Raw genomic sequence first — 56,934 nt, forward strand, 5'->3', positions numbered from 1 at the left:
CTCGGCCCGGCCGCCGGCGCCGTCCCGCGCAGCAGCGCCACGGCGACGACCACCGCGACGAGCACGACGGCCGCCGCGACCACGCCGGCGACGACCGGCCCCCGGCGGCGCGGGGAGCCCGGACCGGCCACGGCGGGCGGCCGGGGGGAAGCGGGTGGGGGAGGCGACGGCGGCGCGGAGCGGCGGGTCGGGGCGGGAGCCGGGGGCGGCAGCAGGCCCACGCGGGCCGTCGGGCGGTCGGGGACGGCGGGTGTCCCGGGGACCGGCACCGTCGTGGCCCGGCTCGGCGACCAGGCCTCGGCCGCCACCGGGGTCGCGATCACCTCGGTGCGCCGGGGCGCGTCCCCGAGGGCCCGCAGGTCCGCCAGGAGCGCAGCGCCGAGCGTGCCCGGCGCCGCCTCGTGCTCGCCGGCCACCCGCTCGAGGACGGCGCGCAGCGCGCCGGCGTCGCCGGCCACCGGGACCGCGGCGAGGGTCGCGGCCAGCGCGCGGACGTCGTCGTCCTCGGCGGCGGGCCGGTCGTCGGGCCGCCGGCCCGAGGGGGCGCCGAGCAGCCAGGCCGACTCCGCCTCCCCGGGCCCGACGAGCACGACGTCCGCGCCCACCCGCCCGTGCACGAGCCGCGCCGCGTGCGCCGCCGCGAGTCCCTCGGCGAGGACCAGGGCGATCGCCCGCAGCCGCGGCCCCGGCACCGGGCCGGTCGCGGCGAGCCCCCGGGCGCCCGCCGGGACGTCGTGGACGAGCCAGAGCGCCTGGTCCCGGCCGGCCGCGACGTCCCGGGCCGGCGCGAGGCCGGGGTGCGGGTGCTCGGCGGCGCGCCGGACGTCGCGCGCGACGCGGGTGAGGGCACCGGGGCCCGTCCCGTCGAGCGCCACGGCGACCACGTCGCGGTCGTCCCACTCGTCGTGCGCCGCCCGGACGGCCGCGGTGACCGCGGCCCCGAGGCGGTAGTGGCCGCCCGAGAGCGGCTCTCCTTCCGTCACGGCAGGTCCTGATCGTTCCCTCGTGGCCCGGATCAGCCGCCGAAGGTGCTCCTGGCGCGGAACTGCACGGCCCCGAACACGGCGTTGGACTGCTCCAGGGTGCTGGTACGGATCTCCCAGCTGTAGTTCAGGTCCCGGTAGATGCCGGTGGAGTAGACGGTGCCGTTGGCCTCGGCGGTGTACAGCGGGCCCTGCTCGACCTGGCCGGCGCGCCACACGTCGAAGTTCTCGATGCGGGGCCCGAGCCGGGAGGTGTCGTCGTAGAAGGAGCGCGCCCCGGCCGCGTCGGGCCAGCGCGCGAAGATCACCCGGGCGCCGGGCGCGACGCTGGAGAAGTCGCAGATGTAGGCCTCCGTGGGGTTGGCGCCGGTGGTGGTGGTCAGCTGGTCCTGCGGCGTGGTCGGCCGGCAGGTGGACGCCGTGACGTCCGGGAAGACCTGCGACATCGTCGCCTGGCCCGCGGGCGCGGTGGAGCCGTTGCCGCCCGAGGTGCCGCCACCGCCCGAGCCGCCGGTGACCGGGGGCTGCGCGTTGGTGGTGACCGGGCCCGGGGTGGGCGTCGGGCCGGAGTCCTGGTTGAGGATCACGACCGCGCCGACCACGACCACCAGCAGCAGCGCGGCGACACCGGCGATGATCCCGACGACCTTGCCCTTGCCGCTCTTCGGCGGCTGCGGCGGCTGGCCGTACCACCCCTGCGTGCCGCCGCCGCCGGGCGGCGGCGGGTACTGCCCCGTGCCGTAGCCGGGCCCGTACGGCGCGGTGCCGGGCGCGTAGCCGGGCTGGCCGTAGCCCTGGGTGCCGCCCGGCTGGGTCGGCCCCCACGCGGCCGGCGCGGGCTGCGGGCCGGAGCCCTGCGGCGCGCCGAACGGCGACGGACCCTGCGGGCCCGACGGGTGCTGCGGCGACTGCGGCGACTGCGGTGTCCAGGGCTGGGCGGCCTGCGGGCCGGAGGTCTGACGGGGACCGGGGACCTGGGTCGGCGTGGCGCTCTGCGGACCCGACGAGCCCGCCCCCGCAGCTCCCGCGGCACCCGCGGCCCCGGCGACCGCGCCGATCCCGAGCGCGCCGGCTCCGGCGGCGGTGTTGCGGGTGGTCGCGTCGTCCGTGCCGACCGGCGCGTGACCCGAGACGGGGCCGGCCTCGCCGCCGACGGCGCGCACGGCCGCGTCCGCGAAGTCGCCCGCGGTGGCGAAGCGCTGCGCCGGGTCCTTGGCCATCGCCTGCGCGAGCACCGCGTCGAGGGCGGGCGGCGACCCGGGCGCGACCTCCGAGAGGCGCGGCGGGGTCTCGTTGAGGTGGTCGTACATCAGGCCGGGGCCCTCGGACACGAACGGCGGGCGCCCGGCGATGGCCTCGAACAGCAGGCAGCCCAGGGCGTAGACGTCGACGCGGCGGTCCATCTCGCGGCCCACGAACAGCTCGGGGGCCATGTAGGCGAGCGTCCCGATCGCGGAGCCGGTGCCGGTCAGCGAGCTCTTGGTGTCGCCGCCCATGGCGCGGACGATGCCGAAGTCGACGAGGTAGACGAAGTCGCGGCCGCGGTGCTGGGTGATGAGCACGTTGGACGGCTTGACGTCGCGGTGGATCAGGCCGTCGTCGTGGGCGGCGTCGAGCGCGTCGGCGGTCTGACGGACGATCTCGGCGGCACGCCGCGGGTCGAGCCGGCCGTGGCGCTCGATCTCCTCGGCGAGGTCGACACCGGAGACCAGGCGCATGTCGATGTAGAGGCGGCCGTCGATGGTGCCGAAGTCGTGGATCGGGATGACGTGCGGCGACGACAGGCGCGCGGCCGTGCGGGACTCGCGGCGGAACCGCTCCTGGTAGTCGCCGTCGTCGGCGAGGCCGCCGTGGAGGCGCTTGACGGCGACGGTGCGCTGGCGGGAGGTGTCGAACGCGCGGAAGACCTCGCCCATCCCGCCGCGGCCGATGCGCTCCTCGAGGCGGTACGGCCCGAACGTCTCCGCGGGCTCGCCCGACGACGGCGGCGTCTGGCCCGGGGCCTCGGTGCTCATGCGGCGCTCTCCTGGATCGTGGCTCCCGGGGTGATCGTCGGCCCCGGATGAAAGTCACCGAGAGTATGTGCGATCGCCCGAGGGCAGGCCATAGCCCTCACACATTTCGTAGAGTTCCCTCACTCCATGTGACAACTCTGAGGGCCGGACCGGTCACCGTCCGGGCGGGAGCTGCGCGGCGGGCAGCAGGTGCATCGCAGGGAACATGCGGTTCGAGTCATCCAGCGAACGGGTGATGATGTCGAACGTGTAGGGCCGATCGGCGTACGCGGCGGTGGCGTAGACGGTGCCGTCGGGCGCAGCGCGGCGGTGCAGCGGTCCCTGGCGCTGGTCGGCGCCGTGACCCCACACCGTCATGCCGTCGAGGCTCGGACCCCAGGTGCGCTGGTCGTCGTGCCACTGCCGGGCGTCCGCGGCGCTCGACCACTCCGTGTAGTAGACGAACCCGCCGGGCACCGCCGCGCCGTAGTCGCAGATGACCACCGCGACGGGCCGGGCGCCGGCCGACGTCACGTACTGGTCGGCACCGACCGGGTACGGCCCGCAGTGCCCCAGGGCGGCGACGTCGGGGAACGCCGCGGCCAGGGCGCCGGTCGGCGCGGCCGGGACGGCGGGGGTGGCGCCGTCGGCGGCCGCGGTGGCGGGCGCGGCCGCGCTCGACGTCGCCCCGGGCGGCCAGCCGATGACGACCAGCATCCCGAGCACCCCCAGCAGCCCGACGACCAGGCCGCCGGCGGCCCAGACGGCCAGGCTCCACCGGCGCCGGGGCGGGGACACGGGGGCGGGAGCGGGGTGCCCGCCGGTGCGGGGCGCGGGGCTCGGCCGGTCGGCACGGGGCACCGGACCCCACGGCGCGGTGCGCGGCGACGGTGACGGTCGCTGCGCCGGGACCGCGGTGGGCACGAACGACCGGTCGACCCGCTCGTCGTCGCGGACCGGGACGTAGCGCCGGGTCCCCGGTGACGAGGTGACGGTCATCGTGTCCTCCCGGCGCGCGGGTCGAGGCGCCGCAGGAGCAGTGCGGTGACGACGACGAACAGCACGGTGACGCCGGCGAGGGCGCCGAGGTCGAACAGCCATGTGCCGGCGGTGTGGTCCCACAGCGGCTCGGCGTCGGTGTAGGGCGGCGGGACGCCGGGGCCGGTGCGCACCCCGATCGTCGAGGCGCCCATCGCGAAGCCCCACCGCGCCGGCACGAACCACGACAGCTGGGCGAGCACGGGGCTGTCCTGGATCTGCAGCAGCGCGCTGGAGAGGATGAACTGCAGCATCGCGAGCAGCACGAGCAGCGGCATCCCGCGGTCGGCGTTGTCGATCCACGCCGACACCGCGAGCCCGACGGCCATGCTCGCGACGGAGACCCCGGCGATCGCGACGAGGATCTCCAGGCGGGGGTCGCCCAGCACGACCGCCTCGTCGGGGGCCGGCCGGCCGATCTGGCCGAGGACGCCGAGCACGATGCCCTGCAGGCCGGTGACCACCCCGAGGACGACGACCTTGGACAGCAGGTAGGCGTGGCGGGACAGGCCGATCGCCCGTTCCCGGCGGTAGATCTCGCGTTCCTTGACGAGCTCGCGGATCGAGGCGGCCGAGCCCATGAGCGCGGCGCCCACCACGAACACCATGAGCAGGCTCTGCGGCGCGCCCTGCACCCCGCGCAGCTGCTCGGCCATCGACAGGCCGGTGTCCACCGGCAGCGCGTGCGACAGCGCCGCCAGCAGCAGCGGCAGCGTCACCATGAAGATCGTGTACTGGCGGTCCGCGGCGATGACCGCGAGGTAGCGCCGGCAGAGCACCGCGAACTGGGCGATCGCCGACTGCTGGCGCGGCGGCGGGGCCGTGACCGCCGGCGTCGGGGCGGGGGCCGCGGGCCGCGTCGGCGGCGGGGTGCCGATGTAGCGCTCGCCGAGCGGTGAGCGGCGGAACCGCTCCGCCCACTCGGCGCCGGACTGCCGCTCGAGCAGGAGGAACAGGTCGGCGAAGTCGGTGACGCCGAAGTAGGTGAGAGCTTCCTGCGGCGGGCCGAAGTACGCGACGGTGCCGCCGGGCGCGAGCAGCAGGAGGCGGTCGCAGGCGTCGAGGTTGGCGACGTTGTGGGTCACCACCACGACCGTGCGGCCGTCGTCGGCGAGGCCGCGCAGGGTGCGCATGACCGACTTGTCGAGGCCGGGGTCGAGGCCGCTGGTGGGCTCGTCGAGGAAGAGCAGCGAGGGGCGGGTGAGCAGCTCGAGGGCGACGCTGGTGCGCTTGCGCTGCCCGCCGGACAGGGAGTCGATGCGCTGGTCGGCCTGCCCGTCCAGGCCCAGCTCGCCGATCACCTCCTCGATGCGCCGGTCGCGCTCGTCGGCGGTGGTGTCGGACGGGAACCGCAGGCGGGCGGCGTAGGCGAGCGCCCGCCGCACGGTGAGCTGGGGGTGCAGGATGTCGTCCTGCGGCACCAGACCGATGCGCTGGCGCAGCTCGTCGTAGTCGGCGTAGAGGTCGCGGTCGGCGTAGGTGACGGTGCCCTCGTCGGCGGGGCGGAAGCCGGTCAGGGCGCGCAGCAGCGTCGACTTGCCGGCGCCCGACGGCCCGACCACCGCGAGCAGGCTGTTCTCCTCGAGGGCGAAGCCGACCCGGTCGAGCAGCGTGCGGCCCTTCCCCGTGCGCACCACGAGGTCCTGCGCGCGGAACGCGATGGCGCCGGCGTCCTCGCGCTCGACCAGCCGGACGGATCCGTCGTGGCCGCCGTCGAGGTGGAACAGCGCGTGCCCGATGCCCACGAGCATCCCCGGGCGCAGCGCCACCCGGCGGATCCGCTGCCCGTCGACGTAGGTGCCGTTGGGGCTGCCGAGGTCGATGAGCTCCCAGCCACCGGCGCCGTCGGCGACCAGCTCGGCGTGGTGGCGCGAGACGAGCAGGTCGCTGACGACCACGTCGTTGTCGGTCTCGCGGCCGATGCGGATACGGGCCCGTGCGGTGGCGACGGGGGTCGTGGCCGCCGGGGCGGACGGGGTGGACGGGCCGGCCGCGGGGGCCGGCAGCCGGTGCACCGCGGAGAGCCGGCCCTGGCGGCTCGGGCCGTCCGGCTCGAGGTCCGGCGGGAGGTCCGGCGGGAGGTCCGGCCGGTGGTCCCGCCGCTCGGGGCGCGGCCGTGACGGGCGGGCGGCGGGCGGGACGAGCGGGGCGAGCATCGGCACCGGCGGGGCGCCCGGGTCGGCGCTCACCGCCCGCAGCGACAGGTGCACCTCGGGCCCGCCGACACCGAGCGTGAGCGTCAGCCGGGGTGTGGCGCCGGGGGAGAGCCGCAGCTGCTGGAGCCGCTCGCCGTGGACGTACACCCCGTTCTGGCTGCGGTCGAGCAGCTCCCAGCCGGTCGGCAGCGGCCGCAGCTCGACGTGCACGCGCGAGACGAGGGGGTGGACGACCTGGAACCCGGCGGCCTCGTCCCGGCCGATCGTGAGCGGTCGCCCGGGCGGCACCACGAGGCGGCGGTCACCGTGGGCGAGCTCGAGCTGCGGTGCCGTCAACGGCCTGCCGCGCGCCGCTCGACGACCTGCGGCCGGCCGTTGCACGGGCTCCACGGGATGCACCGGGTTCCTCCCTCGCGGCCGGGCTCCACAGCCCGGCGACGTCACCTCCCTCGGCGCGCGTGCCCGAGATGGTGACAGTCTGTGTCCACGAGGGGGGACTCATCCAGAGGGTTCGCGATAATCGCGTCGATCTATCACGTCCGGTGACCGGTGGCGGCCGAGCGGGTGGCCCCGCTCACGCCGGACGGGGCAGCGGGGCCGTGACTGAACGGCGCGCCGGGGCCGCCTCGCCGGCCGCGCCGGGCCGCCGGGCGCCGAACGGCGACGCGAACGGACGCGTCAGCGGGTCGCGGCGCGCCGTGTCGTTGTCGATGGCGTGCACGTGGCCCGTGACCTGCACCGAACCGACCTCCGCGAGGCGGCGGTGCACCCGGTCGAGGCGGGCGCGCAGGGCCGCGGCGTCGTCGGCCTTGCGCTGCCGGGCCCGGCGGGTGTGGCGGGGCCCGACGGACGGCGTGCCCTCGCCGGCGGCGCCGTCGTGATCGTCGACCGTGGCCACCGCGGTGAGGGCGGCCGGGCGGGGGGAACGGGTGGTGGTGGTCGAGCGGCGGAACATCGTGGATCACGTCCCTCGGTGCGACGGGCCGACGTACGGTCACCCTCTGCATCGAGCGCCACGCGGCCGCTCTTGATCGGCCGTCCGGTGGACTCCAGCTCCGGCCCACATCAACCGAAGGGACGCGTCACCCTCGCGACGAGGCGGGGCGGGCGGCGGCTAGAACAGGCCGTCGAAGAAGCCGTCGTCGCCGGAGCCGTCGCCGGTGTCCCCGGTGCCGCCGCCGTCGCCGGTCCCGGACGTGTCGCCGCCGTCGCCGCCCTCGGTGCCGCCGCCCGACCCGGACCCGGTGTCGCCCGAGCCGCTCGACGGGGCGCCCGAGGAGGGGCTCGCCCCCTCGCGGACGACGCTCACGGTCACGGTGCTGCCGCGCGGGACGGCGGTGCCGGCGCCGGGCTGCAGGGTGACGACGGTGCCGGGCGCGCCGCCGCTGTCGACCTCGCGCACCGAGATCTCCAGCCCGACGCCCTCGAGCGTGGCCTCCGCGGAGTCCCGCGAGCGGCCGACCACGTCGGGCACCTGCAGCGTGGCCCGGCGCTGGCCGATGACGAGCTCGATCGCCTCGCCGGGGGCGCGCAGCGAGCCGGGCACCGGGTCCTGCCCGACGACCTGGCCGACCTCGGTGGGGTCGCTCGTCTCGCGCAGGCGCGGCACGGGGGTGAGCACGAGCCCGGCGCCCTCCGCCGCCACCCGCGCGGCCTCGGGGCTGCGCCCGACGAGCAGCGGCACCTGCACGAGGCCCGGGCCGCGGCCGATCCGCAGGGTCACCGCCGACTCCTCGTCGACGCGCTGCCCGACGTCCGGCGAGGAGCCCACGACGCGGTCGACCTGGTCGGGCGGGGACGCGGTGGGCACGATGATCGGCGCGAGCCCCACGTCGGCGAGCGCGCGGACGGCCTCGTCGCGGGTGAGCCCGACGAGGCGGGGCACCTCGCTGTCGGACGGGCCGAGCAGCCACCACCCGCCGCCGAGCAGGACCGCGAGGGCGACCCCGAGGATCGCGAGCCTGCGCCGGGGCCGGGCCGGTGCCGCCGCGGCATGCGCCCCGGTGCGCCCGCCGTCGGCGGCCGCCCGGCGCCCGGAGCGCCCGAGCTCCGGCGTCACGAGCGTCTCGGCCGTGTCGGCGGTGCCGGAGCCGTCGTCCCGCCGCCGCGCCCGGCGCCCCGGGTCGGTCCACCGGCCGGTGTCCCAGCCCCGGCCGGGGTCGTCGTGGTCGTGCTCGCCGAGCACGGCGGGCGCGTCGGGGCGCTCGCCGGCGAGCACGCGCAGCAGGTCGGCGCGCATGTCCGCGGCGCTCGGGTAGCGGTTGTCGGGGTTCTTGGCCATCGCGCGGCGCACGACGGCCTCGAGCTCGGACGACACCACGACCCCGGGCGGAGTGAGCGTGGCCAGCAGCGGCGGGTCCTCCCGCACGTGCTGGTAGACGATCGCCACCGGGCTGTCGGCGGTGAACGGCGGCTCGCCGGTGAGCAGCTCGAAGAGCACGCAGCCCGCGGCGTAGACGTCGGCGCGGGCGTCGACCTCCTGGCCGAGCCCCTGCTCGGGCGAGAGGTACTGGGCGGTGCCGATGACCATGTCGCCGGTCAGCGCCGGGCCGGTCTCGGTGAGCGCCCGGGCGATGCCGAAGTCCATGACCTTCACGACGTCGCCCGGCGTGATCATGATGTTGGCGGGCTTCACGTCGCGGTGCACGACGCCGCTGTCGTGGCTGTAGCCCAGCGCCGCGCAGACGTCGGCCATCACCGCGCAGGCACGCTCCGGGGGCATCGGCCCGTGGACGCGCAGCAGGTCGCGCAGCGTCGACCCGCTGACGTACTCCATGACGATGAACGGCAGCCCGACGCCCTCGGCGGCCACCTCGCCGGTGTCGTAGACCGCGACGATCCCCGGGTGGTTCAGCCCCGCCACGTTCTGGGCCTCGCGCTCGAAGCGCAGCCGGAACGAGGGGTCGCGGGCGAGGTCGGAGCGCAGCACCTTGACCGCGACCTCGCGGCCCAGGCGCACGTCGAGCCCGGCGTGCACGTCGGCCATGCCGCCACGGCCCAGGCTCGGGCCGAGCTGGTACCGCCCGGCCACCAGCGTCGCCTGCGACATGCGCTCCTCGTGCCTCCGCTCACTGCTCGGTCTCGCCGGGTCCCGTGTCCGTGGCGCCCAGCATCACCCGGACGGGTCCAACGGCGCGGGAGCGGGTCGGCAACGGCGGGTCGCCGCTTCGGCGCGCGAGTTCGCCCGTTCGTCGGGTCCGTTGCCGTCAGTCGCCGCAGCAGCAGCCGTCGCAGCAGCAGCCGTCGCCGGAGCAGCTGTCGCAGCAGTCGCAGCCGCACGACGTGCAGTCACAGCAGCTCGCGCAGGGGTTGGGCCGCGGCTGCCCGCTCCACGGGCCGACGATCGGGTCCGCGCAGCAGAGCTGACCGGTGCAGCACAGCCCGGCCGCCGCGGCGCAGCCGGTGAAGAACCCGCGGGGCGCACGGCGCGGGTCGCCGTCGCCAGGATGCGGCGGCTGGTCGGTGGACGGCTGCTCCGACCGGGCGCATGTCCGCGCCACCGCCCGGCCGGTCTCGTGGACCAGCAGACGGTGCGCGAGCCGGGCGTCGAGCGCGTGCGGGGACGGGAGCTCGACGGCGGGCAGCGTCGCGCCGAGGACCTCGACCTGCCGGCGCGCGAGGGCCCGCGTCGCCGCCACGCCCGCCCCGGTCGCGTCGACCGGGTTCCAGCGGCCGGCGCGCCGGTCGTCGTCGAGGTCGTCGAGCGCGTCCAGGAGGTGCGCGAGGCGCCCGAACGCGGCGCCGGCGGCGGCGAGCGGCGCGAGGTTGGCCGGGCGGTCGGCGAGCACGGCGGTGTGCGCGAAGGCGGCGGACACCGCGTCCGCGGTCGGGGCGGTGGCCGCCTCCAGGGTCACCGCGCCCCCCGCGTGCTCGACCGCGTGCTGGCGGGCGGGGACGGCGAGCAGCGCCGCGGGGTCGAAGCCGCGCGGGGCGGTGGCGCGGGCCCGGGCGCTCCAGCGCTCGGCGACCTTCCTGGTCAGGGCGGCCGCCGGGCGGTGGCGCAGCACGCCCTGCCCGTCGTCGACGTGGTCGGTGAGGTGCCCGGCGGCCAGCAGCAGCGCGGCGTGCGCGGCGAGCTGGGCACCCTCGCCGGACACCACGGTCGCCGTGCGCATCCCGCGCGCCGGGCAGGGGCCCGCCCGCCGGTCGCCGGCGGGGCCCGCCGTCTGCGCCGCGGTGAGCACCGAGACCAGGAGCGCGTCGACGTTGGTGGCCGTGCGGGCGAGCTGGCCGTGCCCGTCGCGCAGCGTCAGGCAGGTCCCGCACAGGTGCGCCATCCAGCGCCGGTGCAGCGCGGGGGAGAGGTGGTGGCGGCAGGGCCGCACGATGCCGAGCACCGGCAGGAACTTAGTGATCAGCGCTGTCGATCACGACGGCCGTTCGACAGGTTGTGCGCGGCCGTTCGTCGCAATCTCGTACGACGTCCGTGTGTGCGCTCAGGGTGAGGAGGGAAGGGTCCGGGCGACCGCGTCACGCCCCGTCGGGGGCTGGCGTGCCGCGACCACCGGAGGGGAAACACCATGATCTCCAGCAACAGGACACGACTGCTCGCGGCGCCGGCGCTGGCCGGCGCGCTCGGCCTGGGCATCCTGGCCGGCTGCTCGCAGGAGCAGCCGCCGGCGCCGCCGCAGGGCGCGGCCGCGCCGAGCGCCGCTGCCGGGCAGGGGGCTCCGGGGGCTCCGGGTGCTCCGGGGGCTCCGGGTGCTCCGGGCACCAGCGCCGAGGGGCAGCCGGGCGGCGAGGCCGGGACGCAGCCCGGTGGCGGGGGTGCCGGCGGCACCGGGGCCGAGGGCGGCGGTGCCGACGGGTCCGGCAGCGAGGGCAGCGGTGCGGGCGCGGGCAGCGGTGCGGGCTCGGGCAGCGGCTCCGGGGGTGGCGCGAGCCAGACCCCGTCGGGCGGCGTGGCCACCGGCGGCGGCTCGACCTCGGGTGTCGAGCACGCGGGGATGATCGGCGCCGGGGCGCTCGCGCTCGCGGGGGCCGGCGCGCTGGGCGCGACCGCCGCGCGTCGTCGCCGCACCGACAGCTGATCGAACCCGGCGACCCCGCCGACCGTCCGGTCGGCGGGGTCGCCGTGGGTGCGGGTCGTGGTGACGGGGACCGGGAGGAGCACGGGGTGAGCGCCGCCGACGAGGACGATGCGCCCTCCGAGCTCGGCGCCGCGCCCGTGCCCGACGGAGCGAGGGACTCCCCGGCTGCGTCGCAGGCACCCGGGGACGCCCTCGCTCCACCACCCGAGCCGCGCCCACCCGAGCCGCGCCCACCCGAGCCAGCACCCGAGCCAGCACCCGAGCCAGCACCCGAGCCGCGCCCCGACCGCGTCCGCCGGGCGCTCGTCGCGGGCGCCGTGCTGCTCGCCGTCGTCGGCGTCGCGCTCGTCGGCTGGGCGTTCGCGCACCAGTCGGGCCCGCCGCCCGCGCCGACCGTGGCCGCCGGCCCGCCGCCCCCGCCCGGCCGGGCCGTGGAGAGCGCCGGGCCGCTGGGCACCTCGTCCCCGCCCGCGACGTTGCGCGTCCCCGCGATCCGGGTGGACTCGCCGGTGGACCAGGTCGGCCTCAACCCCGACCGCACGATGGAGGTCCCCGCCGAGGGGTCACCGGGCTACGACAACGCCGCCTGGTTCCGCTACTCCGTCACCCCGGGCCGGCAGGGGCCCTCGGTGATCATCGGGCACGTCGACTCCGCGGAGAACGGGCCCTCGGTGTTCTACGAGCTCGGGCGGCTGCGTCCCGGCGACCGCGCGCAGGTGGTGCGCGCCGACGGGGTGACGGTGACGTTCGAGGTCACCGAGGTCGCCGTCTACCCGAAGGACGCCTTCCCGACCGACCGCGTGTACGGCCCGACCCGCGGCCCCGAGCTGCGCCTGATCACCTGCGGCGGCAGCTACGACCGCGGCGCGGGCTCCTACCGCGACAACACCGTGGTCTTCGCCCGGGAGGTCCCCGCCTGACGAGTCGGCCTAGACCCCGATCCGCGCCCGGAAGTGCATCGCGCGGTACGGCCAGTTGTCGTGGGTGTTCCACTGGCTGACGACGAGGTGCATCTCGTCGGGCGTCGAGCCGGGCAGGATGTAGCCGCCGTAGCACTGGGCCACACGCCCGCAGCCGTGGTCCTCGTCGCCCCAGCCGCACCCGGCGATCACGGTGAGGCGCTCGGCGGTGGTGAGGTCGGTGGTCGGGCCCTGCGGCATCGGGACGAGGTCGACGCGGTAGTGCCCGGCGTCGAAGGCCGCGAGCCACCACCCGTCGCCGACGCGGCGCAGCGAGAGCTCGCCGAACGCCCCGGGCAGCACGGGCGTCGGCGCGTTCCCCCAGCGCCAGGCGCCGTGGGCGAACCCCCAGCCCTCCCACGACGCGGCGTCGAGCAGCCGGTCGGCGGGCACGCGGTGCAGCAGCAGGCCCTTGTCGCGCTGGAACCCCGTGGTCAGCGCGTACACGTACCCGTCGGGCCCGAGCTCCCAGGTGAGCATCTGGAACAGCCCGCCCAGGTGCCCGCCCGGCCAGCTCAGGCCGGTGGACTCCCAGGTCTCGCCGTTGTCGCGCGAGCGGTGGATCTCCGTCCAGTGCACGTGGCCGAGGCCCTCGCAGGCCATGACGTGCAGGTACATCTGGTCGCCGACCGTCAGGACGTCGGTGGGCAGCTGGGTGGTGATCCGCGTGCCGCCGACCAGCCCACCGAAGCGTCCGCCGATCCGCGCGTTGTGGCGGTAGGAGACGACCTGCTCGGCGTAGGCGCCGTCGCCGCCGGCCGAGCCCCACCACCGCACCCCGCCCGCGTCGCGCACCGACGCCGGGTCGCCGAACAGGATCACCGGCGAGCGCCAGCCCGGGCCGCCGGCGTGCCTGCTCTCGAACGTGTCCCCGAAGACCGCGACGAGCCGCCCGTCCGGCGCGAGCGCCGCGGCGCCCAGGTCGGTGCCGCCGATCCCGTAGTCGTCGGTCTCTCCGGGCCCGGTCAGGTCGCGGAGCTTGGTGACCTCGAGGGTGCGCATGGCGTGGGTATACCGGACCGTGCCGGCGCCCGGCGGTCAGGCCGGGATGCGCTCCGAGACCGGGGCGCGCCGCGGCGCGGGCACCGCGGCGAACGGCGCACGCACGGGCTTCGCGCGCCACGCGGCGCGGGTGCGGTCGTCGACGGTGCCGTGGGTGGCCATGGCCACCGTCGGCGCGGCCATCCACGCGGCGGCGAGGCCGCCGAGGGTGAGCGCGAGCGTCTTCATGCGAATCCCCCCCTGCCCCGACCGGAGCCGGGGACGATCATCTGGTGCGACCAGTGGCCGACGCCCTCGAACCGTAGAGAGTGGATCATGGAGAACACTGAGCCGGACGGGTGGCGATCGCTCAGGTTGCTCTCAGACGCCTGTGATCCACGCCACTCGGCGGAACGTGCGGGACAGCGGGAGACTCCCGGTAACGGTCAGGGCTGACCGTCCAGAACCGAGGACCCGGGAGGTCGAGTGTCCGCAGCGCGCCCCGTCCGCATCGCCAACTGCGCCGGCTGGTTGTGGGACCGCTTCTCCGGGCTGCGGGACGCGCTCGCCGGGCCCGTCGACGTCGTCACCGGCGACTACCTCGCCGAACCGACCCTGCGCCAGCTGGCCCTGGAACGGGCGAAGGACCCGTCGCTCGGCTACGCGCAGAGCTTCCTCGCCCAGTTCACCGACGCCGTCGGGCTGCTCGCCGAGCGCGGGGCGCGGCTCGTGGTGGACGCGGGCGGGCTCAACCCCGCGGGCCTGGCCGCCGAGGTGCGCCGGGTGGTCGCCGACGCCGGCCTCGACCTGGTCGTCGCGCACGTCGAGGGCGACGACCTCTCCGCGCGCCTGGACTCGCTCGGCGCCCTCGAGCACCTCGACACCGGCGTCCCGCTGGCCGACTCCGAGCTGGAGCCGACCACCGCCAACGCCTACCTCGGCGGCTGGGGCATCGCCGCGGCGCTCGCGGACGGCGCCGACGTCGTCATCTGCCCGCGGGTCACCGACGCCTCGCTGACGGTCGGGGCGGCGGCGTGGTGGCACCGGTGGGGTCCCGAGGAGGTGGGCGCCGCGGACTGGGATCGACTCGCCGGGGCCGTCGCCGCCGCGCACGTCATCGAGTGCGGCCCGCAGGCCACCGGCGGCAACTTCTCCGGGTTCACCGCCGTGCCGCGCGTCGACGACCTCGGCTACCCGATCGCCGAGATCGCCGCCGACGGCACCGCCGTCATCACCAAGCACGAGGTCGCGGGCGGGACGGTCACCACCGACACGGTGACCGCGCAGCTGCTCTACGAGATCCAGGGCCCGACCTACCTCAACCCCGACGTCACCGTGCACCTCGACGACGTCGTGCTCACGCAGGTCGCGCCCGACCGCGTCGAGATCACCGGCGTCACCGGCTCCCCGCCGCCGACCACCACCAAGCTGGCCATGACCGCCCCCGGCGGCTTCGAGTCGAGCGTCGCCTTCTACGCGACCGGGCTCGACCTCGAGGCCAAGGTCGCGCTGCTGCGCACGCACGTCGAGCGGATCACCGCCGGGCTCGACCTGAGCCTGCTGCGCGTCGACCGCATCGGCACGCCGGTCGAGGACCCGCCCGACCAGTGGGCGGCCGCCCAGCAGATCCTCGTCACCGCGCAGTCGCGCACGAGGAGCCAGGTCGACGCGCGGCACTTCGTCGCCCCGCTGACCGGCCTCTTCCTGCCCGGCTACCCCGGGCTCTACGTCAACCCGCTCAAGGTGTGCGCGCCCGTCGTCGAGTACTGGCCCGCGCTGGTACCGGTCGACGCGCTCGACCACGTCGTGGTGTCCGCCGACGGCACGCGGACCCCGGTGAAGGACACCCCGGTCCGGGTCGCCGCGGCGCGTCAGCGGCCCTCGGACGACGCGCCGCCCGTGCCCGACCTCGGCCCGACCCGCCGCGCCCCGCTCGGGCTCGTCGCGCACGGGCGCTGCGGCGACAAGGGCGGCAACTCCAACATCGGGTTCTGGGCCGGGGCGGGCGGGGACGAGAGGGCCTGGGAGTGGCTGCGCGGCACCCTGTCGACCGAGCGGCTGCGCGCGCTGTTCCCCGACGCCGCCGACGTCGCGATCGAGCGCCACGAGTTCCCCGGCCTGCGCGCCGTGCACTTCGTCGTCCACGACGTGCTCGGCAAGGGCGCGTCGTCCAACGGGCGTCCCGACATCGCCGGCAAGGCCGTCGCCGAGTTCCTGCGCGCCCGCTTCGTGGAGGTCCCAGAGTGCCTGATCTGACCAGCGTGTCTGATCTGACCAGCAGGCTGCAGCAGGCGTGGGAGAACCCGCTCACCGCCGACGACGGCTTCGACCCGGTGCGCGAGCTCGACGACGTGCTCGCCCCGCTCGGGCTGTCGCCCGAGGATGCCGGTGGCGCGGTCACCCTCACCGGTCGCGACCCGGTGGTCCCGAGCCCCGTGCGCGTCGGGGCGGCGGCGAGCATCGGGCTGCTGGCGAAGTCGGTGGCCGCCGCCGCGCTGCACCGCGACCGCGGCGGGCCCGGGCAGGACGTCCACGTCGACCTGCGCGCCGCCCCGCACCGGCTGTGCCCGTTCTACGACCGGCGCTGGGAGCTGCTCGGCGGCTACCCCGTCGCGTCCAGCGTCGAGCAGGGCAACGCGATGGGGTTCAGCTTCTTCCGCTGCGCCGACGGGCGCTTCGTCATGCCCCAGAACATGTACCCGAACCTGCGCGCACGCGCCCAGGAGCTGCTCGGGGTCCCGCTCACGAAGAAGGCGGTCACCGACGCGATCGGGCGCTGGGACGCCGGCGAGCTCGAAGAGGCGGCGTCCGCGGCGGGCGTCGTCATGCCGATGGTGCGCACGCTGCCCGAGATGCTCGCCGAGCCGCAGTACACCGACGTGCTCGCCGACCTGCCCCTGGTGGAGGTCACGAGGATCGGCGACGGCGATCCCGAGCCACTGCCGCCGGCCGGTGAGCAGCCGTTCTCGGGCCTGCGGGCGCTCGGGATGGGGCACGTGATCGCCGGCGCGGGGTTCGGGCGGTCGTTCGCGCTGCACGGCGCCGACGTCCTCAACCTCTGGCGCGTGGGCGAGACCGAGCACGAGACGACCTACGCGTCCGCGAACGTCGGCATGCGCTCGTCGTGGCTCGACCCGCGCCGCGACCGCGCCGAGCTCTCCCGCCTGCTCGCCGGCGCCGACGTCTTCTTCCACAACCGGCGCCTCGCGTTCCTCGACGAGGTCGGGCTGTGGCCCGAGCAGCTCGCGGCCGAGCGGCCGGGGATCGTGGCGGTGACGGTGTCGCTGCACGGCCTCCGCGGGCCGTGGGCCGGGCGGCCGGGCTTCGACCAGACCGCCGGCTCGGTGAGCGGGATGATGCTGCTCGAGGGCGGCGGGGAGGTCCCGCGCCTGCCCCCGATCCTCGTGGTCAACGACTACATCGTTCCGTGGCTCGCGCAGGCCGGCGCGGTCGCGGCGCTGCGGCGGCGCGCGGTGGAGGGCGGCTCGTACCACGTGCACGTGTCGCTGACCCGCGTCGCGCTGTGGATCCTCTCGCTCGGGCTCTTCGACCGGGACCGGGCACACGCGACGGCGGGGTCGTCCGAGCAGCACCGCTACCTGGACCCCGAGACGTTCACCGCCGACACCGGGCTCGGCGCGTACCAGGGCGTCACCGACCAGGTCGCGATGTCCGCGACGCCCGGGCGCTACGACCCGGTGCTCGTCGCCCGCGGGGCGTCGGCGCGGGAGTGGTGCGCTCCGCGCACGTGAGCACGATGGAGTGCTGGGGCACTCAGAAGTGCTCACCTGCGCGCAGCGCACACTGATCAGGTGCTGCGCCGGGTGCTCATCGTCGGGGCGCTGCTCGTGCTGGCCGGGTGCGGGTCGGCGCCACCGCCTCCGCCGACGCCATCCCCGGCTCCGGCACCGGTCGCCCGCGCGGCGGCACCGGCGCCGGCCCCGGCCCCGGTCGTCGTCCTCGATCCCGGCCACAACGGCGGCAACGCCGACGCGCCCGGCGAGATCGCGCGCGAGGTGCCCGACGGGCGCGGCGGGACGAAGCCGTGCAACACCACCGGCACCGCCACCGCCGGCGGCTACGCCGAGCACGCGTTCACGTGGGACGTCGCGGCGCGGGTGACGCGGCTGCTCGAGGCCCGGGGGGTCGACGTGCGCTCCACGCGCCCGGACGACACGGGCGTCGGGCCCTGCGTGGACCGGCGGGCGGCGATCGCGAACGACGCGCGGGCGGCGCTGACGGTCTCGATCCACGCCGACGGCGCCGCCCGTGACGGGCGCGGGTTCCACGTCGCGCTCTCCGACCCGCCGCTCGCCGCGTCGCAGCGCGCGTCGTCGGCGGCGCTGGGCCGGGCGCTGGTCGCGGGGCTCGAGGCCCAGGGGTTCACGCCGTCGACCTACCGCGGGGAGGACGGGCTCGACCCGCGTCCCGACCTCGCGGGGCTCAGCCTCGCGCGGGTGCCCTCGGCGCTGGTGGAGTGCGCGAACATGGCGAACCCCGACGAAGCGCGCGTCGTCGCCGAGCCGGCCGGACGGCAGCGCTACGCCGAGGGGATCGCGGCCGGCATCTTGGCAACGCTGGGGCGGTGAGCTCAGGCGGCGGAGTCGCCCGTGCGGTCCTGGTGCCAGCGCACGACGCGCACGACGACGTCCTCGAGGCCCTCGCGGTCGAGCGTCACGCGCATGTCGTCGGCGATCTCGACGGCGTCGAGGCCGGGGAACGGGCCGTGCGCGTCCACCTCGCCGGTCTGCGGGTCGACGGCGAGCACGACGTAGCCGTCGCACCGGTCGAGCTCGGTCTGCGCCTCGACCCAGTCGATCTGGGCGAGCTGTTCGATCTGCTCGGCACGGTCGAGGGTGTGGTCGCCGCCGGTCGGGGCCGGCGTCGCGGGATCGGTCGTGTGGTCGGTCGAATCGTCGTCGATACGGGCGCAGCACCGGGGATCGTGGTCCATCGGTTCCTCCTCCACGCTCGGCGCTGGGTACCGCGCGCCGTCCCGGTCACTCGCGCCCTGGGCCACACCGTCGGGTGACGGTGTCGCATCGTCGCGTGTCGCTGTCACGAGTGGTGACGCGAGGATGCCCAAACTCTGACTCAAGATTTCAACTATTCACTCGTGCGGGTGTGCCGCTCGGCGATGCGTGTCACGGCGTGCGGTCGAGTCGTACGGCTCGTGATCGCGCGCTCACGGACGGTGTGGAAATTTCGGTGACCGAAAGGTCCGGATCGCCGGTCACGGGCGGTCGGGGCGCGGCCCGAAACCGTCGGGACCCCCTCCGGTCCGGCGGTTCCGGAGGCGGCTCGCGGTGCCTAGTGTCGGTCGACGCCCACGACCGCCACGGAAGGACGGCCATGAGCGACGACACCACCCTGCACGTACCGGAGAGCCTGCGCTGGTCCGCGGTGACCGGCCGCGTCCGCGATCTGGTCGGCGAGGCCTTCACCGACGACGGGCCCGCCAACCTCATCGACGGCGAGTGGCGGGCCGTCGGCACGCCCACCGAGCAGATCAGTCCCAACGACGGGTCGTCGCTGGGCACGATGCTCAAGCTCGACGCCGCGACGGCCACCGACGCCGTGCAGCGCGCCGCGCAGACCCACCGCGGATGGGCCGGCACCGAGCTCGACGAGCGCCGGCGCAAGGTCTCGGCCTCGCTGGACGCCATCGAGGCGGCGCGCGACGACCTCGCCCTCCTGCTGTGCTGGGAGATCGGCAAGCCCTGGAAGGCGGCGTGCTCCGACGTCGACCGCGCCATCTCCGGCGTGCGCTGGTACGTCGACGAGATCGAGGGGATGCTCTCCCGCGACGTCGAGGGCGCCCCGGCCAAGCGCGTGCCGCTCGAGGGGCCGGTCTCGAACATCGCGAGCTGGAACTACCCGATGAGCGTGCAGGTGCACGCCGAGCTCGTGCAGCTGCTCGCCGGCAACGGCGTCGTCGCCAAGACGCCCACCCAGGGCGGCTGGATGACGCTGACCGTCGCGCACGCCCTCATGGCGCGCGAGGGCCTGCCCGTCACGCTGCTCTCCGGCGACGGCTCGGAGCTCTCCGACGCGCTGATCCGCTCGCCCGAGATCGGCGCGCTGGCGTTCGTCGGTGGCCGCTCCAACGGCGGCAAGGTGGCCGCGCAGCTCGCCGACACCGGCAAGCGCCACATGCTCGAGCAGGAGGGCCTCAACACCTGGGGCATCTGGGAGTTCTCCGACTGGGAGTCGTTCTCGGAGATCCTCAAGAAGGGCTTCGAGTACGCCAAGCAGCGCTGCACCGCCTACCCGCGCTTCGTGGTGCAGCGCAAGCTCGTCGACCAGTTCCTGGGCACCTACCTGCCGGTGCTCGACGGGGTGCGCTTCGGGCACCCGCTGGCCGTGCCGGAGGGCTCGTCGGGGTCCACCGACGACCTGCCCGCGCTCGACTTCGGGCCGCTGATCTCGGCGTCGAAGGCCCAGGAGCTCGACGACAGCGTGGAGGAGGCCCTGCGCCACGGCGCGATCCCGCTCTACCGCGGCAACCTCGACCACGGCGCCTTCCTGCCCGGGCAGGACACCTCGGCCTACCACGCGCCGGTGTCGATGCTCGCCCCGCCGGGCGCCTCGCGGCTCATGCACGAGGAGCCGTTCGGGCCCGTCGACTCGATCGTCGTCGTCGACACCGAGGCCGAGCTGCTCGCGCAGATGAACGCCTCCAACGGCGCGCTGGTCGCGAGCATCGCCTCCGACGACACCGACCACGCCGCGCGCCTGGCCGAGCAGGTGCAGGCGTTCAAGGTCGGGATCAACAAGCTGCGCTCGCGCGGCGACAAGGACGAGGCGTTCGGCGGGCGCGGCGAGTCGTGGAAGGGCGCGTTCGTCGGCGGCGAGTACCTCGTGCAGGCCGTCACCGAGGGCCCGCCCGGGGAGAACCTGTACGGCAACTTCCCGGGCTACCACCGCTATCCCGCGACCTGACCGACCTGCCGGGTAGTGTCCTCCCGGCGCGGCAGGCGGCCCGCCGAAACGGGTGCGCGTCGGTCGGGAGGGCCCGGGCATGGTCCTGCGAAGCCGGGTGTCGCGTGACAGCGTGCCCGGATCCCCCGGGAGCGCCGCGGTCGGCGCCACGGTCCTCATGCCCGAGGGGCGTGTCGGGCCGGTCGTGGCGCTGCTGCGGCGCCTGTTCCTGGCGCTCGGCGCGCTGACCGCGGCCGCGCTGATCGTCTACTTCCAGCGCGACGGCTACATCGACAACAACAACGACGACGGCATCGGGCTGATCGACGCGTTCTACTACGCGACGGTCTCGCTCTCGACCACCGGCTACGGCGACGTCGTCCCGGTCACCGAGTCGGCGCGCCTCTGGACGATCCTCGTCATCACGCCGCTGCGCCTGCTGTTCCTCATCGTCCTGGTCGGCACCACGGTCGAGCTGCTCACCGAACGGTCGCGCCAGGCGTTCCGCATCCGACGGTGGAGGTCGCGCGTGCGCAACCACGTGGTGGTCGTGGGCTACGGGACGAAGGGTCAGGCCGCGGTGACCACGCTGCGCGGGGACGGCCACGACGTCGACCACATCGTCGTCGTCGACACCGACCGCGGGCGCCTCGACGCGGCGTCCGCGCTCGGGCTGGTCACGGTGCGCGGCGACGCGACCCAGTCGTCGGTGCTGCGCACCGCGGGCCTGCCCCACGCGACCGCGCTCGTCGTCGCCACCAACCGCGACGACACCGCCGTGATGGTGACGCTCACCGCCCGCGAGATGGCCCCGAAGATCACGATCACCGCGGCGGTGCGCGAGGCGGAGAACGTGCACCTGCTGCGCCAGTCGGGCGCCGACTCGGTCGTCGTGTCCGCGGAGACGGCGGGCCGCCTGCTCGGGATGGCGACGACGACGCCCGCCGTGGTCTCGGTCGTCGAGGACCTCATCTCGCCCGAGGCGGGCATGAGCATCGGCGAGCGGGTCGTCACCGAGGCCGAGGTCGGCGGGTCGCCGCGCCACCTGCGCGACATCGTGCTGGGCGTGGTGCGCGACGGCCACGTGCACGCCATCGACGCCCCGGAGGTCGACGCCCTGGAACGCGGCGACCGCCTGCTGTGCGTGCGGCGCGCGGGCCCCGACGAGTAGGGGCTCGGTGTCAGCGGTGGGCCATCGCAGACACTCAACGTCCGTATCGCCACACGCTCGCGGGGATCAGCGGGCGTCGAGCAGGCGCACCGCGCCGTGCAGGGCGCTGAGGTCCGGGTCGAGGGCGCGCCCGTAGGACGTGGCGAGCTCGGCGGCGGTGGCCCCGGTGACCGTCCAGCCCAGGGCGGCGAGGCGCTCCTCGGCGTCGGGGCGGCCGGCCGGGCCGTCGTCGGTGAAGAAGAGCTCGCGGACGTCGACGCCGAAGCGGCGGGACAGCGAGGCGAACGCGTCGTCGTCGCCGAGCCGGTGCACCGCGTCGCCGAAATGCTCGACGGCCAGCCGGCTGCCCGGCGCCGAGAGCTCGGTGACCCGGTCGAAGAGGTCGACCTCGGCCCGCGCCGGCAGGTAGGGCAGCAGGCCCTCGGCGAGCCAGGCCGTCGGGGCCTGCGGGTCGAAGCCCGCCGCGCGCAGCGCCGCGGGCCAGTCGTGGCGCAGGTCGATGCGCACCTCGACCCGCCGCGCGCCGCCGCCCGCGTCGTTCGCGTCCTGCTCGGCGAGCACGCCGTCCTTGAACGTGAGGACACCGTCCTGGTCGACCTCGTAGACGGTGGTGCCCGCCGGCCAGTCGAGGCGCTGGGCCCGCGTGTCCAGCCCGGCCGCGAGCAGGACGACCTGGCGGACGCCGTCCCCGGCCGCCGCGGTCAGGGCCTCGTCGAAGAAGCGCGAGCGCACGCCGATGTAGGTGGACTGCTCGCGCCGGTCGGGCCCGTCCTCGTCCACGTCCCCGGGGCGTGCCGGCAGCCGGATCTCCTCGGCCGCCGCGTCGACGAACGCCTCGGCGTACGGGTCGCGGACGAGGCCGTCGGCGCGGTGGGTCTCCATCGCCCGCCCGCTGGCCACGCCCAGGGCGGTGACGCCCACGCTCTCGCTGATGCCCCACTGGTCGTCGTCGGTGCGCATGCCGACCGGGTTCCCCGATCGTTGCGCAAGCTAACGAAAGGATGGCGCCTATCGGTGCACCGAGATCAGACATCCGGGGCAGTCGGCCTGCTCCGCACGCAATCCGGGCACGACCTGCTCGACCGCCGCGCCGCAGCGGGCGCGCAGGCCGGCCGGGTCGCCGAGCTCGCCGGTGGCGACGTCGACGACGTGACGCCGGCGGTCGTCGCGACCGGCGGCGACGAGGACGAGCGTGCCGTCCGACGGCGGGTCGCCGGGCGTGGGTCGGCGGGGTTCCGTGGGGTCGGGTCGCGTGTCGCCCAGCGGCGGGGGCGGCACCGACGACGGCATCGGGTCGAGCCCGCTGCCCGGGCGGCCGCCGGGTCGCGCGTCGGGGTGGCCGGGGTCGGGGACGGTCATCGCTGCCCTCCTGCCTGGGGTGTGCGAGCGATGCGGCTTTCCCGGCGTCCGACGCCAGGATCGCCACAGGCTCGCTCGCGCGACACGCCGGGGCGTGCGCACCGACCACGGTAGGTCGCCGACGCCGCCCTGTCGGCCCCGCGCGCGTTCACCGGGAGCGGAACGCGGCGCGGCGGGAGATCACGGGCACGTCGTCCACGCCGAGGAGCGGGCGAGGGTGCACCAGGTGCCCCTGATCAGCGCAGGGGCGAGCCTCAGCGCAGGGGCGAGCCTCAGGAGCGCCGGCGCGGCAGCGGCATCGCCGGCGCGTCCCCGGACGGCGCGGCGCGGGGCTCGGGTGGCGCGGCGGGGAGGTCGCGCAGGCCCTCGAGCACGCGGGCGAGGACCTCCGGGCGCGGGGCCGGGAGCTCGCCCACCGCAACGACGGCGGCGTTCGCAACCTCACCCGTGGTCGCCGCGTCCATGACGGTGTCGCCGTCTCGATCGGGGCTCACCCGATCGAGCGTAGGGCGGCACGCACGACCGGGGGGCCGCACGCGGGCCGCCGGGCGGGCGACGGCAGGCTGGGCGCGACGACCGCGTGAGAACGGCGTGTGGGCAGGCTGTCACGCTGGGTCGATCCGGACGGGCCCGCACCGCGCGGCGCGTAACGACCGCCGCTCGTCGTCCGAGAGGAACGGGAGTGAGGACTCAGGCCAGCGGAGGTCGGTCCCACGGGAGCAGGGGTGGTCGGGGTATGAGCGTCGGCGGGATGATCGACCAGGACGGTCGCGGGCCGGACCCGGACGAGGAGCGCGGCCGGCGTCGCCGGGGTGTGCGCGCGCTCGTCTACGGCCTCATCGCGCTGCTGGTGCTCGTGCTGCTGGCCGCGGCGGGCGTCGTGATCATCACCCAGCAGCTGGGCTCGCAGGTCGGCCGCTACCCGTCGGTGTTCGCGCCGATCGATCCGTCGTCGCGTCCGGCGGACGCCGCCGGGCAGACGTTCCTGCTGATCGGCACCGACTCCCGCTCGCCCGAGCCGACCACCGGCACCGACGCCGCGCCCGACGCCGTGTTCGGCTCGCAGCGCAGCGACGTGATCATGGTGGCGAGCATCGCGGAGGACGGGCAGAGCGCGAGCATCATCTCGATCCCGCGCGACTCCTACGTCGACATCCCCGGCCGCGGCGAGAACAAGATCAACGCGGCGCTGGCGTTCGGCGGCCCGCCGCTGCTGATCCAGACCGTCGAGCAGCTCACCGCGGTGCACATCGACCACTACGCGGTCATCGACTTCGCCGGCTTCGCGCAGATGACCGACGCCGTCGGCGGCATCGACGTCAACGTCGGCCAGGAGTCCGAGCGCGACGGCGTCGTCGTCCCGGCGGGCGAGCAGCGCCTCAACGGCGAGCAGGCCCTCGTCTACGTCCGCGAGCGCAAGAGCCTGCCCGGCGGCGACCTCGACCGCGTCCGGCGCCAGCAGGCGGCCCTGCGCGCGTTCCTCGAGAAGGCGCTCTCGTCCGGCACGCTGTCCAGCCCGACCGGCGCCTACAACCTGGTCGACACGGTCACCCGCCACGTCGGCGTCGACGACTCGCTGTCGAACACCGGCCTCGCGCAGCTGGCCTTCGGCATGCGGGACCTGCGGAACTCGAACGTCTCGTTCCTGACCGTGCCCGTCACCGGGACGGGGATGGAGGGCGACCAGTCGGTCGTCTACCTGGACAAGGCCGCCGGGCGCGACCTCTGGTTCGCGGTGAACACCGACGCGGTGCCGCAGTACGTCGCCACCCGCCCGCAGGAGCAGCTCTCCGACACGCCGCGCTGAGAGCGGGTATGCCGTCCGCATGACGTGGGACGTCGTGGTCGTCGGCGGGGGCTCGGCCGGCTGCGCGCTGGCCGGGCGCCTCACCGAGGACCCGGCGCGGCGGGTGCTGCTGCTCGAGGCCGGGGCGGCGGTGACCGATCCCGCGGCGTTCCCCGCCGAGGTCCGTGACGTCGGCTCCCTGGCCGCCGCCGACCCCGACGGCCCGCACACGTGGGACGTCGGGGTCGAGCTCACCGGCGGCCGGCGCACGCGCGTCGGTCGGGGGCGGCTGCTGGGCGGGTCGAGCGCGGTCAACGGCGCCAACCACATCCGGGCCACCCGCGCCGACCTCGACGCCTGGCCGGGCTGGTCGTTCGACGCGACGCTGCCGTACTACATCCGCGGCGAGCGCGACCTCGACGTCGCCGGCCCGTTGCACGGCGACGCCGGGCCGGTGCCGGTGGTGCGCCCGGCGGGCGAGCTGCGGTCGGTCCTCACCGAGCGGTTCCTCGACGCCGCCGCGCGGGTGGGCGTGCCGCCCGAGATCGACAAGAACGGCGACCGGCCCCCCGGCGCCGGCCTCATGCCCGCGAACGTGCGGCACGGGGTGCGCGTCAACGCGGCGATCGCCTACGTCCTGCCGCACCTCCACCGGCCCAACCTCGCGGTCCGCGGCGACGTCACGGTCGCCCGGGTGCTGCTCGAGGGCGACCGTGCGGTGGGGGTCGAGGGTGTGGACGGCGAGCGCATCGAGGCCGGCGAGGTCGTGCTGGCGGCCGGGTCGGTGTGCACGCCGCAGGTGCTCGCGCTCTCGGGGATCGGGGCGCCGGACCTCCTGCGCGCCGCCGGGCTCCCCGTGCACCACGAGCGCCCCGGCGTCGGGCGCGGCTACAGCGACCACCCGAGCGTCTTCCTGGCCTTCCCCGACACCACCGGCGACGCCGGGCTGCACCCCGAGGCGCCCGGCGCGCAGGCCGCCGTCCACCTCGACGCCGGCGACGACCCGGCCGGCGACCTGGAGATCCTGCTGTTCGCGCGCCCGTTCGCGCCCGGCGGGGCGTGCCACCTCATGTGCGCCCTGCAGGCCCCGGAGAGCCGCGGGGTGATGACGTTCTCCGCCGACCCGCGGGTCCCGCCGCGCCTCGAGCACCGCTACCTCGCCTCGGCCCACGACCGGGCCCGGATGCGGCACGTCGTGCGGGCGGCGGGGGAGCTGCTCGCGGCCGGCGGCCTCGCCCTCGGGCCCGCGCGCACCCCCGGCGGCCGGACGCTCGACGACCGCGAGCTCGACGCGTGGATCACCGCGCACCTGACGACCTCGGCGCATCTCTGCGGCAGCGCGCGGCTCGGCCCGGCCGACGACCCCGGCGCCGTCGTCGACCCCGAGCTGCGCGTGCACGGCCTGCGCGGGCTACGGGTCGTCGACACCTCGGTGCTCCCGACGGTGCCCCGGCGCGGGCCGGCGGCGACGGCGCTGATGCTGGGGGAGCGGGCCGCCGACCTCGTCGCGGGGCGCCCCCTCGCCGCGCGCACAGCGGTTCCCTGACCTGCGATCACGCCCGATTCGTCCCCTCCCGTGGCGCAGCGTCCGATCGCGTCACCGGACACGGTCACAGCTGCGACACGATGGTGTGGATCGAGGTCACGTCTCGGAAGATCGCGACGACACTCCTCGCGAGAACCACTCGAGGTGATCGAGGAGACCGTGATGTCGTTCCTGCGCCGCCGTGCCGACGCGCCTGTTGTCGCTCCGTCCGGACGCACGCCCGACATCCCCGTCGACGGCCCGGCCGCCGAGGGCACCGCCGGGGAGGCCCCGCGCCGGCTGACGCGCGCCGAGCGCAAGGCCCTCAAGGTCGAGCAGGCCGCCGCGGCCGAGCTCGCCGCCCGCGTCGCGCGCGCCCAGCGCCGCCTCGCCCAGGCCACCGGTCCGCTGCCCGTGGTGACCCAGCGCCGCTCGTCGGAGAACACCGTCCCGACGGAGTGACCGCGCCGTGGCCGGAACACGGCACATGGAATCCTGCGCGGCGTGCCTGCCCGTCTGCTCGCGGTCGCCACGGCGATCACGGCCCTGCTGCTCACCGCCTGCGGACAGACGCCCACCGGCAGCGCGCCACCGCCCGCGTACGACCCGCCGACCGGCTTCGCCGCGCCCACCGGGACCCTGTTCGGCGGCTCCGCGTCGCGGGTGTTCGGGCGTGACGCCGCGGCGCTGCCCGCGGCGCTGATCGGCACCGCGGTCTGGGCGACCGACGGCGGGCGCGTGCTGCGCACCGACTCCACGGGCACCGAGGTCCCCGGCCCCGCCGTGCCGCCGGGCCGCTACGCCGCGGGCAAGCCGGTGCCGACGCCCGACGGCGGCGTGCTGGTGGGGGCGTCGAGCGTCGTGCCGGGCGCGGGCACCACCCCGCCTGGCCTCGCGGTCGACCTCGTCGCCCTCGACGCGGAGACCGGCGCGCTGCGCTGGAACGCCCCGACCGTGCTGCCGTGGGCGGAGCGCCCGCCGGCGGTGGCGATGGAGGTGGCGGGGGTCGTCGCCGGGGTCGCGGTGCTCACCGCGAGCACCGACACCCAGCGCACCGCCCTGGGCGTCGACCTCACCTCGCGGCGCGTGCTGTGGAGCGCCGACGGGGTCGCGGTGGACGCGCTGCTCGCCGACGGGCCCGCCGGCGGCACCGCGCTCGGCGTCGCCACCACCCCGGGCGGGAGCCGCGCCTACGCCGACTCGACGATCGTCGGCCTCGACGCCGTCACCGGGCTGCGCCGGTTCGCGCCGCCCGAGGTGCTGCGGGCCCCGCAGATCACGCCCGCCGGGCCCTCGCTCGCCGTGGTGAGCGGGCGCACGGCGGCGACGACGCTCGCCGCACCGGCCGCGTCGCTGCGCTTCGTCGACGCGCGCGGCGCGACCGTGCGCACCGTCGACGTCGGCAGCACCTACACGCCGCCGCGCTGCGTCTGGGACGAGGCGGCGACCACCGTCTGCGGCGGCGACACCCGCGTCTTCGCGGTCGACGCGGGCACCGCGGCGCCGCTGTGGGAGCTGCCCGACCCCGCGGCCAACCGCGTCGCCCCGCGGATGACCACCGCGTGGCACGGCGCGGTCTACGGCACCACGGTCAACGGCCCGCTCGTGCTCGACGCGCGCACCGGCGCCGACCGCGACACCCGCCCCGGCGCCGCCCCGGTGCTGGTCAACGCCTACCTCGGGCTCGGCGCGGAGACCACCGGGGTGGCGGGCTTCGGCGGGGGCACGGCGATCACCCCGGCGATCCGGTGAGACCGCCGCCGCGGGGGTAGCCCCGGGGATGGGTGACTACGAGCACACGACCGATGTCCGCCGTCCGCCGGAGGAGGTCTTCGCCTACCTCGCCGACGTCGCGCACCTCCCCGAGTACTTCAGCGGGCTGGAGAAGGCCTGGAGCAACGGCGGCGAGGAGGTCGGCGTCGTCGCCAACGTCGAGGGCGAGCGGTACGAGGGCACCGCCTGGATGCACGCCGACGCGGACGCCAAGAGCCTGCGGTGGGGCGCCGAGCGCAGCAGCGGCTACCACGGTGAGCTGTTCGTGACCGGGATCGGCGACGAGGACTCGCGCGTCACCGTCACCCTGCACACCGAGCGCGCCGACGGTCCCGGCATCCGCGCAGGCCTCGAGCAGACCCTCGCCGACCTCAAGCGGATCCTCGACGGCTCCGGCACCGAGCGGACCGGGTGACCGCGCCGGTTGATCGGACCGGGTGATCGCGACGTCCGACGGGGTCCACTGAATCGTTCGACGTGGCAGCGATCACGTCGCTCTGGCATCGTGGGCGATTCGGACAGCCCACTGGACGGAGAATCCGTGCGCCTCCCGTTCGGCCGCCGCCGCACCACCACGAGCACCACCTCGGGCGGCACCACCACCCCCGCGAGGGCCCGGGCCACCACCACGGCCCGGCTCGTGCCCGGACCCGACGTGATGATCGGGATGGAGTACCTCGACCCGCCCGCCCGCGAGACGCAGCGCGTACCGGCGCCCGAGGTCGCCGTCTGCGGCATCGACCCGCAGGTCCCCGGCACGCCGGCCGTGCCGCGGCTGCACGTCGTCGTCGGCGACGACGGGCCGCGGCCCGATTCGGTCTCCGAACTGCTCGACCGGGCCGGGGGCGCGGGCGGGGTGCGGGTGCGGCGGCTCACCGTCGACGTCCGCGGCCTGCGCGACGTGCTCGAGAGCCGCGGCGGGTGGAACCTGCTCGCCGCGCTCGTGCGCGAACCGTCCGACCGCGTCACCAACGCCGTCTTCCGGGCGACGATGGCGGGCCCCGCGGCCGAGGGTGCGGGGCCGGTCGGCGCGCTGCTCGAGGACGGCGACGTCGACGTCGAGGTCTGCGTGGTCGGCGAGGGCGACACGGTCGCCGGGCGCTGCCGGCGCGAGCTGGGGCGCGGGCGGCTGTCCCTGACGACGTTCCTCGCCGGGTCCGAGCGGCTCACGCGCCGCCTCGCCGAGGCCCTGGCCCGCCCGCGCGACCGCGGCACGCGGCGCTGCTTCGAGCAGGCGCTCGGCGACGTGCTGGCCGACGCGCCGCTGTCCGAGCTGCTCGGGCGCCACCGCGAGGCGCCCTACTGCTCGGTGCCCGGCACGTGGGCGACGCCCCCGACGCCGGACACCCCCGCGCCGCGGCGCAGCGACCTGTCCGAGCAGGTCGAGGCGTCGGGGACGCTGGAGGAAGCGGCGCGATAGACCGGCTAGGTCGTGTGCACGATCAGCACGTCGGTGGGCGAGCGGCGCGACACCTCGGCGGGGACCGAGCCCAGCAGGCGCCCGGCGAAGCTCGCGAGTCCCTTGTTGCCCACCACGACGAGGTCGGCGTGGTGCAGCTCGACCTTGTCGCAGATCGCCTGCACCGGCTCGCCCTCGACGGCGACGGTGTTGATCTCGTCGGCGCCCGCGCGGCGGGCGACGTCGCGGGCGTCGCGCAGCTTCTCCTCGGCCGGGTTCGACCCGATGATCTTGTAGGCCTCGTCGCCGAGTGCCCGCTCGGCCTCGGCCCGGTCGCGGGTGTCCGCACGCCCCGAGCGCTCGTAGGCGCAGATGATGAGGAGCTTGGCGCCGGCGTCCGCCGCGATCGCCGCGGCCCGCGTGACGGCCGTGGTGGCCGAGGAGGAGCCGTCCGTGCCCACCGCCACCAGCTTGTAGTCGCTCACGGCGGCACCTTAGGGGGCGCATCCGTTCGGCCGAGTGCGGGGGCTCACGGGTGACCCGGGGTCGCCGCGCGGGAGCAGATCGGACAGACTGTGCGCGAGCGCCCGACCGGCTGTGCCCACGCGCCGCCGCTCCGTGGTGCCCGCGACGCAGGACGACGACCCGAACAGGCGGTGCAGCCGGCGATGACCCTGGCGAGTGGCTACTTCGTGCTCACCCCGATCTGGCACGAGATCGTGATCGGGCTGATCGCGTTCGGCGCGCTCTACCTCGTCATGACCAAGGTCTTCATGCCGCGCCTGGAGAAGGTCTACGCCGAGCGCCACGACCGCATCGAGGGTGGCTTCGAGCGCGCCGAGCAGGCCCGCGCCGAGGCCCGCCGGGTGCAGACCGAGTACCGCACCCGCATCGGCGAGGCCCGCGACGAGGCCGCCCGCATCCGCGACGCCGCGCGCGAGGAGGGCCAGCGTCGCCACGACGAGGTCCTCGCGAACGCCCGCGAGGAGGCGGCGAGCATGGTCTCGCAGGGTCGCGAGGAGCTCGCCACCCAGCGCAGCACGGTCGCCTCGGATCTCCAGCCCGACGTCGCCCGCCTCTCGCGCCGCCTCGCCGGCCGGATGCTGGGCCGCGAGATCGGTGACGACGAGTACCGCCAGGTGGTCGACGACTACCTCGGCCAGCGCGTCTGACGCCTGGACGGTCCCGCAGCGCCGTGCGCTGCGAAAATCGGACCTCACGGACAGAACGCCCGTGTGAGGTCACGGTGAGGTCACGATCGCTGCGTGTCGCGCACGACGCGGCCTCGTGTCGGTAACGACCGCGCCTGTTTCCCGATGAGTGCCCGAGACCACACCGGGCGAACGGGGCAGGCGCATGGACGAGCGGGCTGAGGCGTACAGCAGGGCGCACACGGTCCGTGGTCGCGGGGGGACCCGGCTCGCCGGGGTCCTCGGTCGGATCGTCGTGGTCGCCCTCCTCGCGCTCGGCGGCCTGCTCGCCGCCGCGCCGGCCTTCGCTGCCGACCCCGTGCCGGCCCCGGGGCCCGCGCCCTACGGCGGCGCGCTCGACAACCCCGACCCGGGCGGCTCGTTCGACGACTCGCAGGTGCTCGAGGTCGCGATGCTCGGCCTCGGGGCGGTCAACGGCCTCGCGTTCGCCGCGGTCGTGATCCACAGCCGCTTCCGGGGCAGCTCCGCCGCCGAGACCCGCCGCGCCCTCATGACCCGGACCACCCGCGGCGTCCCCTCGGGGCCGCGGCCCCGTCTCGGGGGCACGCGCCACCGCGGTGCGCACTGACCCGCCCTACCCGGCGGTGTGCGGCCGTAAGGCCCATCCGGTGGCGCTCAACGGCGCCGAAGCACCGTGGCGACCGGCTCACCGGGTGAAGGGGATCCCCCGAACGGGCTGTTCCGTGCGCCGCCTGCAACGCGTCACGCTGGCGGGGACGATCCACCGGGTGACCCTCTGTCGCCGTCCGACGCCGTCGGACCACCCGGCGGCGCCACGTCCTCGCCCGTGAAGGAGCGCCGTTGTCGACCGACGCCGCGACCCCCGAGACACCCGTGCCCCCCGATCCCGACGGGGTGACCGACGGGACGGCGGTCGACGGCTCCACCGCGTCCGACGAGAGCGCGCCCGACGAGAGCGCGCCCGACGAGAGCGCGCCCGGCGAGGCCACGCCGGAGATGCTGTCCGGTGGGACGGCGGCGGAGCCCACGGAGACCGACGCCGCCGCGGAGGTCGCCGGCGACCGGGCCGGCGACCGGGGCGACGTCCCCGCCCTCGCGCGCATCCCGGCCCAGGCGGGGCCGGTGCGCGAGACGACCCGGGACGCCGGTCCCGGTCCCGGGCCCGTGGCCGACGACGCCGGGGGCCGGCTCACCGCCCGCCTGCGCGAGGCCCGCGCACGGCTCCGGCCCGAGCAGATTGTGATCCCCGCGCCGCGCACGCCCGAGGGCGTCGTGCCGCCGGCCCCGTTCAGCCGGGGCGACGGCCCGCCGCCCGCCGACCTCCTGCGCGCGATCGACGAGCTCGCCGCGCAGCTCGCGGCGCTCGAGCAGGAGGACGACGCGCAGACGCCCGACCGCCGGGCCCTGCTGCGCGCCCTCGACCGGTCGGTCGCCGGCGTACCCGACGGCGGCTGGTCCCGCGAGGACCGCATCGACGCCGAGGCGCTCGCCGGCGCGTCCGAGCTCGCCGTGACCCTGCACGACGCCGCGGCGGCGCTGGTCGAGCGTCTCGACGCCGAGGAGCGCACCGGCCCGGCGGTCGAGGTCGACGCGGTCGCGACGGCGCTGCAGGTCGCGCGGATGGTGCTCGACCTGGAGGGGTTCGCCCGGCACGGGCGCTGATCGACCGCCGGGCCGGATCGCCCGCTGGCAGGATCGCTCGCCGTGGCACGCGTCGCGGTGGTGGGAGCCGGAGCGGTCGGCGGCGTCCTCGCGGCCCTGGCCGCCGAGCGCGGCCACGAGGTCACGGTGTGCGTGCGCACGCCGTTCGACGTCCTGACGGTGACGACCGACGGGGCGGCGCGCGCGGTGCCCGCCGTCGCCGCGACCGACCCGGCCGGGGTCGCGCCGGCCGAGTGGGTCGTGCTCGCCACGAAGGCGCAGGACACGGCGTCGGCGGCCGGATGGCTCGGGGCCCTCACGCGGCCGGGCGGCGTCGTCGTGGTGGCCCAGAACGGCATCGACCACGCCGCGCGCGTCGAGGGGCTCGTCGACCCCGCGGCGACCGTGCTGCCGGCCTCGGTGCGGATCGGGGCGGAGGCGGTCGCGCCCGGGCGGATCGTGCACCACGGCTTCGCCCGGCTGACGGTGCCGGCGGGCGACGCGGCCCGCGACCTCGCGGCCCTCTACGGCGCCGACCCCGCCGACGGCACGGCGGGCGGCGCCGGCGGCCTCGCCGTCGAGGCCACCGGCGACTTCACCACCGTGCTCTGGCGCAAGCTGCTCAGCAACGCCGTCGCCAACCCGATCACCGCGCTCACGGGGCGCCGCAACGTCGTGCTCGCCGAGCCGGCGACCCGGGACCTGGTGGTCGACCTGGCGCGGGAGGTGATGGCGGTCGGGTGCGCGGTGGGTGCCGCGCTGACCGACGCGGACGTCGACGGGCTCGTCGCCCTGTACGACGCGATGCTCCCGGGGCAGGGCACCTCGATGCTCTACGACCGCCTCGCCGGCCGCCCCCTCGAGCACGAGTACCTCACGGGCGCGGTGGTCGCGACGGGGCGGCGCACCGGCGTCGCCACCCCGCTCAACAGCGCCGTCCTCGCCCTCCTTCGGGGGGTCCACGGCCCGAACGGGCAGGTCGGCTGACGTGACGGCTCGCGCAGTCGGCCCTCGACTGCGACGATCGGCCGTATGAACGGTCGGGGAGACGGGGCGCCGCGGCGTTTCCGGCTCCTGTTCGTCTGCACGGGGAACATCTGCCGGTCCCCGTACGCCCGCTTCCACACCCGCGCGCTGCTCGAGATGCGGCTGGGTCCGCGCTGGGCCTCGTGGTTCGACGTGGCGAGCGGCGGCACCGGCGCGGTCGTGGGCGCCGAGATGCACCCGCTGTCCCGCGCCCAGCTCGGCCCGCTGGCCGCGCACCCCGACGTGGCCGCGTTCCGCGCCCGCCAGCTGCCCGCGCGCGACGTCGAGCTCGCCGACCTCGTGCTCACCGTCAGCCGCTCGCACCGCTCGGCGGTCCTCGAGCTCGAGCCGCGCGCCCTGCGCACCACGTTCACGATGCGCGAGTTCGCCCGCCTGCTCGAGGGCGTCGACCACGCGTCCCTGCCCGCCGACCCGCGGGACCGCGCGCACGCCCTCGTCGCCGCGGCCCTCGCCGAGCGGGGCCAGGGCGCGCCGGTCGAGGCCGAGGACGACGCGATCCCGGACCCGGTGCAGGGCGAGGTCGCCGACCACGTCGAGGCCGCCCAGCGGATGCACGCGGCGATCCGGCCCCTGGTCGACGCGATCGGCGCTGCCGTGCCGTGGCCCGCGCGGATGCCGCGCCGGCCCGGACCGCCGCCCGGGCCCCCGCCCGCCGCACGCCCCGGGCCCCCGCCCGGCCACCCCGGCCACCCCGGTCAGCTCGGCTCGGCCGGTCCGCCGTGGGGTCCCGTACCGGCCGGTGGCCCGCCGGGACCGCCGCCCCCCGGAATGCCGCCGCAGGGTCCACCGCAGGGCCCCCCGCCCGGGCCGCCGCCGGGCCCCCGGCACGCGCCGGCGATGTCGTTCGGTGCCCCGCCTCCGGGCGCCCCGCCCGGGTCGCCGCCGCTGCCCGCCCAGACCGGGGCGCGCCCCTCGATCACGGCCGACCCGCTGTCGCCGCCCACTCCGGACGAGCACGACGGTCTCGCCCCCGAGGGCGACGCCCGCCCCGAGGACCACGCCGACCGGGCGGTGGGACGCGGCCGGCGCCACCGGCGCGACGACGACGAGAGCGAGCTCCCGGAGCGGGCCCCGTCGGTGCCGCGCGCGGGACGCTGACGGGTCGGCCGGTCAGCCGGGGAGCGGGCCCTGGGGGCGCGGGGCGTGCCGCGCGAAGGTGAGGGCGCGGCGCACGCGCGCCGGGCGCGGCCCCGCGACCGGGTCGGGCGCGAGCAGGGGCCGCCACACGCTCCAGGAGTCCATGCCGCCGGAGGTGACCGGCCGGGCGTTCGCGGCCCGGGCGACGAGATCGTCGCACGGGGCGACGCCGCCGGCGGGACGCACGACATGGATGCGCAGGCGCTCGCCGCCCGCGGTGACGCGCAGGCCCGCCCGCGACGAGCGCGGGACGTCGAGGGCGAGCTCGGCCGGCGTCCCGTCGAAGAGCACGCCGCGGGTGGACTCGAAGCTGAGCCGGCCGTCGCGCAGGCGCAGGACGCCCGGGACGTGGGTGACCTCGCGGACGATCCACGCGAGGCCGGCGAGGTCGCTGCCGGGGGCGTCGACCAGCACGGCGGCGGGCACCGGCGGCGGGCCCGACGGCACCGACGGCACCGACGGCGAGGCCGGCGCGGACCGCGGGGCGGGCACGGCGGCGACCGGCGACGAGGTGGTCGGGACGCCCGGCGGGGCGGGGCGGGACGGGACGGCCATGGAGACCTCCTCCCGGTCGTTGCTGTGTCGTGACCTGACCTACACCCAACGCGCGAGGTCCCCCGGGTGTCATGCTCCGGCCGGGCGAGGCCGGGTGGGCAAAGGAGTGACGCCGTATCGACGGCGGAGAGTGATCGGCGTCGTCGCGCCGAGTGGGCGACGGGATGCCCCGAGCGGCCCGACCGGTGGTGCGCTGCGTCACCGCTCGGTGGCATGCTCCCGCGCGATGGGCGCAGTGCCGCGGTCCACGGACGGATGGCGCAGGCCCGGAGGCCGTCCGGACCACCTCGCCGCGCCGGTCGGGCACTACGGTGTGCAGCCATCGGGGAGCGGAACGCCCTCGTCGACGATTTCAGGAGAACAGAGCGTGAGCAACCCCGACGGATACCAGCAGCAGTCAGGTTTCGGCTCCCCGTCGGGTGCCTATCAGCAGCAGTCCGGTTTCGGCGAGCAGGGCCAGCAGCCGCCGTACGGGCAGCAGCCGGGCCACGGCCAGCCCTTCGCCCAGCCCGGGTACGGCCAGCCGGGCTCGGGTCAGCAGTACGCGCAGCCGGGCTACGGCCAGCAGTACGGCCAGCCGTACGGCCAGGCCGGCTACGGACAGCAGCCGTACGGCCAGCAGTACGGGCAGCCCTACGGCCCGCAGTACGGCCAGCAGTACGGCCAGCCCTACGGCCAGCAGCCCTACGGCCAGCCGGGCTACGGCGCCCCCGGGGCCGGCGACCCGACCGACGTCGTCGGCTCCCGGGTCGGCCAGTACATCCTCGACGGGCTGCTCACCGCCGTGCCGTCGCTCGTCCTGCTGTTCGTCGTGATCGGCATCGGGAGCGCGACCGCGTCGAGCAACCCCGAGGCCGCCTTCACGATCATCGGGATCGGCTACTTCCTCATGTTCCTGGTCTCGCTCGGCGGCGCCTTCCTCGTCTTCTGCTACTGGCCCTCGACCCACCAGGGCCAGACACCGGCGATGGGCTGGCTGAACCTGCGGATCGTCCGCGAGGAGGACGGCGGCGTCCCGACGCTCGGGCAGTGCGTGGTGCGCTGGCTGCTCCTCGTCGTCGACGGCCTCTTCGCCGGCATCGTCGGGCTCATCGTCATGTCGACCTCGGCCCGTCACCAGCGGGTCGGCGACATGGCGGCGAAGACCCTCGTCGTGCGCGCCTGAGCGGTTTTCGCCCTCCGGACACGCGCGTCGGTTCCGGCACGGATCGTGCGGTCGTCATCACTCGTCCGTGACCGCTGACTGGGCCGCACGAGCGAACCTGAACACTTCTGGCCGTTCGGCGAAACAGAGAGCGACCGCGGAGCGACTTCCGGGCCGTAACCGGACGCCGAGCGCGTCCGACGATCGGACGACGCGACCGGCCCCGGCCGGCACGTGGAGAAGGCGGTTCACAGAGTGAGCACCACAGCATTCCCGCCCGCCCAGGGGGGCCGGCGATGAGCGCGCCGGCGCGCGGCGGCTACGCCGCCTGGGTCACCTGGCTGGAGGCCTTCCGCCGGGGCGAGGACCCCGCCACCGAGGGCCTGGGCCCGGTGCGCGGCGGGTTCGGCTCCTACGTGGAGGCGCGGCTGCTCGAGCGCCTGTCCACGGCGTTCGCCGAGCGCGTGCGGCAGTGGCAGACGTCGCTGGGGGACCGCATCGTGGCGCACCCGCCCGACGGGCCCGCGGCCGCCGCGGCGCTCTTCCAGGACGCCGTCGCCCGCCTCGAGCCGTTGACGCGGCTGGCCGACTCGCCGCTCATCCCGCGGCCGCTCGCCGTGTCGATGCACGACATGCTGCGTACGGTCCGCGAGGGCGCCCGCAGCGCGCTCGACGAGGCCTGGCGGCGCGGCACCGAGGACGTGCACGCCCCGGGGATGCCGGTCCAGCGGCGCGTGGACCCGGTGGTCCGCCGCCCCGGCGCCGGCGTCGGGCCCCGTCGCTAGCGCCCGTTCAGCCCAGCCCGATCCGGGCGAGGACGCCGCGGTGGTCGCTGCCCGGCACGTCGACGACGTCGACCTGCCGGGCCTGCGGCCCCCCGGAGACGAGCACGTGGTCGATCTGGACGCCGAGCAGCCGCGGCGCCGCCGCCGGCCAGGTGCCGACGAGGCCCTCGCCCACGTCGCTCGCGGCGTCCGTACAGCCCTCGGTCGCGGCGCGCAGCTCCGCGTGGTCGAGGGTGGCGTTGAGGTCGCCGGCGACGACGGTCGGGCGGTCGCCGGTGCACCAGCGCGACAGCGCGGCGACGTCGCGGCGCCAGGCGTTGGTGTCGCCGGGCCGGGGCGACTGGGGGTGTGTGGCCACCACCCGCACCGCCTGCCCGTCGACGTCGGGGAGGTCGACGACGAGCGACGGGAACTCGGTGTCGCGGTTCGGCGTCACGGTGGGCCGCCCGACGCTGCGGCGGACGAACACGGTCATCGGGCTGTCGTCGCGGCGGGCGTCGGCGGCGAAGACGCGGTAGCCGCTCTGGCCCGCCTCGCCGCCCGACTCGTCGACGAGCGCCTGCTGCAGACGGTCGCGCAGCGTGCCGCGGGCCTCGGGCAGCACCACGACGTCGGGGGTGCGGCTGCTGATCAGCGAGGCGAGCGCGTCGGGGTCGGCGCGGCTGAGGTACGCGCTGGCGGTGAGCACGGTCAGCTCCGGGCCGCCGCCGGCCCCGGTCTCCGACGACCCCACCGCGCGCGGCAGCACCATCCCGAGCCCCAGGACGCCGACGAGGCCGAGGGCGAGCGCGGTCGGCCAGGCGCGCCGCGAGAGCAGCAGCACCAGCGCGCCCAGCACGAACAGCCCGGCCGCGAGCTGGGGCCGGAAGGCGATCGTCTGGACGAACGGCGTGCGGTCGTCGATGCCCAGCAGGTCGGAGAAGGTGACGATCGCGGCGGGCAGCCCGAGCACCACCGCCGCGCCGATCGCCCCCGCCCCGGGCGCGGGGATCCGCCCGCGCCGCGACCGCGTCCCCGGGGAACGGGAGGGACGGACCGGGCGGGACGGGCGCGGGTCGTGACGCGGCATCGCCTCGGTCGGGCCCGGCGACGCGGCGCCGGCACCGGGGGGCAGGTGCCGGGTGGGCGGCCCGGGCTGCGGCCGGCCCGGACCCGACGGGCCCGGCGGCCGCGGCGGGCCCGGGGGACCGGACCGACCCGGCTGACCCGGCCCGCCCTGCCCGCCCTGACGAGGACCGGGCCCGCCCGGGCCGCCGGGCGGGCGTGGGCGGTGGCCGCCGGGCGTGTACCGCCCGGGCCCGGGCCGGTCCGTCACCCGCGGGTCACGCGCAGGATCGAGTCGTCCGACCCGTTGTCGGTGGTGAGGTAGAGGGCGCCGTCGGGGCCGAGGCGCGCGCCGCGCAGGCGCCCGAACTCGCCGTCGAGCTCCGGCGGCACCGTGACCTCGACGATCCGGTTCTCGTCCGCGCCCTGGCCCGGGCGCATGAAGAACAGCTTCTCGCCCTTCTGCGCCGACACCGCGAGCATCCCGGCCATGTCGCCCCACGCCGGGCCGTCGACGAACGCGGCGCCGCTGATGGCCTCGGTCGGGTCGCCCGAGCTCCAGGCCGCGGGGACGGCGTCGGGGTAGCGCCGCAGGTCGGTCATCGGGACGTCCTCGTCATAGCCGCCGGGCGACTCGCCGCCCTGCGCCGGGTCCCACCCGTAGTTCGAGCCCGGGATCACGACGTTGATCTCGTCGTCGATGTCGGGGCCGTGCTCGGCGCTCCACGCGCGGCCGGTGCCGGGCTGGATCGCGACGGCCTGCACGTTGCGGTGCCCGTAGCCCGAGACCAGGCGCTCGGCCGCGCTGCCCGACTCCGCGAAGGGGTTGCCGGGGGCCGGCCCGCCGGTGGCCGGGTCGACCCGCAGCACCTTGCCGCCGAGCGAGTTGCGGTCCTGCGGGATGGTCGCGCGGGCCGTGTCACCGGTGCCGACGAGCAGCATGCCGTCGGGGGCGAAGGTCGGCCGGCAGCCCGAGTGGCGGCCCGAGGGGTTGATCGGCAGGCCGCCGACCAGGGGGTCGCGCACCCGCTCGGCGCTCGTGCCGTCGGGGGACAGGCGCCACGACACCACGCGGACGTCGACCGGCCGGCCGCCCTCCTGGTGGGTCTGGCAGGTGACGAAGCTGCCCGAGGTCTCGACGTCCGGCGCGGCCGCGATGCCCATGAGACCGCCCTCGCCCCGGGCGTAGACGCTCTGCAGGTCGGCGCTGACCGGCGTGGTGCGCGCGCCCGGGCCGAGGCCCGTGACCAGCGACAACGACCCGTCCCGCTGGGTGACGAGCATGCGGTCGTTCCCGACGAACGCGATGTCCCAGGGGTTGGCGAAGTCGCCGGCGACGGTCTCGACGCGCAGCGCGGTGCCCGTGGGCGCGGTGGTGGTCGGGGCCGGGGCGGCGGTGTTGCCCTCGCGGGCCGCGGCGGAGGTCTGCTCGGGGCCCTCGCCGCACGCGGAGAGGGCCAGGGCCAGCAGCGCGGTGAGGGCCCCGATCAGGGTCGAGTGCGCGCGCGCCGGGCGTGATCGGCTCGGGGTCACGCCGACGATGATGCCGCGTGCGCTGTCCGATCTTCGTGGGGCCCTCGTCGTGATCGCCCGTTCTGCAGGGTTTCGCGCCCGGTGGTCCGGGTCCGGGACCGGGTGTTGTCGCTGAACGGACCGCACGGTACTTTTTCCGCGGCGCCGAGGAGCCCGTGCGGACATGACCGGGGGGCACGCACGGACGTCGCGGGGCCCGGGGGCGCCGGCGGTCCGCCACCGGTGCCCCCGTCCCCCTCCCGCGGTGAGCACGGTCCCGGTGTCAGCGGCGGCGCGTCGCTGACACTGAACGTCCGTATCGCCACACGCTCGACGGCGGGGAGCGGAGCCGCGAGCCCGGTGTCGGGGTGCGCACGTACTCTGGAGGCATCCCCCCGCGCGATCGGTCCACGAGGTCGCGCCCCGACGGTCCGTCGAAGGGTCCCTCCGCGTTGTCGCCCGCTGCGTCGCTCGCTGCCCCCGCTCCCGCCTCCACCGCTCCTGCGTCCGTCGACGCGCCCCTGGCGCCCCTGCTGCTGCCCGTGCTGGCCGACCCCGGCCTGCGCGAGGTCGTCGGCGCCGCGGGGCGCGACGCGGCGGTCGAGGGTCCGACGGGCCTGCGCCCGTTCGTCGCCGCCGCGCTCGCCGCGGCGCAGGACGCGGGCGGGGCGGGCGTCCCGCTCCTCGTGGTCACGGCCACCGAGCGCGAGGCCGAGGAGCTGGCGGGCGCCGTCGGCGAGCTGCTGGGCCCCGACGTCGTCGCCCACCTGCCGAGCTGGGAGACGCTGCCCCACGAGCGCCTCTCCCCGCGCGCGGACACCGTCGGGCGGCGGGTCACGGTGTTCCGTCGGCTGGCGCATCCCGAGGCCGACGACACCCCGGACGTCCCGCTGCGCGTGGTGGTCGCGGCGACCCGCAGCCTCATCCAGCCCGTCGTGCCCGGGCTCGGCGACCTCGAGCCGGTGCGCCTGGCCGAGGGCACCGAGTACGAGCTCGAGGCGCTCACCGCCCGGCTGGTCGACCTCGCGTACGCGCGCGTGGAGATGGTCGAGAAGCGCGGCGAGTTCGCGGTGCGCGGCGGCATCGTCGACCTCTTCCCGCCGACGGCCGTGGCGCCGGTGCGCGTGGAGTTCTGGGGCGACGAGGTCTCCGAGCTGCGGTGCTTCTCCGTCGCCGACCAGCGCTCGCTGTCGGGCGAGGGCCCGGACTCGCGCCCCGCCGAGGTCGTCGCGCCGCCGTGCCGCGAGCTGCTGCTCACCGAGCCGGTGCGCGCCCGCGCCGCCGAGCTCGCCGTCGAGCACGCCGGCGAGAAGGCGCTGGGCGAGCTGCTCGGCCGCGTCGCCGAGGGCATCCCCACCGAGGGCATGGAGTCGCTGATCCCCGCGCTGCTCGGGGGAGACGGGGAGACTCCCGAGCTCGCCGTGCTGCCCGAGCTGCTGCCGGCCGGTGGGCACGTGCTGCTCTGCCACCCCGAGCGCGTGCTCACCCGCGCCGCCGACCTGGTGCGCACCGGCCAGGAGTTCCTCGAGGCCTCCTGGCTCGCCGCGGCCGACGGCGCCGACGGTCGCGCCCCCATCGACCTGGGTGCCTCCGCCTACCGCGACCTCGGCGACGTGCGCGCCGTCGCGGCCAAGGCCGGGCGGCCCTGGTGGACGCTCTCGAGCCTCGCCACCGACCCCGACGTCGAGGACGACTCGCACACCCGTGACGGCGCGCGGGTGCTGCGCCCCGGGTTCACCGGCGTCGAGGCCTACCGCGGCGACATCCCGCGCGCCGCCGCCGACCTGCGCGCCCTGGCCGCGGCGGGCGGCACCGGCGTGCTCGTCGTCCCCGCCGCGGGCACCGCCCAGCGCGCCGCCGAGCAGCTGCGCGAGCACGAGGTCCCCGTCCAGCTCGCGGACGAGGGCCTGCTCGCCGCGCCCGCGGCGGGCGTCGTGACGATCACGCGCGGCGGGCTCGCCGACGGCGTCACCGCGGGCGCGACGTCGCTGGTGATCGTCACCGAGTCCGACCTCACCGGCACCCGCCCGGGCACCGAGGGCACGGTCAAGCGCGCGCCGGTCAAGCGGCGCAACGCCGTCGACCCGCTGACGCTGCAGCCCGGCGACTTCGTGGTCCACGCCCAGCACGGCATCGGCAAGTTCGTCGAGATGACCCAGCGGACCACCGGCACCGGCAAGGCCGCGACCACCCGCGAGTACCTGGTGCTCGAGTACGCGAGCTCCAAGCGGGGCCAGGCTTCCGACCGGCTCTTCGTGCCCACCGACCAGCTCGACCAGATCAGCCGCTATGTGGGCGGCGAGCTCCCGACGCTGAACAAGCTCGGCGGCTCCGACTGGTCGAAGACCAAGTCGAAGGCGCGCAAGGCCGTCCGCGACATCGCGGCGTCGCTGGTGCAGCTCTACGCCGCGCGCCAGTCCGCGCCCGGCCACGCGTTCGCCCCGGACACCCCGTGGCAGCGCGAGATGGAGGACGCGTTCCCGTTCACCGAGACGCCCGACCAGGCGTCGGCGATCGACGAGGTCAAGGCCGACATGGAGAAGGCGGTCCCGATGGACCGCGTCATCTCCGGCGACGTCGGCTACGGCAAGACCGAGATCGCGGTGCGCGCGGCGTTCAAGGCCGTGCAGGACGGCAAGCAGGTCGCGGTGCTGGTGCCGACGACGCTGCTCGCCCAGCAGCACCTCCAGACGTTCACCGACCGCATGCGCAACTTCCCGATCACGGTGAAGGGCCTCTCGCGGTTCACCTCGCCCAAGGAGGCCGACGCGACGATCCGCGGCCTCGCCGACGGGAGCGTCGACGTCGTCGTCGGCACCCACCGGCTGCTCCAGACCGGGGTGACGTGGAAGGACCTCGGGCTGGTGGTCATCGACGAGGAGCAGCGCTTCGGCGTCGAGCACAAGGAGCACATCACCGGGCTCCGGGCCCACGTCGACATGCTGTCGATGTCGGCGACACCCATCCCGCGCACCCTGGAGATGAGCCTCGCCGGCATCCGCGAGATGTCGACGATCCTCACCCCGCCCGAGGAGCGGCACCCGACGCTGACCTACGTCGGCGCCTACGAGGAGAAGCAGGTCGCCGCCGCGATCCGCCGCGAGCTGCTGCGCGACGGACAGGTCTTCTACATCCACAACCGCGTCAGCTCCATCGACGACGCCGCCGCGCGCCTGCGCCGCCTCGTGCCCGAGGCGCGCATCGCCACCGCCCACGGGCAGATGGCCGAGGAGCGCCTCGAGCGCACGGTCAACGAGTTCTGGGAGCGCGAGCACGACGTCCTGGTGTGCACGACGATCGTCGAGAACGGCCTGGACATCTCCAACGCCAACACCCTGGTCGTCGAGCGCGCCGACACCCTCGGGCTCTCGCAGCTCCACCAGCTGCGCGGGCGCGTCGGGCGCGGGCGCGAGCGGGGCTACGCGTACTTCCTCTACCCGGCCGACCAGCCGCTCACCGAGACCGCCCACGACCGCCTCGCCACCGTCGCCCAGCACTCCGAGCTCGGCGCGGGCACCGCCGTGGCGATGAAGGACCTCGAGATCCGGGGCGCGGGCAACATCCTCGGCGCCGAGCAGTCCGGCCACATCGCGGGCGTGGGCTTCGACCTCTACGTGCGGCTCGTGGGCGAGGCCGTCGAGGCGTTCAAGGCGCACGCGGGGGCCGGCGGCGCGGACGACGAGCCGCTCGCCGAGGTCCGCGTCGACCTCCCGATCGACGCCCACGTGCCGCACGACTACGTCGACACCGAGCGGCTGCGCCTCGACGTCTACCGCAAGATCGCCGAGGCGGCCGACGCCGCCGGGATCGACGCGGTGCGCGAGGAGCTCGTCGACCGCTACGGCGAGCCGCCGACGCCGGTGACGAACCTGCTCGCCGTCGCCGCGTTCCGGCAGGCGTGCCGGCGCCACGGCATCACCGAGGTCGCGGGCCAGGGCAACATGATCCGGTTCGCGCCGGTCGACCTGCCCGAGTCGATGCAGATGCGCCTCAAGCGCCTCCACCCGCGTGCCCAGTACAAGGCGGCGTCCCGCACGCTGTCGCTGCCCCGGCCCGCCGAGGGTTCCGACGGCTCCTCGGGATCACGAGGCCCGGTGCGCATGGGCGCCGCGCCCCTGCGCGACCTGGCGCTGCTGGCCTGGTGCGAGCAACTGTTCGGCCAGCTCTTCCCGGAACCGGCGGCCGCGGCGGCGCCCTGACGGAGATCGGCAGGTCGAGAGACACCCGCGGAGGCGCGGGGACGGTGCCTGTCGCCCTGCTGATCATCGCGAGTGGCCGGGCGGCGTGCGGCCACCGGCCGGGCGGGTGAGAAGGTGACGCCCGTGCGTCGCCTGTTGCCGCTCGTCACCTCGGTGCTCGTCGGTCTCCTCGTGCTCGCCGGCTGCGGGACCGGCCCCGACCGGACCGGCGCGGCCGCGGTCGTCGGGACCACCGTCATCCCCATCAGCGAGATCCAGGACAACCTGCGGACCGCGGTCCCCGACCTGCGGGTCGCCGTCGACCAGCAGGCCGCGCAGCAGGGCGTCGCGCCCGGGGCGCCGATCCCGCCGCAGCTGCTGGCGCAGGAGTCGCGGCGCCTGGTGACGGTGCGCGTGCTGCACGAGCTGATCGCCGAGCAGTCCCGCCGGGACGGGATCGTCGTGGCGCCGCAGCGGGTCGACGCCGCGCTGGCGCGGGCCGGCGGGGCCGAGGCCGCCGCGCAGGGCAGCGGGTTCGACCCGGCGACGATCCGCGGGCTCGTCGCCGACCAGCTCGCCGCCGGCGACATCGGCCGGCGCGTCTTCGACGGTCTGCAGGTCACCATCGACTACGCCACCGCCCCCGACCGGGCGTCCGCCGAGGCGCTGGCCCGGCAGGTGGCGGCCGACCCGTCGCGCGCGCCCCAGCTGTTCGGCCAGGGCCAGGGCGCCGGCGCGAACGGGCTGACGCTGCGCCCGGGGCAGGACCAGGGCGCGGGCCTGCGCTCGTCGGCGTCCTCGCTGCTGTTCGGGCTGCCCGCGGGCACGGTGACGATCACGCCGGGCGGGTCGTCGCAGGCCCGCCAGAACCAGGACCCGGCGCAGGGCCCGTGGTCGGTCATCCACGTGCGCGAGCGGACCCTGGACGCCCCGCCGGCTCCCGGCGTCACCCCGGCGTCGGCCGTCGACGACGACACCATGTTCGGCTTCGGCCTGCGCCAGCTCCAGCCGCTGGCCCTCGAGCTCGGGGTGACGGTCAGCCCGCGCTACGGCGCCTGGGACCCGACCCAGCTCGACGTGGTGGACGACCCGGGGGCGGTCGGCGTGGTCACCCCGGTGCGCAGCCCGGCCCCGTGAGCGACCGGGAGACCGTCACCGTCGACCCCCGGCTCGGCGCGGTCCTGCCCGCCGCGGCGGTCCGCGCGGTCGCCGCCGCCGACCAGGTCCGGCTGCACCCCGACCTGCCCGCCGACGTCGCCGACGCCTTCGCCCGCGAGCTGGGTGCCGTGCGCGACGACGCCCCCGAGGGGGAGGGCACCGTGGTCGAGCTGGTTCCCGGGCCGGCCGGCGCCCGGCCCGGCGCGGAGCTGCTCGAGGCCGTGCGCGTCATGGACCGCCTGCGCTCGCCCGGCGGCTGCCCCTGGGACGCCGCGCAGACGCCCGCCTCGCTGCTGCGCTACCTCGTCGAGGAGACCTACGAGCTCTACGACGCCGTCGCCGACGACGACCGCGCCGCGGTGCGCGAGGAGCTCGGCGACGTCCTGCTGCAGGTGCTCTTCCACGCCCGGATCGCCGAGGAGGACGCGGCCGACCCGTTCGGGATCGACGCGGTCGCGGGCGAGCTCGTCGCGAAGCTCGTGAGCCGCCACCCGCACGTGTTCGGGGACGGCGAGACCATCACCGGCGCGGCGGAGCAGCAGGTCCGCTGGGAGGAGCTCAAGGCCGTCGAGAAGCGCCGGGACTCGGCGCTCGACGGCGTCGCGCAGGCCCAGCCCGCGGCCGCGCTCGTCGCCAAGTACCTCTCGCGCTCGCGGCGTGCCGGGGTGCCCGACGACCTCCTGACCGGCGCGTCGGACGACCCGCTGTACGCGGCGGCGGCGTCGTACGACGACCCCGAGGGGCACCTCCGGGCGGCCGCGGCCGAGCTCGCGCGGCGGGTGCGCGGGGCGGAGGCGGCGGCCCGCGCCGCGGGCGACGACCCGACGGCGCTCGACGACGCCGGCTGGCGCCGGCACTGGCCGGCGTGAGGTCCGCGTCAGGAAACGGACAATTCGGTCACTTTGTGTGATCGGGTTCTCGCTGTCTTCCCTCGTCCGGCGGAGCCAGGCTAGCCTCACCTCACAACAGGTGAGGGTCACCTGAGCGACGCCGAGAGGACGCCATGCTGGGGAACGCCCTGATCGGGCTGCGCGAGGGCCTGGAGGCCTCCCTCGTGGTCAGCATCCTCGTGGCGTTCCTGGTCCGGACCGACCGGCGGCGCGAGCTGCCGAAGGTCTGGCTGGGCGTCGGCGTGGCCATCGCGATCAGCGTCGGCGTCACCCTCGCCCTGACGCTGTCCCAGCAGGCGCTGACCTTCGAGGCCCAGGAGGCGCTCGGCGGGTCGCTGTCGATCATCGCGGTGGGCTTCGTCACCTGGATGATCTTCTGGATGCGCCGCGTCGGGCGGACCATCGCCACCGAGCTCGAGGGCGGCCTGGAGAAGGCGATCGCCATGGGGTCGGCCGCGGTCGTCCTCATGGCCGCGCTGGCCGTCGGGCGCGAGGGCCTCGAGACCGCGGTGTTCTTCTTCGCCGCCGCCCAGGCCGCGGGGGAGACCACCGGCCCGCTCATCGGCTTCCTGCTCGGCATCGCCGTGGCGATCGTGCTCGCCTACCTGATCTACCGCGGCGCGGTGAAGCTGAACCTCGGCAAGTTCTTCACGGTCACCGGCGTGCTCCTGGTGTTCGTCGCGGCGGGCATCCTCGCCTACGGCGTCCACGACCTGCAGGAGGCCGGCATCCTGCCCGGCCTGTACACGCTGGCCTTCGACGTCAGCGCCGCGGTCCCGGCCGACTCCTGGTACGGGACGCTGCTCAAGGGCGTCTTCAACTTCTCGCCGCAGACCACGGTGCTCGAGGCCGTCGTGTGGGTGCTCTACGTCGCGATCGTGCTGACGCTCTTCCTGCGCAGGCCGCGACGGCGCGAGGCGCCGGTCCCCGGCGGCGCCACCGACACGGCCGGCACGAGGGCCTGACCCACCGTCCCCGCACGGTCCCGAGATCCGATCGAACGCCGGCGTGCACCGCCGCGCGCCCACTGGAGGAGAACGATGTCCCGCAGGATCCTCGCCGCCGGAGACGGAGCGAAGCGGAGCTCGACCGTCGTCACGGGAGCGGCCCTGGCGATGCTCGCGCTCGCCGCGTGCACGAGCACCGCACCCCCGCCCCCGGGGCAGGGCGGGCCCATCCAGGTCACCGCGTCGGACACCGCCTGCGAGGTATCGGCGACCGAGGCGCCCGCCGGCAACATCTCCTTCGCCGTGCAGAACACCGGCACCAAGATCACCGAGTTCTACGTCTACGGCACCGGTGACCGGATCGTCGGCGAGGTCGAGAACATCGGCCCCGGACTGTCGCGCCAGCTCATCGTCGAGGTGCCCCAGGGCGGCCAGTACACGACCGCCTGCAAGCCCGGCATGGTCGGCGACGGCATCCGCGCGCCGTTCACCGTCACCGGCAGCACGGCCGGGTCGACCTCGCAGGACGCGCTGCTCGCCTCGGCGGTCGCGGGCTACCAGCGCTACACGAACTCGCAGATCGAGGCCGGGATCGCCCGCACCCAGGAGTTCGTCGACGCGATCAAGGCCGGCAACGTCGACCAGGCCAAGGCGCTCTTCCCCGTCTCGCGCACGTACTGGGAGCGCGTCGAGCCGGTGGCGGAGTCGTTCGGCGACATCGACCCGCGCGTCGACGGCCGCGAGGACGACGAGCGCGACCCGGGCGTGGCCTGGACCGGTTACCACCGCCTGGAGAAGGACCTGTGGGTCACCGGCCTGCAGCCCGACTCGGCCGCGATGGGCGACCAGCTGATGGCCGACCTGCGCGACCTGCAGACCCGCGCGGCGGCCCTCCAGCTCACCCCGGTGCAGCTGGCCAACGGGGCCAAGGAGCTGCTCGACGAGGTCGCCACCGGGAAGATCACCGGCGAGGAGGACCGCTACTCGCACACCGACCTGTGGGACTTCCGCGCCAACGTGGACGGCTCGCAGGCGGCGGTCGCGGCGCTGCGCCCGGCGATCGACCAGCGCGACCCGGCACTGGGGCCGACGCTCGACCAGCGCTTCGCCGACGTCGACGCGCTCCTCGAGCAGTACCGCTCGGGCGACGGGTACGTGCTCTACACGCAGCTCACCGAGCAGGACAAGCAGCGGATGACGCAGGCCGTCGACGCCCTCGGCGAGCCGGTCAGCCAGGTCGCCGGCCTGGTGACGACGTGACGAGAAGGACGGCATGACCCGTTCCGGAATGCGCGGCATCTCCCGGCGCCGGCTCCTCGGTGCGACCGGCGCCGGGGCCGCCCTCGTCGGGGCCGGCGCGGTCGCCGGCTTCGCGGCCGGCGAGTCCGCGTCGGAGGCGCCGCCCGACCCGGCGGGGGAGGTGGTCGCGTTCCGGGGCCCGCACCAGGCGGGGATCGTCACCCCGGCCCAGGACCGGCTGCACTTCGTCGCCCTGGACCTGACGACGACCGACCGCCGCGCGGTGATCAGCCTCCTGCAGCGCTGGACGGCGGCCGCGGAGCGGATGGTCGCGGGCGCCGAGGCCGCGCCCGGCGGGGCGGTCAACCGCAACCCGGAGGCCCCGCCCAGCGACACCGGCGAGGCGCTGGGCCTCCCGGCGGCCGCGTTGACGATCACCTTCGGGATCGGCGGCACCCTGCTCGACAAGCTCGGCATCCCGCGCCCGCCCGAGCTCGCCGACCTCCCGCCGTTCCAGCAGGACCAGCTCGACCCGGCGTTCTCCGGCGGCGACCTGTGCCTGCAGGCGTGCGCCGACGACCCGCAGGTCGCCGTGCACGCCGTGCGCAACCTCGTGCGCACGGGGTTCGGGACGACGTCGGTGCGCTGGTCGCAGCTCGGGTTCGGGCGGACGTCGTCGACGTCCACCGCCCAGCAGACCCACCGCAACCTCTTCGGCTTCAAGGACGGCACCAACAACCTCAAGGCCGAGGAGGGGGCGCTGCTCGACGAGCACGTCTGGGTGCCGCCCGCGCAGGGGCCGGCCTGGATGGCGGGCGGCACCTACCTCGTCGCGCGCCGGATCCGCATGCACGTCGAGACCTGGGACCGCACGTCGCTGGCCGAGCAGGAGTCGCTGACGGGGCGCACCAAGGGCGTGGGTGCGCCGATCGGGCAGGCGCAGGAGTTCGACCTGCCGAACCTCGCGCCGGACTCGCCGATCGGGGCCGACGCGCACATCCGCCTCGCGTCGGCGCAGAACAACGGCGGCGCGAGGATCCTGCGCCGCGGCTACAACTTCGTCGATGGCTCCGACGGGCTGGGCCATCTCAACGCCGGCCTGTTCTTCGTGGCGTTCATGCGCGACCCGCACCGCCAGTTCGTGCCGATGCAGAGCCAGCTGGCCCGTTTCGACAAGATGATGGAGTACATCGAGCACACCGGATCGGCGGTGTTCGCGATCCCGCCGGGGCTCGGCGACGGGGGCTATTGGGGCCGAACGGTCCTGGAGGGCTGAGCCGCCCGGGTGAGCCGAGGGCCCTGTCTACCGGCGCGTAATCTCCACCGCGATGAGCGCGCCGACCGATCCCACCCCGGGTTCCCGTGATCGCGTCCCGGCGTCCCGCCGGTCCACCGTGCGCAGCGGCACCGACGGGGGCGAGGCCCCGCCGCGGCGCCGCCTCGCGGTCCTCGGCCGCCTGGGGCTCGTGCTCGTCCTGCTCCTGGCGGTCGTCGCGACCGTCGTGCTCGTCAACCACCAGGGCGAGTTCGGGCGCGAGGACGTGGGCGCCGAGGAGATCCCGGCGCTCGAGGTGGAGCCCGCGCCGGTGGCGCTCGGCACGGTCGCCCAGCCCGGCGCGCTGGCCGTGCCGACGCTCGGGGGCGCGGCCGCGTCCGGGCCCGCCGCGGGCGGGCAGGCGACGCTGGCCGAGTGGTCGGAGGGCATCGCCGGCCGCGCCGACGTCCCCGCCCGCGCGCTGCAGGCCTACGGCGTCGCCGACCAGGCCGTGAAGCGCGAGAAGCCCGACTGCAACCTGTCCTGGGTCACGATCGCCGGCCTCGCCCGCATCGAGTCCAACCACGGCCGCTACCGCGGGGCCTCGATCGCCGGCAACGGCGACGTCACACCGCGCATCATCGGCGTCCCGCTCGACGGCACCGGCGGCAACCGCACCATCGGCGACACCGACGGCGGCGTCCTCGACGGCGACCGGGCGCTCGACCGCGCCGTCGGCCCGCTGCAGTTCATCCCGTCGACGTGGGCGAAGTGGCGCTCCGACGGCAACGGCGACGGCGTCGCGGACCCCAACAATATCGACGACGCCGCCCTCGCGGCGGGGCGCTACCTCTGCGCCAACGACCGCGACCTCGCGACCGGCCCGGGCTGGCGCGCGGCGGTGCTGTCGTACAACAACTCCGACGAGTACGGCCGCCGCGTCTACGCCGCCGCCGACCAGTACGCGCGGGCCAGCCAGGGTTAGGGGGACCCGCCGGCGAGGTCGGAGCGCACCGCGATGTTCGCGCTGACCTCGCCCAGGGCCTCCTGGTACTCCGGGCGCGGGTCCATCGCCGCCGCCATCCGCAGCTGCGTGCGGGCCTCCACCAGCCGGCTCTGGCGCTGCAGCGTCCGGCCGAGGGCGAAGCGGGCGTAGTGGTCCGACGGGTCGAGCTCGAGCACCCGCAGGAAGCCCTCCTCGGCCCGCCGGAACTGCGCGGACGCGAGGAAGGCGCGCGCGGCGAGCAGGTGCACCGACGCCGCGGCCTGCTCGGTCTCGAGCAGCGGAGCGAGGGCCTTGAGCGCGTCGAGCGGGCGGCGGCGTTCGAGCAGGTCCTCGGCGCGGCGGAAGGCCGCCACCGCGGCCACCGCCCCGGGGACGTCCGATTCGGGGGGTTCGGGCTGCGCGGCGGACATCTCTGCCACCGTAGGCCGACTCACGGAACCGCGCGAGGGTCGCCGCGGTCGCCACGGTTGCTCCGCGCTCCTCCACACCGTGGAGCTCCGCAGGCTCCGTCTCCCGTGCGTGGCTCACCGATCGGGTCGACCACGGCGTCTACGATGCGGGCGACGTGCCGTGCCCCGGGGCGCGGCGAGGCGATCCAGCATTCGGAGGCATGGTCCGTGGCGGTCATCGAGCAGGTCGGCGCACGGGAGATCCTCGATTCGCGGGGCACCCCCACGGTCGAGGTCGAGGTGGCGCTCGACGACGGCACGCTGACCCGCGCGGCGGTGCCCTCCGGGGCGTCGACCGGGGAGCACGAGGCGGTCGAGCTGCGCGACGGCGACGACTCCCGCTACCTCGGCAAGGGCGTCGAGCGGGCGGTGGCCGGCGTCCTCGACGAGATCGGGCCCGGCCTGGTCGGCATCGACGCCGCCGAGCAGCGCGTCGTCGACCAGAAGCTCATCGACCTCGACGGCACGCCGGACAAGTCGCGGCTCGGGGCGAACGCGCTGCTGGGCGTGTCCCTCGCGGTCGCGCGGGCCGCCGCGGAGTCCGCCGAGCTCGACCTCTTCCGCTACGTCGGCGGCCCCAACGCGCACGTGCTGCCGGTGCCGATGATGAACATCCTCAACGGCGGCGCCCACGCCGACTCGGGCGTCGACATCCAGGAGTTCATGATCGCGCCGATCGGCGCCGAGTCCTTCCGCGAGGCCCTGCGCTGGGGCGCGGAGGTCTACCAGTCGCTGAAGAAGGTGCTCAAGAAGCAGGGGCTCTCGACGGGCCTGGGCGACGAGGGCGGCTTCGCGCCGTCGCTGCCGAACAACCGCGAGGCGCTCGACCTCATCGTGGCCGCCGTCCGCGACGCCGGGTACACGCCAGGGCGCGACATCGTGCTGGCCCTCGACGTGGCGGCGAGCGAGTTCTTCTCCGACGGCGTGTACGCGTTCGAGGGCGAGACCCGCAGCGCCGCGCAGATGAGCTCGTACTACGGCGAGCTGCTCGACGCCTACCCGCTGGTCAGCATCGAGGACCCGCTCTCGGAGGACGACTGGGACGGCTGGACCAAGCTCACCGGCGACATCGGCGACCGCATCCAGATCGTCGGCGACGACCTGTTCGTCACCAACATCGAGCGCCTCGAGGAGGGCATCGAGCGCCGCGCCGCCAACGCCCTGCTCGTCAAGGTCAACCAGATCGGGACGCTCTCGGAGACGCTCGACGCGGTCAGCCTGGCCCAGCAGTACGGCTACCGCTGCATGATGAGCCACCGCTCCGGCGAGACCGAGGACACGACGATCGCCGACCTCGCCGTCGCCACCAACTGCGGCCAGATCAAGACCGGCGCCACGGCCCGCTCCGAGCGCGTCGCGAAGTACAACCAGCTCCTGCGCATCGAGGAGGCCCTCGGCGACGCCGCGCGCTACGCCGGCGACCTGGCCTTCCCGCGCTTCGACCCGGACGCCTGAGCCCCGTGCCCGCCGACCGCAGCACCCCCGACGAGGGCCCCGCCGACCGCGCCGCCGGACGGTCGGGCACCTCGCGGGGGCGCGGGCGGCGCAGCACCCGGGACGGGGCGCCGGCCAAGCGCACGACGGGCGGGTCGTCGCCCACCCGCGGACGCACCCGTGCCCGTCAGGGCCCCCGCCGCGACCCCCAGCGGGTCGTGCGCCGGCGCCCGCTGCGCGTCCCTTCGGGCACGGCGGCCGCGGCGGCCCGCGCCCGGCGCGCCGCCCAGGCCACCGGCGGCGCGCTCGGGCTCTCCACCGCGCGGCGGGCCGCCGTGCTCGCCGTGGTGGTGTGCGCGGTGGCGCTGACGGTCGCGGTGCCGCTGCGCAACTACGTCACCCAGCGCCACGAGCTCGCCGCCGTCGCCGCCGAGCAGGAGCGCCTGGCCGGCGACGTCCGCACGCTCACCGGCGAGCGCGCGGCCCTGCGCGACCCCGCGCACGTCGAGGCCCTGGCCCGCGAGCGCCTCGGCTACGCGCGGCCGGGCGAGGTGCCCTACCGCGTGCAGCTGCCGGGCGACACCGGTGAGCGCACGCCCCGCGACACCGATCCCCGTGCCGGGCTCCCGCCCGCCGAGGCCGACCTGCCCTGGTACGCCCGCGTCGCGCGGACGACCCTCGGCACGGCCCCGTGAGCGGACCGGACGACCGTCCGGCGGACGCCGACCGCGCCGCGGTCGCCGCGCAGATCGGGCGGCGCCCCCGCGGGCTGCGCCGCGTCGCGCACCGCTGCCCGTGCGGGCTGCCCGACGTCGTCGAGACCGCGCCGCGGCTGGAGGACGGCACCCCGTTCCCGACGCTGTACTACGCCACCTGCCCGCGGCTGACCTCGCGGGTCGGCACGCTCGAGGCCGACGGGCTGATGCGCGAGCAGACCGAGCGTCTCGACACCGACCCCGACTTCGCGGCCCGCTACGCGCGGGCGCACGCCGAGTACCTCGCCGAGCGCGACGCGATCGAGCCGCTCGGCACCGACGTCAGCGCCGGGGGCATGCCCGAGCGGGTGAAGTGCCTGCACGTCCACGTCGCCCACACCCTGGCCCGCGGCCGGGGCGTGAACCCGGCGGGCGACGAGACCCTCGACCGGCTCGACGACTGGTGGCACGCCGGGCCCTGCGTGGCCCCGCCGGGCGACTCCCGGGCTGACGACACCCCGGGCTGACCCGACCTCCCGATCCGGCGACGCGATCACCCGGGCGGGACCTACGCACGGTGGCGGGCGCACCACGGACCGGTGGCGCTGACCCCTGGCCCGGTCACGACCCCCGTCCCACGTTGATCTCGCGCCCGGCGCCGATCAGGATGGAGGGGCCGGTTCCCCCGACCGGCCCAGCGCGACGGTGCGGACGGCCCGCCGCGCACCGGGTGGTGACCCGCCGCACGGCGCCCTGCGGGGCTGCCCGGCGGGCGCACGCCCACGGACCGGTCGCCGGGCGGCCCCACCCGCCGGGGGCGTCCGGCGATCGGTCCGACCCCCGCGACCGGCACATCGCGGGCGACCTCAGTAGCGTCGACGCCAGCCCGGTCCACCGGGGAGGCGTCTGGTGCAGGGAGCGCCCATGCCACGGGTCGCGGCCGTCGACTGCGGAACCAACTCGATCCGCCTGCTGGTGGCCGACGTGACGGTCCGCGAGGACGGTTCCGCCTGGTTGCGCGACGTCCACCGGGAGATGCGCGTCAACCGGCTCGGCCAGGGCGTCGACGCCACCGGGCGCCTCGCGCCGGAGTCGCTGGCCCGCACGCGTGAGGCCCTGGGGGCCTACGCCGAGATGCTGCGCCGCCACGGCGTGGCGGTGGGCCCGGACACCGTCCGGGTGTGCGCCACGTCGGCGACGCGCGATGCGGAGAACCGCGACGAGTTCTTCGGCGCGGTCCGCGAGGTCATCGGCGTCGACGCCGACGTGATCACCGGTGACGAGGAGGCGCGGCTGTCGTTCGCCGGGGCCGTCGCCGACCTCGACCCCGACGAGGGCCCGTTCGTCGTCGCCGACGTCGGCGGCGGCTCGACCGAGCTGGTCACCGGCACCTGGGACGCCGTGCACGCCGAGGTCACCGCGGCCCGCTCGGTCGACGTGGGCTGCGTGCGGCTGACCGAGAAGTTCCTGCACGACGACCCGCCGACCGCCGAGCAGATCGCCGAGGCCGAGGAGTTCACGCGGGCCACGCTCGCGCCGGCCTTCACCGAGGTGGCGGTCGCCGACGTCCAGACCTGGGTGGCCGTGGCGGGCACGGCGACCACGCTGGGCGCCGTCGCGATGGACCTGCGCACCTACGACCCCGAGCGCATCCACCTCTCGCGCCTCGGCCTCGACGACGTGCGGGCCACCGCGCGGCGCCTCGAGGCGATGCCGCGCGACGAGCGGGCGGCGCTGGGCCCGATGCACCCGGGCCGGGTCGACGTCATCGGCGGCGGGTCGCTCGTCATGCGGGTGCTCGCCGAGGAGCTGGCCGAGCGCACCGACGTCACCGAGCTGGTCGTCTCCGAGCACGACATCCTCGACGGGATCGCGCGGGCGCTCGCCGCCCGCTGGTGAGCGCGTGACGACCCAGCCCGCGGACCCGCCCGGCGCCGCCGGGGTGCTGCCGCTCGCGGCGCTGGTGCTGGCCCGGCGCGTGCGGGCGCTGGTGGCCGTGACCGTCGCGCACACCACCGTCCTCGCGGTCGCCGCCTGGCTGCTCGGCAACGGGCCGACGCTGCCCAGCGTGGCCGCGTTCGCGGCGCACCTGGCGATCTCCTTGGGCGCCGCGCTGCCGGTGCGCTGGCAGTTCGCCGGCGACCCGGCCCGCCGCGAGCACCGGGCGGTGCGCGCGATGACGGTGTCGTTCGTGATCCTCGCGGTGTACAGCGCGGTCGACGCCGTGCTCGGCGCGCTGGCCCCGGCGCGGCCGGGGGAGACCCTCGTCGGCGGGCTGCTCGGGCTCGTCGCGGCGGTCGCGCTGCCGGTGCTGGTCGCCCTGGACGCCCGCACGCTGCGCCGGGAGGGCGCCGACCGCGACCCCCGGGTCGGGCCCGCCGCCCCGCCGGTGCTCGTGGTCGCGCTGTCGGCGGTCCTGGTCGCGGCGTCCGGTGTGGACCTCCTCGCGGGCACCGCGGTCGCGCCGTCGGTGGCCGCGCCCGCGGTGTCGGCGGTGGTGGCCGTGCTCGCCGCGCGGGAGGCCTGGCATGCCTGGCACCGCTGACCCCGCGCTCGCCCCGGACCTCGCGACCCTCGACGCGGCGGTGGCCGGGTGCCGCGCGTGCCCGCGGCTGGTCGCCTGGCGCGAGGAGGTCGCCGAGGTCAAGCGCGCCGCCTTCCGCGACGAGACCTACTGGGGTCGCCCGGTGCCCGGGTTCGGGGCGACCGACGCGCGGCTGCTGATCGTCGGCCTGGCGCCGGCAGCGCACGGGGCCAACCGGACCGGGCGCATGTTCACCGGCGACCGCAGCGGCGACGTCCTCTACGCCGCCCTGCACGCGGTGGGGCTGGCGTCGCAACCGACGTCGGTGGCGATCGGCGACGGCCTCGAGCTCTCCGGCACCCGCATCACCGCCCCGGTGCGCTGCGCGCCGCCCGAGAACAAGCCGACCCCCGCCGAGCGCGACCGCTGCCGGCCGTGGCTCGCCCGCGAGCTCGCGCTGCTGCGCGACACCGTGCGCGCCGTCGTGGTGCTCGGCGGGTTCGGGTGGCAGGCGCTGCTGCCCGTGCTCGCGACCCCCGACCCGGCGAGCGGGCACCCGGGCTGGGTGGTGCCCCGGCCACGCCCGGCGTTCGGGCACGCCGCCCACGTGACGCTGGAGCCCGCCGCGGGAGCGGAGGCGGCGCCGCTCGAGCTGTTCGGCTGCTACCACGTCAGCCAGCAGAACACCTTCACCGGACGGCTCACCCCGGCGATGCTCGAGGACGTCCTCGCGACCGCGGCCGCCGCCGCGGGCCTGGAACCGACAACCCCGCCGCGCGACCCCGGCTAGGCTGCCCACCGGTTCCGACGGGCGCGACGGAACGGGACCACCGGACGCGGCGTCGGTTCGGCTTGCCGCGACTCCGAGCCCCTGTAGCCCAATCGGCAGAGGCAGGCGACTTAAAATCGCCGCAGTGTGGGTTCGAACCCCACCGGGGGCACGCCTCCACCCGAGCGGTCCGGGAGGACCGGACCGCACCCCGGATGGCCGTCCGGTCGCCGTGGCGTCACCCGTTCCACCCCGGGAGGACAGCTCCGCGTCACCCGCCCGTCGCAGCGTCGCACGCGGAGAGCGGTCGGTCGGTCGATCACCGGGAGCGGGCCCGACCGCTCGGGCACCCCGGACGGACCGCTCGACGCCGACCCCCCGAAGCTGCTCCGAACGGGCGAGAAGATCAGCCACACTCATGGCAGGGAGGTGAGCGTCGTGGCTGACCAGGTGGACCTGTCGGGTCGGATCCCCGCGCCCGGGGGCGCCCGCCCGCCGTGGCGCGAGCTCGAGGGGCTGCGCCCGCTGACGTTGCGCGCGTGCCGGCGGCTCGTCGTCGTCGCGCCGCACCCGCGCGACGAGATCCGGGCGGCCGGCGGGCTGCTGCGCCGCCTCGCCGCGCGGCACGCCTCGGTCGACGTCCTCGCGCTCACCGACGGCCCGGGCCGCACCTGCACGCCGCCGGAGGGGCTCGCCGTCCCCATGGGACCGGAACGACCGGTCGACGACCTCGTGGTGCGCCCCGACGACCTCGCCGACCCCGACACGCTGGCCTCGGTGCTGGCGCGCCTCGACGAGGCCGCGGACGACGACCCGGTGGGCGAGACCTCGGTGGACTCCGAGGAGGCCGCGCTCGAGGACGCCTACGAGGCGCTGGGCGTCGCGGAGGTCCGCCGGCACCGCCTCGGGCTGCCCGACGCCGGGCTCGCCGGGCGCGAGGCCGACGTCGTCGCCGCGCTGAGCGAGATCGTCGGCTTCGTCGAGGACCCGCACGGGCTGTGCGTGCTCGCGCCCTGGTCGGGGGACGGCGACGACGACCACGAGGCCGCCGGGCGCGCCGCGGAGATCGTCTGCGCCGCCTACCGCGTGCGCCTCGTCCGGTGGCTCGACCAGGCCTGGAGCTGGGCCGGCCCCGAGTCGGCGGAGGTGCCGTGGCGGCGGGCCCGCCAGCTCGCGCTGTCGGAGACGGTGCGAGCTCGTAAACTCGCCGCCAGCGCAGCGTTCGGTGGCCGTCCCGGGCGCGACCGCGAACTGCCCGACGGCTCGGCCCCCGGTCCC

General features: G+C 76.3%; 52 protein-coding genes and 1 tRNA gene (2 of these 53 cut by a window edge). 35 read left to right on the plus strand and 18 right to left on the minus strand.

Annotated elements, in window-relative coordinates:
- From ACFPK1_RS21060 to ACFPK1_RS21090, 7 genes are all read right to left on the minus strand, one after another.
- Positions 1–983: the 5' portion of a hypothetical protein gene (locus ACFPK1_RS21060; protein ID WP_378022906.1), read on the minus strand. It extends 832 nt beyond the left edge of the window; only the first 983 of its 1,815 coding nucleotides appear in the window; the start codon lies at positions 981–983; its stop codon lies off the left edge, out of view.
- Positions 984–1,015: 32 nt separating this feature from the next.
- Entirely contained in the window at positions 1,016–2,998 is a 1,983-nt protein-coding gene (locus tag ACFPK1_RS21065; protein ID WP_378022907.1) for a serine/threonine-protein kinase, read from the minus strand.
- Between the two features lie 153 nt (positions 2,999–3,151).
- Entirely contained in the window at positions 3,152–3,976 is an 825-nt protein-coding gene (locus ACFPK1_RS21070) for a hypothetical protein (RefSeq protein ID WP_378022908.1), read from the minus strand.
- Entirely contained in the window at positions 3,973–6,507 is a 2,535-nt protein-coding gene (locus tag ACFPK1_RS21075) for an ATP-binding cassette domain-containing protein (protein WP_378022909.1), read from the minus strand. Before ACFPK1_RS21075 ends, ACFPK1_RS21070 begins: the two co-directional genes overlap by 4 nt.
- A 238-nt stretch (positions 6,508–6,745) precedes the next feature.
- Positions 6,746–7,126 carry a hypothetical protein gene (locus tag ACFPK1_RS21080; RefSeq protein ID WP_378022910.1) on the minus strand — a complete coding sequence of 127 codons (381 nt, stop codon included), beginning with the start codon at positions 7,124–7,126 and terminating at the stop codon, positions 6,746–6,748.
- A gap of 159 nt (positions 7,127–7,285) precedes the next feature.
- Positions 7,286–9,220: a Stk1 family PASTA domain-containing Ser/Thr kinase gene (gene pknB / locus ACFPK1_RS21085; RefSeq protein WP_378022911.1), complete on the minus strand. Its 1,935-nt coding sequence runs from the start codon at positions 9,218–9,220 to the stop codon at positions 7,286–7,288.
- A 157-nt stretch (positions 9,221–9,377) separates the two neighbouring features.
- Positions 9,378–10,508 carry a DUF5685 family protein gene (locus tag ACFPK1_RS21090; RefSeq protein WP_378022912.1) on the minus strand — a complete coding sequence of 377 codons (1,131 nt, stop codon included), beginning with the start codon at positions 10,506–10,508 and terminating at the stop codon, positions 9,378–9,380.
- Between the two features lie 183 nt (positions 10,509–10,691).
- On the opposite strand from ACFPK1_RS21090, the gene ACFPK1_RS21095 reads away from it, so the two are divergent.
- Entirely contained in the window at positions 10,692–11,201 is a 510-nt protein-coding gene (locus ACFPK1_RS21095) for a hypothetical protein (RefSeq protein WP_378022913.1), read from the plus strand.
- Positions 11,202–11,287: 86 nt separating this feature from the next.
- Positions 11,288–12,121, plus strand: a complete 834-nt coding sequence (locus tag ACFPK1_RS21100) for a class F sortase (RefSeq protein ID WP_378022914.1) — start codon at positions 11,288–11,290, stop codon at positions 12,119–12,121.
- A gap of 9 nt (positions 12,122–12,130) precedes the next feature.
- On the opposite strand, the gene ACFPK1_RS21105 is transcribed toward ACFPK1_RS21100, so the two are convergent.
- Positions 12,131–13,162: a DUF4185 domain-containing protein gene (locus ACFPK1_RS21105; protein ID WP_378022915.1), complete on the minus strand. Its 1,032-nt coding sequence runs from the start codon at positions 13,160–13,162 to the stop codon at positions 12,131–12,133.
- 36 nt (positions 13,163–13,198) lie between these two features.
- A complete protein-coding gene (locus ACFPK1_RS21110) occupies positions 13,199–13,390 on the minus strand; it encodes a hypothetical protein (RefSeq protein ID WP_378022916.1) in 192 nt (63 codons plus the stop codon).
- A 237-nt stretch (positions 13,391–13,627) separates the two neighbouring features.
- Here ACFPK1_RS21110 and ACFPK1_RS21115 point away from each other — a divergent pair, with 237 nt between their 5' ends.
- The 3 genes from ACFPK1_RS21115 to ACFPK1_RS21125 are packed head-to-tail and all read left to right on the plus strand — an operon-like array spanning position 13,628 to position 17,730.
- Positions 13,628–15,397 (plus strand): acyclic terpene utilization AtuA family protein, encoded by a 1,770-nt coding sequence (locus tag ACFPK1_RS21115; protein WP_378022917.1) that lies wholly within the window; start codon positions 13,628–13,630, stop codon positions 15,395–15,397.
- A gap of 5 nt (positions 15,398–15,402) precedes the next feature.
- On the plus strand, positions 15,403–16,893 hold the full coding sequence (locus ACFPK1_RS21120) for a CoA transferase (RefSeq protein WP_378022918.1): 1,491 nt from the start codon (positions 15,403–15,405) through the stop codon (positions 16,891–16,893).
- 60 nt (positions 16,894–16,953) lie between these two features.
- Positions 16,954–17,730: an N-acetylmuramoyl-L-alanine amidase gene (locus tag ACFPK1_RS21125; RefSeq protein WP_378022919.1), complete on the plus strand. Its 777-nt coding sequence runs from the start codon at positions 16,954–16,956 to the stop codon at positions 17,728–17,730.
- A gap of 2 nt (positions 17,731–17,732) precedes the next feature.
- Here the strand turns inward: ACFPK1_RS21125 and ACFPK1_RS21130 are convergent, their stop codons facing one another.
- Entirely contained in the window at positions 17,733–18,095 is a 363-nt protein-coding gene (locus ACFPK1_RS21130; protein WP_378022920.1) for a hypothetical protein, read from the minus strand.
- Positions 18,096–18,493: 398 nt separating this feature from the next.
- Between ACFPK1_RS21130 and ACFPK1_RS21135 the strand changes: the two genes are divergently transcribed.
- Positions 18,494–20,083 (plus strand): aldehyde dehydrogenase family protein, encoded by a 1,590-nt coding sequence (locus tag ACFPK1_RS21135; protein ID WP_378022921.1) that lies wholly within the window; start codon positions 18,494–18,496, stop codon positions 20,081–20,083.
- 79 nt (positions 20,084–20,162) lie between these two features.
- Entirely contained in the window at positions 20,163–21,233 is a 1,071-nt protein-coding gene (locus tag ACFPK1_RS21140) for a potassium channel family protein (RefSeq protein WP_378022922.1), read from the plus strand.
- Positions 21,234–21,299: 66 nt separating this feature from the next.
- On the opposite strand, the gene ACFPK1_RS21145 is transcribed toward ACFPK1_RS21140, so the two are convergent.
- The 3 genes from ACFPK1_RS21145 to ACFPK1_RS21155 form a co-directional block, all read right to left on the minus strand.
- Entirely contained in the window at positions 21,300–22,193 is an 894-nt protein-coding gene (locus tag ACFPK1_RS21145; RefSeq protein ID WP_378022923.1) for an SAM-dependent methyltransferase, read from the minus strand.
- A gap of 48 nt (positions 22,194–22,241) precedes the next feature.
- Positions 22,242–22,592 (minus strand): hypothetical protein, encoded by a 351-nt coding sequence (locus tag ACFPK1_RS21150; RefSeq protein ID WP_378022924.1) that lies wholly within the window; start codon positions 22,590–22,592, stop codon positions 22,242–22,244.
- Positions 22,593–22,864: 272 nt separating this feature from the next.
- The gene (locus tag ACFPK1_RS21155) at positions 22,865–23,086 is read right to left on the minus strand and encodes a hypothetical protein (protein WP_378022925.1); all 222 of its coding nucleotides are present in this window, start codon (positions 23,084–23,086) and stop codon (positions 22,865–22,867) included.
- A 257-nt stretch (positions 23,087–23,343) separates the two neighbouring features.
- Between ACFPK1_RS21155 and ACFPK1_RS21160 the strand changes: the two genes are divergently transcribed.
- From ACFPK1_RS21160 to ACFPK1_RS21185, 6 genes are all read left to right on the plus strand, one after another.
- Positions 23,344–24,399, plus strand: coding sequence for an LCP family protein (locus ACFPK1_RS21160; protein WP_378022926.1), 1,056 nt, complete (start codon positions 23,344–23,346; stop codon positions 24,397–24,399).
- A gap of 19 nt (positions 24,400–24,418) precedes the next feature.
- Positions 24,419–25,924, plus strand: a complete 1,506-nt coding sequence (gene mftG / locus ACFPK1_RS21165) for a mycofactocin dehydrogenase MftG (protein WP_378022927.1) — start codon at positions 24,419–24,421, stop codon at positions 25,922–25,924.
- Between the two features lie 144 nt (positions 25,925–26,068).
- The gene (locus ACFPK1_RS21170; protein WP_378022928.1) at positions 26,069–26,365 is read left to right on the plus strand and encodes a hypothetical protein; all 297 of its coding nucleotides are present in this window, start codon (positions 26,069–26,071) and stop codon (positions 26,363–26,365) included.
- A gap of 42 nt (positions 26,366–26,407) precedes the next feature.
- The gene (locus ACFPK1_RS21175) at positions 26,408–27,655 is read left to right on the plus strand and encodes a hypothetical protein (RefSeq protein ID WP_378022929.1); all 1,248 of its coding nucleotides are present in this window, start codon (positions 26,408–26,410) and stop codon (positions 27,653–27,655) included.
- Positions 27,656–27,683: 28 nt separating this feature from the next.
- Complete coding sequence (locus tag ACFPK1_RS21180) at positions 27,684–28,091, plus strand: SRPBCC family protein (protein WP_378022930.1); 408 nt, start codon at positions 27,684–27,686, stop codon at positions 28,089–28,091.
- A 126-nt stretch (positions 28,092–28,217) separates the two neighbouring features.
- Positions 28,218–29,096 carry a hypothetical protein gene (locus ACFPK1_RS21185; protein WP_378022931.1) on the plus strand — a complete coding sequence of 293 codons (879 nt, stop codon included), beginning with the start codon at positions 28,218–28,220 and terminating at the stop codon, positions 29,094–29,096.
- Positions 29,097–29,101: 5 nt separating this feature from the next.
- Here the strand turns inward: ACFPK1_RS21185 and ACFPK1_RS21190 are convergent, their stop codons facing one another.
- Positions 29,102–29,560: a universal stress protein gene (locus ACFPK1_RS21190; protein ID WP_378022932.1), complete on the minus strand. Its 459-nt coding sequence runs from the start codon at positions 29,558–29,560 to the stop codon at positions 29,102–29,104.
- A 183-nt stretch (positions 29,561–29,743) separates the two neighbouring features.
- On the opposite strand from ACFPK1_RS21190, the gene atpF reads away from it, so the two are divergent.
- From atpF to ACFPK1_RS21215, 5 genes are all read left to right on the plus strand, one after another.
- Complete coding sequence (atpF, locus tag ACFPK1_RS21195) at positions 29,744–30,247, plus strand: F0F1 ATP synthase subunit B (RefSeq protein ID WP_378022933.1); 504 nt, start codon at positions 29,744–29,746, stop codon at positions 30,245–30,247.
- A 184-nt stretch (positions 30,248–30,431) separates the two neighbouring features.
- Complete coding sequence (locus ACFPK1_RS21200; protein WP_378022934.1) at positions 30,432–30,854, plus strand: hypothetical protein; 423 nt, start codon at positions 30,432–30,434, stop codon at positions 30,852–30,854.
- A 233-nt stretch (positions 30,855–31,087) separates the two neighbouring features.
- Positions 31,088–31,909 carry a hypothetical protein gene (locus ACFPK1_RS21205; RefSeq protein ID WP_378022935.1) on the plus strand — a complete coding sequence of 274 codons (822 nt, stop codon included), beginning with the start codon at positions 31,088–31,090 and terminating at the stop codon, positions 31,907–31,909.
- Positions 31,910–31,951: 42 nt separating this feature from the next.
- Positions 31,952–32,875: a 2-dehydropantoate 2-reductase gene (locus tag ACFPK1_RS21210; RefSeq protein ID WP_378022936.1), complete on the plus strand. Its 924-nt coding sequence runs from the start codon at positions 31,952–31,954 to the stop codon at positions 32,873–32,875.
- A 45-nt stretch (positions 32,876–32,920) separates the two neighbouring features.
- Positions 32,921–34,033 carry an arsenate reductase/protein-tyrosine-phosphatase family protein gene (locus tag ACFPK1_RS21215; protein ID WP_378022937.1) on the plus strand — a complete coding sequence of 371 codons (1,113 nt, stop codon included), beginning with the start codon at positions 32,921–32,923 and terminating at the stop codon, positions 34,031–34,033.
- Between the two features lie 12 nt (positions 34,034–34,045).
- Here the strand turns inward: ACFPK1_RS21215 and ACFPK1_RS21220 are convergent, their stop codons facing one another.
- Positions 34,046–34,627: a hypothetical protein gene (locus ACFPK1_RS21220; protein ID WP_378022938.1), complete on the minus strand. Its 582-nt coding sequence runs from the start codon at positions 34,625–34,627 to the stop codon at positions 34,046–34,048.
- A 367-nt stretch (positions 34,628–34,994) separates the two neighbouring features.
- On the opposite strand from ACFPK1_RS21220, the gene ACFPK1_RS21225 reads away from it, so the two are divergent.
- On the plus strand, positions 34,995–35,792 hold the full coding sequence (locus ACFPK1_RS21225; protein WP_378022939.1) for an RDD family protein: 798 nt from the start codon (positions 34,995–34,997) through the stop codon (positions 35,790–35,792).
- Between the two features lie 275 nt (positions 35,793–36,067).
- Positions 36,068–36,556, plus strand: coding sequence for a hypothetical protein (locus ACFPK1_RS21230; RefSeq protein WP_378022940.1), 489 nt, complete (start codon positions 36,068–36,070; stop codon positions 36,554–36,556).
- A 7-nt stretch (positions 36,557–36,563) separates the two neighbouring features.
- Here ACFPK1_RS21230 and ACFPK1_RS21235 read toward each other — a convergent pair whose 3' ends face one another.
- Positions 36,564–37,625 (minus strand): endonuclease/exonuclease/phosphatase family protein, encoded by a 1,062-nt coding sequence (locus ACFPK1_RS21235; protein ID WP_378022941.1) that lies wholly within the window; start codon positions 37,623–37,625, stop codon positions 36,564–36,566.
- Between the two features lie 242 nt (positions 37,626–37,867).
- A complete protein-coding gene (locus ACFPK1_RS21240; RefSeq protein ID WP_378022942.1) occupies positions 37,868–39,133 on the minus strand; it encodes a PQQ-dependent sugar dehydrogenase in 1,266 nt (421 codons plus the stop codon).
- Between the two features lie 521 nt (positions 39,134–39,654).
- Between ACFPK1_RS21240 and mfd the strand changes: the two genes are divergently transcribed.
- The 7 genes from mfd to ACFPK1_RS21275 all read left to right on the plus strand — a co-directional run bounded on the left by mfd (position 39,655) and on the right by ACFPK1_RS21275 (position 49,764).
- Complete coding sequence (gene mfd / locus ACFPK1_RS21245; protein WP_378022943.1) at positions 39,655–43,311, plus strand: transcription-repair coupling factor; 3,657 nt, start codon at positions 39,655–39,657, stop codon at positions 43,309–43,311.
- A gap of 123 nt (positions 43,312–43,434) precedes the next feature.
- Positions 43,435–44,427: a hypothetical protein gene (locus ACFPK1_RS21250; RefSeq protein WP_378022944.1), complete on the plus strand. Its 993-nt coding sequence runs from the start codon at positions 43,435–43,437 to the stop codon at positions 44,425–44,427.
- The gene (locus tag ACFPK1_RS21255) at positions 44,424–45,317 is read left to right on the plus strand and encodes a nucleoside triphosphate pyrophosphohydrolase (RefSeq protein ID WP_378022945.1); all 894 of its coding nucleotides are present in this window, start codon (positions 44,424–44,426) and stop codon (positions 45,315–45,317) included. The genes ACFPK1_RS21250 and ACFPK1_RS21255 overlap by 4 nt, the downstream gene beginning before the upstream one ends.
- Before the next feature lie 134 nt (positions 45,318–45,451).
- The gene (efeU, locus tag ACFPK1_RS21260) at positions 45,452–46,303 is read left to right on the plus strand and encodes an iron uptake transporter permease EfeU (protein WP_378022946.1); all 852 of its coding nucleotides are present in this window, start codon (positions 45,452–45,454) and stop codon (positions 46,301–46,303) included.
- A 75-nt stretch (positions 46,304–46,378) separates the two neighbouring features.
- Positions 46,379–47,545 (plus strand): iron uptake system protein EfeO, encoded by a 1,167-nt coding sequence (gene efeO, locus ACFPK1_RS21265; RefSeq protein ID WP_378022947.1) that lies wholly within the window; start codon positions 46,379–46,381, stop codon positions 47,543–47,545.
- 13 nt (positions 47,546–47,558) lie between these two features.
- The gene (gene efeB, locus ACFPK1_RS21270; protein WP_378022948.1) at positions 47,559–48,800 is read left to right on the plus strand and encodes an iron uptake transporter deferrochelatase/peroxidase subunit; all 1,242 of its coding nucleotides are present in this window, start codon (positions 47,559–47,561) and stop codon (positions 48,798–48,800) included.
- Between the two features lie 52 nt (positions 48,801–48,852).
- On the plus strand, positions 48,853–49,764 hold the full coding sequence (locus ACFPK1_RS21275; protein WP_378022949.1) for a lytic transglycosylase domain-containing protein: 912 nt from the start codon (positions 48,853–48,855) through the stop codon (positions 49,762–49,764).
- Here the strand turns inward: ACFPK1_RS21275 and ACFPK1_RS21280 are convergent.
- A complete protein-coding gene (locus tag ACFPK1_RS21280) occupies positions 49,761–50,195 on the minus strand; it encodes a tetratricopeptide repeat protein (RefSeq protein ID WP_378022950.1) in 435 nt (144 codons plus the stop codon). The two genes, ACFPK1_RS21275 and ACFPK1_RS21280, sit on opposite strands and share 4 nt — an antisense overlap.
- A 207-nt stretch (positions 50,196–50,402) precedes the next feature.
- Between ACFPK1_RS21280 and eno the strand changes: the two genes are divergently transcribed.
- The 8 genes from eno to ACFPK1_RS21320 all read left to right on the plus strand — a co-directional run.
- Positions 50,403–51,689 (plus strand): phosphopyruvate hydratase, encoded by a 1,287-nt coding sequence (gene eno, locus ACFPK1_RS21285; RefSeq protein ID WP_378022951.1) that lies wholly within the window; start codon positions 50,403–50,405, stop codon positions 51,687–51,689.
- A gap of 5 nt (positions 51,690–51,694) precedes the next feature.
- Positions 51,695–52,363, plus strand: coding sequence for an FtsB family cell division protein (locus ACFPK1_RS21290; protein WP_378022952.1), 669 nt, complete (start codon positions 51,695–51,697; stop codon positions 52,361–52,363).
- A complete protein-coding gene (locus tag ACFPK1_RS21295; RefSeq protein ID WP_378022953.1) occupies positions 52,360–52,890 on the plus strand; it encodes a DUF501 domain-containing protein in 531 nt (176 codons plus the stop codon). The genes ACFPK1_RS21290 and ACFPK1_RS21295 overlap by 4 nt, the downstream gene beginning before the upstream one ends.
- Before the next feature lie 397 nt (positions 52,891–53,287).
- A complete protein-coding gene (locus ACFPK1_RS21300) occupies positions 53,288–54,262 on the plus strand; it encodes a Ppx/GppA phosphatase family protein (RefSeq protein ID WP_378022954.1) in 975 nt (324 codons plus the stop codon).
- A gap of 4 nt (positions 54,263–54,266) precedes the next feature.
- Positions 54,267–54,908, plus strand: coding sequence for a hypothetical protein (locus ACFPK1_RS21305; RefSeq protein ID WP_378022955.1), 642 nt, complete (start codon positions 54,267–54,269; stop codon positions 54,906–54,908).
- On the plus strand, positions 54,892–55,677 hold the full coding sequence (locus tag ACFPK1_RS21310) for a uracil-DNA glycosylase (protein WP_378022956.1): 786 nt from the start codon (positions 54,892–54,894) through the stop codon (positions 55,675–55,677). The genes ACFPK1_RS21305 and ACFPK1_RS21310 overlap by 17 nt, the downstream gene beginning before the upstream one ends.
- 77 nt (positions 55,678–55,754) lie before the next feature.
- Positions 55,755–55,828: transfer RNA gene (locus ACFPK1_RS21315), tRNA-Leu, on the plus strand.
- Between the two features lie 266 nt (positions 55,829–56,094).
- Positions 56,095–56,934, plus strand: the 5' portion of a protein-coding gene (locus tag ACFPK1_RS21320) for a PIG-L deacetylase family protein (protein WP_378022957.1). 21 nt of this gene lie beyond the right edge of the window; the window shows 840 of its 861 coding nt (coding positions 1–840); it begins with the start codon at positions 56,095–56,097; its stop codon lies beyond the right edge, outside the window.

This window comes from Actinomycetospora rhizophila, assembly GCF_042657905.1.
GTDB classification, from domain to species: domain Bacteria; phylum Actinomycetota; class Actinomycetes; order Mycobacteriales; family Pseudonocardiaceae; genus Actinomycetospora; species Actinomycetospora rhizophila.

Excerpts from the sequence above, each read along its gene's own strand:
- ACFPK1_RS21215 (WP_378022937.1), top strand. The coding sequence starts at position 32,921 with ATGAACGGTCGGGGAGACGGGGCGCCGCGGCGTTTCCGGCTCCTGTTC.
- ACFPK1_RS21200 (WP_378022934.1), top strand. The coding sequence starts at position 30,432 with ATGGACGAGCGGGCTGAGGCGTACAGCAGGGCGCACACGGTCCGTGGT.
- ACFPK1_RS21220 (WP_378022938.1), bottom strand. The coding sequence starts at position 34,627 with ATGGCCGTCCCGTCCCGCCCCGCCCCGCCGGGCGTCCCGACCACCTCG.
- efeB (WP_378022948.1), top strand. The coding sequence starts at position 47,559 with ATGACCCGTTCCGGAATGCGCGGCATCTCCCGGCGCCGGCTCCTCGGT.
- ACFPK1_RS21150 (WP_378022924.1), bottom strand. The coding sequence starts at position 22,592 with ATGACCGTCCCCGACCCCGGCCACCCCGACGCGCGACCCGGCGGCCGC.
- ACFPK1_RS21230 (WP_378022940.1), top strand. The coding sequence starts at position 36,068 with ATGAGCGCGCCGGCGCGCGGCGGCTACGCCGCCTGGGTCACCTGGCTG.
- ACFPK1_RS21235 (WP_378022941.1), bottom strand. The coding sequence starts at position 37,625 with ATGCCGCGTCACGACCCGCGCCCGTCCCGCCCGGTCCGTCCCTCCCGT.
- ACFPK1_RS21110 (WP_378022916.1), bottom strand. The coding sequence starts at position 13,390 with ATGAAGACGCTCGCGCTCACCCTCGGCGGCCTCGCCGCCGCGTGGATG.
- ACFPK1_RS21145 (WP_378022923.1), bottom strand. The coding sequence starts at position 22,193 with ATGCGCACCGACGACGACCAGTGGGGCATCAGCGAGAGCGTGGGCGTC.
- ACFPK1_RS21300 (WP_378022954.1), top strand. The coding sequence starts at position 53,288 with ATGCCACGGGTCGCGGCCGTCGACTGCGGAACCAACTCGATCCGCCTG.
- atpF (WP_378022933.1), top strand. The coding sequence starts at position 29,744 with ATGACCCTGGCGAGTGGCTACTTCGTGCTCACCCCGATCTGGCACGAG.
- ACFPK1_RS21310 (WP_378022956.1), top strand. The coding sequence starts at position 54,892 with ATGCCTGGCACCGCTGACCCCGCGCTCGCCCCGGACCTCGCGACCCTC.
- ACFPK1_RS21070 (WP_378022908.1), bottom strand. The coding sequence starts at position 3,976 with ATGACCGTCACCTCGTCACCGGGGACCCGGCGCTACGTCCCGGTCCGC.
- ACFPK1_RS21140 (WP_378022922.1), top strand. The coding sequence starts at position 20,163 with ATGGTCCTGCGAAGCCGGGTGTCGCGTGACAGCGTGCCCGGATCCCCC.
- ACFPK1_RS21095 (WP_378022913.1), top strand. The coding sequence starts at position 10,692 with ATGATCTCCAGCAACAGGACACGACTGCTCGCGGCGCCGGCGCTGGCC.
- ACFPK1_RS21135 (WP_378022921.1), top strand. The coding sequence starts at position 18,494 with ATGAGCGACGACACCACCCTGCACGTACCGGAGAGCCTGCGCTGGTCC.
- ACFPK1_RS21275 (WP_378022949.1), top strand. The coding sequence starts at position 48,853 with ATGAGCGCGCCGACCGATCCCACCCCGGGTTCCCGTGATCGCGTCCCG.
- efeU (WP_378022946.1), top strand. The coding sequence starts at position 45,452 with ATGCTGGGGAACGCCCTGATCGGGCTGCGCGAGGGCCTGGAGGCCTCC.
- ACFPK1_RS21130 (WP_378022920.1), bottom strand. The coding sequence starts at position 18,095 with ATGGACCACGATCCCCGGTGCTGCGCCCGTATCGACGACGATTCGACC.
- ACFPK1_RS21280 (WP_378022950.1), bottom strand. The coding sequence starts at position 50,195 with ATGTCCGCCGCGCAGCCCGAACCCCCCGAATCGGACGTCCCCGGGGCG.
- pknB (WP_378022911.1), bottom strand. The coding sequence starts at position 9,220 with ATGTCGCAGGCGACGCTGGTGGCCGGGCGGTACCAGCTCGGCCCGAGC.
- ACFPK1_RS21065 (WP_378022907.1), bottom strand. The coding sequence starts at position 2,998 with ATGAGCACCGAGGCCCCGGGCCAGACGCCGCCGTCGTCGGGCGAGCCC.
- ACFPK1_RS21160 (WP_378022926.1), top strand. The coding sequence starts at position 23,344 with ATGATCGACCAGGACGGTCGCGGGCCGGACCCGGACGAGGAGCGCGGC.
- mftG (WP_378022927.1), top strand. The coding sequence starts at position 24,419 with ATGACGTGGGACGTCGTGGTCGTCGGCGGGGGCTCGGCCGGCTGCGCG.
- ACFPK1_RS21105 (WP_378022915.1), bottom strand. The coding sequence starts at position 13,162 with ATGCGCACCCTCGAGGTCACCAAGCTCCGCGACCTGACCGGGCCCGGA.
- ACFPK1_RS21180 (WP_378022930.1), top strand. The coding sequence starts at position 27,684 with ATGGGTGACTACGAGCACACGACCGATGTCCGCCGTCCGCCGGAGGAG.
- efeO (WP_378022947.1), top strand. The coding sequence starts at position 46,379 with ATGTCCCGCAGGATCCTCGCCGCCGGAGACGGAGCGAAGCGGAGCTCG.
- ACFPK1_RS21080 (WP_378022910.1), bottom strand. The coding sequence starts at position 7,126 with ATGTTCCGCCGCTCGACCACCACCACCCGTTCCCCCCGCCCGGCCGCC.